This is a genomic window from Armatimonadota bacterium (genome assembly GCA_031460175.1).
Classification (GTDB): Bacteria; Sysuimicrobiota; Sysuimicrobiia; order Sysuimicrobiales; family Sysuimicrobiaceae; genus Sysuimicrobium; species Sysuimicrobium tengchongense.
In genome coordinates this window covers 395,115-449,661 of record JAVKGW010000001.1, presented here as the reverse complement: position 1 = coordinate 449,661, position 54,547 = coordinate 395,115, and the positions used below count along the sequence as shown (strand labels likewise).

The 54,547-nt window shown below is 70.3% G+C and carries 61 protein-coding genes and 2 tRNA genes (1 of these 63 running past the window's edge); 32 read left to right on the top strand and 31 right to left on the bottom strand.

Going from position 1 to position 54,547, the window contains the following annotated elements; translation table 11 throughout:
• The 5 genes from QN206_02315 to QN206_02295 all read left to right on the top strand — a co-directional run.
• On the top strand, positions 1–480 hold the 3' portion of the coding sequence (locus tag QN206_02315; protein MDR7613641.1) for a SpoVR family protein. Its footprint begins 675 nt before the window's first position; only the last 480 of its 1,155 coding nucleotides appear in the window; its start codon lies off the left edge, out of view; its stop codon occupies positions 478–480.
• Between the two features lie 48 nt (positions 481–528).
• Complete coding sequence (locus QN206_02310; protein MDR7613640.1) at positions 529–1,002, top strand: bifunctional nuclease family protein; 474 nt, start codon at positions 529–531, stop codon at positions 1,000–1,002.
• Positions 1,003–1,248: 246 nt separating this feature from the next.
• A complete protein-coding gene (locus QN206_02305; GenBank protein MDR7613639.1) occupies positions 1,249–2,055 on the top strand; it encodes a LysM peptidoglycan-binding domain-containing protein in 807 nt (268 codons plus the stop codon).
• A gap of 38 nt (positions 2,056–2,093) precedes the next feature.
• The gene (locus tag QN206_02300; GenBank protein ID MDR7613638.1) at positions 2,094–3,476 is read left to right on the top strand and encodes a MurT ligase domain-containing protein; all 1,383 of its coding nucleotides are present in this window, start codon (positions 2,094–2,096) and stop codon (positions 3,474–3,476) included.
• Positions 3,477–4,220, top strand: a complete 744-nt coding sequence (locus tag QN206_02295; protein ID MDR7613637.1) for a glutamine amidotransferase — start codon at positions 3,477–3,479, stop codon at positions 4,218–4,220.
• Here the strand turns inward: QN206_02295 and QN206_02290 are convergent.
• Positions 4,207–5,232, bottom strand: a complete 1,026-nt coding sequence (locus QN206_02290) for an EamA family transporter (GenBank protein ID MDR7613636.1) — start codon at positions 5,230–5,232, stop codon at positions 4,207–4,209. The two genes, QN206_02295 and QN206_02290, sit on opposite strands and share 14 nt — an antisense overlap.
• Here QN206_02290 and QN206_02285 point away from each other — a divergent pair.
• The 3 genes from QN206_02285 to QN206_02275 are packed head-to-tail and all read left to right on the top strand — an operon-like array spanning position 5,207 to position 7,052.
• On the top strand, positions 5,207–5,554 hold the full coding sequence (locus QN206_02285) for a hypothetical protein (GenBank protein ID MDR7613635.1): 348 nt from the start codon (positions 5,207–5,209) through the stop codon (positions 5,552–5,554). The genes QN206_02290 and QN206_02285 overlap by 26 nt on opposite strands.
• Positions 5,551–6,192, top strand: a complete 642-nt coding sequence (locus QN206_02280) for an MBL fold metallo-hydrolase (GenBank protein MDR7613634.1) — start codon at positions 5,551–5,553, stop codon at positions 6,190–6,192. Before QN206_02285 ends, QN206_02280 begins: the two co-directional genes overlap by 4 nt.
• A 17-nt stretch (positions 6,193–6,209) precedes the next feature.
• Entirely contained in the window at positions 6,210–7,052 is an 843-nt protein-coding gene (locus tag QN206_02275; protein MDR7613633.1) for a VOC family protein, read from the top strand.
• Here QN206_02275 and QN206_02270 read toward each other — a convergent pair.
• The gene (locus QN206_02270) at positions 7,018–8,973 is read right to left on the bottom strand and encodes an ATP-binding protein (GenBank protein ID MDR7613632.1); all 1,956 of its coding nucleotides are present in this window, start codon (positions 8,971–8,973) and stop codon (positions 7,018–7,020) included. The two genes, QN206_02275 and QN206_02270, sit on opposite strands and share 35 nt — an antisense overlap.
• Positions 8,974–9,080: 107 nt before the next feature.
• Here QN206_02270 and QN206_02265 point away from each other — a divergent pair, with 107 nt between their 5' ends.
• Both QN206_02265 and QN206_02260 read left to right on the top strand, forming a co-directional pair.
• A complete protein-coding gene (locus QN206_02265) occupies positions 9,081–9,851 on the top strand; it encodes a 5-oxoprolinase subunit PxpA (GenBank protein ID MDR7613631.1) in 771 nt (256 codons plus the stop codon).
• Between the two features lie 41 nt (positions 9,852–9,892).
• Positions 9,893–10,582: a GGDEF domain-containing protein gene (locus QN206_02260; GenBank protein ID MDR7613630.1), complete on the top strand. Its 690-nt coding sequence runs from the start codon at positions 9,893–9,895 to the stop codon at positions 10,580–10,582.
• Between the two features lie 4 nt (positions 10,583–10,586).
• Here QN206_02260 and QN206_02255 read toward each other — a convergent pair whose 3' ends face one another.
• The 4 genes from QN206_02255 to QN206_02240 all read right to left on the bottom strand — a co-directional run bounded on the left by QN206_02255 (position 10,587) and on the right by QN206_02240 (position 13,562).
• Positions 10,587–10,967: a VOC family protein gene (locus tag QN206_02255; protein ID MDR7613629.1), complete on the bottom strand. Its 381-nt coding sequence runs from the start codon at positions 10,965–10,967 to the stop codon at positions 10,587–10,589.
• A gap of 31 nt (positions 10,968–10,998) precedes the next feature.
• Positions 10,999–11,073, bottom strand: a tRNA-Ala gene (locus tag QN206_02250).
• A gap of 16 nt (positions 11,074–11,089) precedes the next feature.
• Complete coding sequence (gene pruA / locus QN206_02245) at positions 11,090–12,640, bottom strand: L-glutamate gamma-semialdehyde dehydrogenase (protein MDR7613628.1); 1,551 nt, start codon at positions 12,638–12,640, stop codon at positions 11,090–11,092.
• A gap of 40 nt (positions 12,641–12,680) precedes the next feature.
• Positions 12,681–13,562, bottom strand: a complete 882-nt coding sequence (locus QN206_02240) for a LysR family transcriptional regulator (protein ID MDR7613627.1) — start codon at positions 13,560–13,562, stop codon at positions 12,681–12,683.
• Between the two features lie 105 nt (positions 13,563–13,667).
• On the opposite strand from QN206_02240, the gene QN206_02235 reads away from it, so the two are divergent.
• The 4 genes from QN206_02235 to QN206_02220 all read left to right on the top strand — a co-directional run bounded on the left by QN206_02235 (position 13,668) and on the right by QN206_02220 (position 19,853).
• On the top strand, positions 13,668–15,020 hold the full coding sequence (locus tag QN206_02235) for a permease (protein MDR7613626.1): 1,353 nt from the start codon (positions 13,668–13,670) through the stop codon (positions 15,018–15,020).
• 98 nt (positions 15,021–15,118) lie between these two features.
• Complete coding sequence (gene fdhF / locus QN206_02230; protein MDR7613625.1) at positions 15,119–17,074, top strand: formate dehydrogenase subunit alpha; 1,956 nt, start codon at positions 15,119–15,121, stop codon at positions 17,072–17,074.
• Entirely contained in the window at positions 17,071–18,969 is a 1,899-nt protein-coding gene (locus tag QN206_02225; GenBank protein MDR7613624.1) for an NAD(P)H-dependent oxidoreductase subunit E, read from the top strand. The genes fdhF and QN206_02225 overlap by 4 nt, the downstream gene beginning before the upstream one ends.
• The gene (locus QN206_02220) at positions 18,966–19,853 is read left to right on the top strand and encodes a 2Fe-2S iron-sulfur cluster-binding protein (protein MDR7613623.1); all 888 of its coding nucleotides are present in this window, start codon (positions 18,966–18,968) and stop codon (positions 19,851–19,853) included. The genes QN206_02225 and QN206_02220 overlap by 4 nt, the downstream gene beginning before the upstream one ends.
• Before the next feature lie 2 nt (positions 19,854–19,855).
• Here the strand turns inward: QN206_02220 and QN206_02215 are convergent, their stop codons facing one another.
• The 3 genes from QN206_02215 to QN206_02205 are packed head-to-tail and all read right to left on the bottom strand — an operon-like array spanning position 19,856 to position 22,542.
• Positions 19,856–20,662, bottom strand: coding sequence for an aminotransferase class IV (locus tag QN206_02215; GenBank protein MDR7613622.1), 807 nt, complete (start codon positions 20,660–20,662; stop codon positions 19,856–19,858).
• 13 nt (positions 20,663–20,675) lie between these two features.
• Positions 20,676–22,133, bottom strand: a complete 1,458-nt coding sequence (gene pabB, locus QN206_02210) for an aminodeoxychorismate synthase component I (protein MDR7613621.1) — start codon at positions 22,131–22,133, stop codon at positions 20,676–20,678.
• A gap of 4 nt (positions 22,134–22,137) precedes the next feature.
• Positions 22,138–22,542, bottom strand: coding sequence for a DUF2231 domain-containing protein (locus QN206_02205; protein MDR7613620.1), 405 nt, complete (start codon positions 22,540–22,542; stop codon positions 22,138–22,140).
• A gap of 155 nt (positions 22,543–22,697) precedes the next feature.
• On the opposite strand from QN206_02205, the gene fdhD reads away from it, so the two are divergent.
• Positions 22,698–23,555, top strand: a complete 858-nt coding sequence (fdhD, locus tag QN206_02200) for a formate dehydrogenase accessory sulfurtransferase FdhD (GenBank protein ID MDR7613619.1) — start codon at positions 22,698–22,700, stop codon at positions 23,553–23,555.
• Here the strand turns inward: fdhD and QN206_02195 are convergent.
• The gene (locus QN206_02195) at positions 23,552–25,285 is read right to left on the bottom strand and encodes an adenine deaminase C-terminal domain-containing protein (GenBank protein ID MDR7613618.1); all 1,734 of its coding nucleotides are present in this window, start codon (positions 25,283–25,285) and stop codon (positions 23,552–23,554) included. The two genes, fdhD and QN206_02195, sit on opposite strands and share 4 nt — an antisense overlap.
• A 58-nt stretch (positions 25,286–25,343) precedes the next feature.
• On the opposite strand from QN206_02195, the gene QN206_02190 reads away from it, so the two are divergent.
• A complete protein-coding gene (locus tag QN206_02190) occupies positions 25,344–25,838 on the top strand; it encodes an NUDIX domain-containing protein (GenBank protein ID MDR7613617.1) in 495 nt (164 codons plus the stop codon).
• On the opposite strand, the gene QN206_02185 is transcribed toward QN206_02190, so the two are convergent.
• Together QN206_02185 and QN206_02180 are read right to left on the bottom strand one after the other, a co-directional pair.
• Positions 25,802–26,314, bottom strand: a complete 513-nt coding sequence (locus QN206_02185; GenBank protein MDR7613616.1) for a DinB family protein — start codon at positions 26,312–26,314, stop codon at positions 25,802–25,804. The genes QN206_02190 and QN206_02185 overlap by 37 nt on opposite strands.
• Positions 26,315–26,382: 68 nt before the next feature.
• The gene (locus QN206_02180) at positions 26,383–26,784 is read right to left on the bottom strand and encodes a hypothetical protein (protein ID MDR7613615.1); all 402 of its coding nucleotides are present in this window, start codon (positions 26,782–26,784) and stop codon (positions 26,383–26,385) included.
• A gap of 65 nt (positions 26,785–26,849) precedes the next feature.
• On the opposite strand from QN206_02180, the gene QN206_02175 reads away from it, so the two are divergent.
• Positions 26,850–27,311: a hypothetical protein gene (locus tag QN206_02175; protein ID MDR7613614.1), complete on the top strand. Its 462-nt coding sequence runs from the start codon at positions 26,850–26,852 to the stop codon at positions 27,309–27,311.
• 24 nt (positions 27,312–27,335) lie between these two features.
• On the opposite strand, the gene QN206_02170 is transcribed toward QN206_02175, so the two are convergent.
• From QN206_02170 to QN206_02130, 9 genes are all read right to left on the bottom strand, one after another.
• Positions 27,336–28,055, bottom strand: a complete 720-nt coding sequence (locus QN206_02170; protein MDR7613613.1) for a DUF2182 domain-containing protein — start codon at positions 28,053–28,055, stop codon at positions 27,336–27,338.
• A complete protein-coding gene (locus tag QN206_02165; protein MDR7613612.1) occupies positions 28,052–28,675 on the bottom strand; it encodes a DUF1326 domain-containing protein in 624 nt (207 codons plus the stop codon). The genes QN206_02170 and QN206_02165 overlap by 4 nt, the downstream gene beginning before the upstream one ends.
• Positions 28,676–28,743: 68 nt before the next feature.
• Positions 28,744–28,983, bottom strand: coding sequence for a hypothetical protein (locus QN206_02160; GenBank protein MDR7613611.1), 240 nt, complete (start codon positions 28,981–28,983; stop codon positions 28,744–28,746).
• Positions 28,984–29,020: 37 nt separating this feature from the next.
• On the bottom strand, positions 29,021–29,437 hold the full coding sequence (locus QN206_02155) for an ester cyclase (protein MDR7613610.1): 417 nt from the start codon (positions 29,435–29,437) through the stop codon (positions 29,021–29,023).
• A 22-nt stretch (positions 29,438–29,459) separates the two neighbouring features.
• Positions 29,460–29,888, bottom strand: coding sequence for an SgcJ/EcaC family oxidoreductase (locus QN206_02150; GenBank protein MDR7613609.1), 429 nt, complete (start codon positions 29,886–29,888; stop codon positions 29,460–29,462).
• Positions 29,889–30,152: 264 nt separating this feature from the next.
• Complete coding sequence (locus QN206_02145; GenBank protein MDR7613608.1) at positions 30,153–30,668, bottom strand: hypothetical protein; 516 nt, start codon at positions 30,666–30,668, stop codon at positions 30,153–30,155.
• Between the two features lie 98 nt (positions 30,669–30,766).
• Positions 30,767–31,318 (bottom strand): cupin domain-containing protein, encoded by a 552-nt coding sequence (locus tag QN206_02140; protein ID MDR7613607.1) that lies wholly within the window; start codon positions 31,316–31,318, stop codon positions 30,767–30,769.
• Between the two features lie 78 nt (positions 31,319–31,396).
• Positions 31,397–32,116 (bottom strand): DUF4386 family protein, encoded by a 720-nt coding sequence (locus QN206_02135; protein MDR7613606.1) that lies wholly within the window; start codon positions 32,114–32,116, stop codon positions 31,397–31,399.
• A 170-nt stretch (positions 32,117–32,286) separates the two neighbouring features.
• Positions 32,287–32,553, bottom strand: coding sequence for a hypothetical protein (locus QN206_02130; protein MDR7613605.1), 267 nt, complete (start codon positions 32,551–32,553; stop codon positions 32,287–32,289).
• A 191-nt stretch (positions 32,554–32,744) separates the two neighbouring features.
• On the opposite strand from QN206_02130, the gene QN206_02125 reads away from it, so the two are divergent.
• On the top strand, positions 32,745–33,773 hold the full coding sequence (locus QN206_02125) for a cyclic nucleotide-binding domain-containing protein (protein MDR7613604.1): 1,029 nt from the start codon (positions 32,745–32,747) through the stop codon (positions 33,771–33,773).
• Between the two features lie 36 nt (positions 33,774–33,809).
• Positions 33,810–34,784 (top strand): NAD-dependent epimerase/dehydratase family protein, encoded by a 975-nt coding sequence (locus QN206_02120; protein ID MDR7613603.1) that lies wholly within the window; start codon positions 33,810–33,812, stop codon positions 34,782–34,784.
• On the opposite strand, the gene QN206_02115 is transcribed toward QN206_02120, so the two are convergent.
• Genes QN206_02115 through QN206_02105 form a run of 3 tightly spaced genes read right to left on the bottom strand, consistent with a single transcriptional unit; the run spans position 34,736 to position 37,005 of the window.
• Positions 34,736–34,999 carry a winged helix-turn-helix domain-containing protein gene (locus QN206_02115; protein MDR7613602.1) on the bottom strand — a complete coding sequence of 88 codons (264 nt, stop codon included), beginning with the start codon at positions 34,997–34,999 and terminating at the stop codon, positions 34,736–34,738. The two genes, QN206_02120 and QN206_02115, sit on opposite strands and share 49 nt — an antisense overlap.
• A 53-nt stretch (positions 35,000–35,052) precedes the next feature.
• On the bottom strand, positions 35,053–35,982 hold the full coding sequence (locus QN206_02110; GenBank protein MDR7613601.1) for an MBL fold metallo-hydrolase: 930 nt from the start codon (positions 35,980–35,982) through the stop codon (positions 35,053–35,055).
• 18 nt (positions 35,983–36,000) lie between these two features.
• A complete protein-coding gene (locus QN206_02105; GenBank protein MDR7613600.1) occupies positions 36,001–37,005 on the bottom strand; it encodes an MBL fold metallo-hydrolase in 1,005 nt (334 codons plus the stop codon).
• Positions 37,006–37,111: 106 nt separating this feature from the next.
• Between QN206_02105 and QN206_02100 the strand changes: the two genes are divergently transcribed.
• On the top strand, positions 37,112–37,783 hold the full coding sequence (locus QN206_02100; GenBank protein MDR7613599.1) for a phenylalanine--tRNA ligase beta subunit-related protein: 672 nt from the start codon (positions 37,112–37,114) through the stop codon (positions 37,781–37,783).
• Here QN206_02100 and QN206_02095 read toward each other — a convergent pair.
• The gene (locus QN206_02095; protein ID MDR7613598.1) at positions 37,770–38,297 is read right to left on the bottom strand and encodes a hypothetical protein; all 528 of its coding nucleotides are present in this window, start codon (positions 38,295–38,297) and stop codon (positions 37,770–37,772) included. The two genes, QN206_02100 and QN206_02095, sit on opposite strands and share 14 nt — an antisense overlap.
• Positions 38,298–38,333: 36 nt before the next feature.
• Positions 38,334–40,190, bottom strand: coding sequence for an APC family permease (locus QN206_02090; GenBank protein MDR7613597.1), 1,857 nt, complete (start codon positions 40,188–40,190; stop codon positions 38,334–38,336).
• Positions 40,191–40,229: 39 nt separating this feature from the next.
• Here QN206_02090 and ccmA point away from each other — a divergent pair, with 39 nt between their 5' ends.
• The 3 genes from ccmA (at position 40,230) to QN206_02075 (ending at position 42,106) form a co-directional block, all read left to right on the top strand.
• Positions 40,230–41,135, top strand: a complete 906-nt coding sequence (gene ccmA, locus QN206_02085) for a heme ABC exporter ATP-binding protein CcmA (GenBank protein ID MDR7613596.1) — start codon at positions 40,230–40,232, stop codon at positions 41,133–41,135.
• Positions 41,128–41,928, top strand: coding sequence for a hypothetical protein (locus tag QN206_02080; protein ID MDR7613595.1), 801 nt, complete (start codon positions 41,128–41,130; stop codon positions 41,926–41,928). Before ccmA ends, QN206_02080 begins: the two co-directional genes overlap by 8 nt.
• A 90-nt stretch (positions 41,929–42,018) precedes the next feature.
• Positions 42,019–42,106: transfer RNA gene (locus QN206_02075), tRNA-Ser, on the top strand.
• A gap of 55 nt (positions 42,107–42,161) precedes the next feature.
• On the opposite strand, the gene QN206_02070 is transcribed toward QN206_02075, so the two are convergent.
• The gene (locus tag QN206_02070) at positions 42,162–43,409 is read right to left on the bottom strand and encodes a GGDEF domain-containing protein (GenBank protein ID MDR7613594.1); all 1,248 of its coding nucleotides are present in this window, start codon (positions 43,407–43,409) and stop codon (positions 42,162–42,164) included.
• Positions 43,410–43,459: 50 nt separating this feature from the next.
• Here QN206_02070 and QN206_02065 point away from each other — a divergent pair, with 50 nt between their 5' ends.
• From QN206_02065 to QN206_02025, 9 genes are read left to right on the top strand one after another with little or no spacing between them, the layout of a single operon-like run.
• On the top strand, positions 43,460–44,911 hold the full coding sequence (locus QN206_02065) for a pyridoxal-dependent decarboxylase (protein MDR7613593.1): 1,452 nt from the start codon (positions 43,460–43,462) through the stop codon (positions 44,909–44,911).
• A gap of 39 nt (positions 44,912–44,950) precedes the next feature.
• A complete protein-coding gene (locus QN206_02060) occupies positions 44,951–45,430 on the top strand; it encodes a DUF4446 family protein (protein MDR7613592.1) in 480 nt (159 codons plus the stop codon).
• 12 nt (positions 45,431–45,442) lie between these two features.
• Positions 45,443–46,117 carry a phosphoribosyltransferase family protein gene (locus QN206_02055; protein MDR7613591.1) on the top strand — a complete coding sequence of 225 codons (675 nt, stop codon included), beginning with the start codon at positions 45,443–45,445 and terminating at the stop codon, positions 46,115–46,117.
• Entirely contained in the window at positions 46,110–47,207 is a 1,098-nt protein-coding gene (gene gcvT, locus QN206_02050; protein MDR7613590.1) for a glycine cleavage system aminomethyltransferase GcvT, read from the top strand. The genes QN206_02055 and gcvT overlap by 8 nt, the downstream gene beginning before the upstream one ends.
• Positions 47,204–47,602: a glycine cleavage system protein GcvH gene (gene gcvH / locus QN206_02045; GenBank protein ID MDR7613589.1), complete on the top strand. Its 399-nt coding sequence runs from the start codon at positions 47,204–47,206 to the stop codon at positions 47,600–47,602. Before gcvT ends, gcvH begins: the two co-directional genes overlap by 4 nt.
• A complete protein-coding gene (gene gcvPA / locus QN206_02040; protein ID MDR7613588.1) occupies positions 47,602–48,945 on the top strand; it encodes an aminomethyl-transferring glycine dehydrogenase subunit GcvPA in 1,344 nt (447 codons plus the stop codon). Before gcvH ends, gcvPA begins: the two co-directional genes overlap by 1 nt.
• Positions 48,942–50,420 (top strand): aminomethyl-transferring glycine dehydrogenase subunit GcvPB, encoded by a 1,479-nt coding sequence (gene gcvPB / locus QN206_02035; GenBank protein ID MDR7613587.1) that lies wholly within the window; start codon positions 48,942–48,944, stop codon positions 50,418–50,420. Before gcvPA ends, gcvPB begins: the two co-directional genes overlap by 4 nt.
• A complete protein-coding gene (locus QN206_02030) occupies positions 50,417–50,971 on the top strand; it encodes a biotin transporter BioY (protein ID MDR7613586.1) in 555 nt (184 codons plus the stop codon). The genes gcvPB and QN206_02030 overlap by 4 nt, the downstream gene beginning before the upstream one ends.
• A complete protein-coding gene (locus tag QN206_02025; protein ID MDR7613585.1) occupies positions 50,968–51,456 on the top strand; it encodes an MOSC domain-containing protein in 489 nt (162 codons plus the stop codon). The genes QN206_02030 and QN206_02025 overlap by 4 nt, the downstream gene beginning before the upstream one ends.
• Positions 51,457–51,460: 4 nt before the next feature.
• Here QN206_02025 and QN206_02020 read toward each other — a convergent pair whose 3' ends face one another.
• The 4 genes from QN206_02020 to dnaX are packed head-to-tail and all read right to left on the bottom strand — an operon-like array spanning position 51,461 to position 54,545.
• Entirely contained in the window at positions 51,461–51,988 is a 528-nt protein-coding gene (locus QN206_02020; protein ID MDR7613584.1) for a ribonuclease H-like YkuK family protein, read from the bottom strand.
• Entirely contained in the window at positions 51,985–52,581 is a 597-nt protein-coding gene (gene recR, locus QN206_02015; protein ID MDR7613583.1) for a recombination mediator RecR, read from the bottom strand. Before recR ends, QN206_02020 begins: the two co-directional genes overlap by 4 nt.
• A 13-nt stretch (positions 52,582–52,594) precedes the next feature.
• A complete protein-coding gene (locus QN206_02010) occupies positions 52,595–52,900 on the bottom strand; it encodes a YbaB/EbfC family nucleoid-associated protein (GenBank protein ID MDR7613582.1) in 306 nt (101 codons plus the stop codon).
• A complete protein-coding gene (gene dnaX / locus QN206_02005; protein MDR7613581.1) occupies positions 52,809–54,545 on the bottom strand; it encodes a DNA polymerase III subunit gamma/tau in 1,737 nt (578 codons plus the stop codon). Before dnaX ends, QN206_02010 begins: the two co-directional genes overlap by 92 nt.
• Positions 54,546–54,547: the final 2 nt, after the last annotated feature.

Sequence of the window (54,547 nt, the reverse complement as noted above, 5' to 3'; positions counted from 1 at the left end):
AGCGCCCGGCAGTGGGCGGAGGTCAGCATCTCCATCTGCAGCCGGCCCGCCACCTACATGATTGGCTATACCCTCTTCCAGCACATCCGTCGGACCTGGGGATGGCAGAAGGCCCTGGAGGTCCGCCGATTCTACGAGGACGTGCGTCTGATCGACGAGATGCTCACCCAGGAGCTCGTGCACCGGCTGGACCTGTTCGTGTACGACCCCCGGGACCGCACGAAGAACACGGAGGTGGGGGCCGTCAAGGAGATGCTCATCCAGCAGAAACTCTACAAAGGGGACCCCCCCATCGAGGTGGAGGACCCCACGGGTCCCCGGGATCTCACCCTGGTGCACGCGGAGGAGGGGAAGAAACTGGACCCCAAGCGCATCGCCCTGTACCTCCGGTCCGTGTACACCCTCTGGCGGAACCCCGTCCGGCTGCGGGCCAACGGCAAGGTGTACACCTATGACCGGAGGGGGCTCTCGACATCGTAGGGTGGTATAATCGGCTTAAGAGCGGAGGAGGGGGGAACCGTGATCTGGATGAAGGTGAAGGGCGTCGCCATGGATCACCAGATGAACCCCGTGGTCCTGCTCACGGACGCGGAGGAGCGGCTGGCCCTCCCCATCTGGGTGGGTCCCGCGGAAGCCCAGGCCATCGCCCTGCAGCTGCAGGGGATCACCCCACCTCGCCCCATGACCCACGACCTCTTGCGCAACATCCTCCAGAGCATGGACGTCTCCGTGAAGCGGGTGGTGGTCACGGACGTCCGGGATCAGACCTACTACGCGGAGATCCACCTCGTGCGGGACGGGAGGGAGAACGCCATCGACTCCCGGCCCAGCGATGCCATCGCCCTCGCCCTGCGGATGAACGCCCCCATCTTCGTGGACGAGAAGGTCGCCGCCCACGCCATCCCCCTCAAGAAGGAGGAGGATCAGGACCAGGAGATGGAGGAGTGGCGGCGGTTCATCGAGAACGTTAAGCCCAGCGACTTCAAGCGCTCCCTCCACTAGCTGGGCCCACTTGATTCGCGAACACAGGCCGGGAGAGGGCCTCCCGGCCTGTGTTCATCTCCGAAACCACCGGCTCCCTGAATCTTCCATAAAATTGGTTTTCCCCGCCCCTCGTGTTATCCTCTGGTCTTCCGAAAATTTTATGGATTGCCTTGCCCATTGACGGAGGATCCCTCCTCCTCAGGGCGAACCCTGATAAACGTCTATGGGCCCGCGTGGGCGGGGTCTTCGATCCCCGGGGGAGGGATGAGGATGGGCTGGCCGAAGGCCGTGGCCGCGATGGCCTTCCTGTGCTTGGTTCTCCTGGGTCCATCCCGGGTCTTCGCGCAAGGTTCCTCGTACACCGTGCAGCCGGGAGACACCCTCACCCGGATCGCGGCCCGCTACGGAGTCAGCGTGCGGGACCTGGTGGAGGCAAACGGGCTGGAAGATCCAGACGTCCTCCGGCCCGGGCAGGTGCTGCGGATCCCCGGGCGGGCCGATGAGGAAGCGGTCCAGCGGGAGGAGGTGTACGAGGTCCAGCCTGGGGACACCCTCTGGCGTCTTGCCCGCCGGTACAGAACAAGCCCCCAGCAGCTCGCGGCCCTGAACGGGATCCCGGTGGAGGGAGTCCTGCGGGTGGGGCAGCGGTTAAGGGTGCCCGCCTCTTCCACTGCCGGTCCCCGGGTCCGGCAGGTCACCTCTTCGCGGGGAACGGTGCTGGCGGTCTTCGCCCGACGGTTCCTGGGGGTGCCTTACCGATGGGGCGGCACGGGTGCCGGGGGGTTCGATTGCTCCGGATTCGTCTACGCCATGTTCCAGCGGTTCGGAATCCCACTTCCCCGCACCTCCTTCGAGATGTTCGGGGTAGGGCGCCCCGTCTCGCTCTCCGAGCTGGAGCCGGGGGATCTCGTTTTCTTCACCACGTACCGCCCCGGACCCTCCCACGTGGGGATCTACCTGGGCGGGGGCTCCTTCATCCACGCCTCCTCCGCGGGAGGGCGGGTTCGGGTTGACTCCCTGCAGGATGGCTACTACCGGGCGCGTTTCGTAGGCGCCCGCCGTCCCTACTGAGGTCGCGGGGCTCCGTCCTCTGGTAGGATGGGGCTTGGGTGACCGTACGCCTGCGCCTTGCCCTCCTCCTGGCCAAATCCACGGCCCGCCTGAGTCGTGGCCTGCGGGCGGGCGGGGGGACCACGCTCCCTGGACGGCTCGCCCGGCGGGTTTATCCGGGGATCCTCGAGACCCTCGCCTCCCAGCTCCCGCGGGGTGCGGTGGTGGTGAGCGGCACCAACGGGAAGACCACCACGGCCCGCCTGGTGGCGGAGATGCTCCGGGAGGCGGGTCTGCGTTCGGTGCACAACCGGGCGGGGGCGAACCTCCCCTCGGGCATCGCCTCCGCCCTGGTGGAGGCCGCGAACTTACGGGGCCAGGTGCGGGGGGAGGTGGGGGTGTTCGAGGTGGATGAGGCGGCCTTTCCGCTCCTCATCCCGATCCTGCGGCCCCGGGTGGTGGTCCTCCTGAACCTGTTCCGCGACCAGCTGGATCGCTACGGTGAGGTGGAGGCGGTGGCGCACCGGTGGCGGGCCGCCCTCCGAGGACTCCCGGAGGCCACGGTGTGCTTCAACGCGGACGATCCACAGGTGGCGGCGGTGGTCCGGGACCTGCAGCTGGCCACGGTGCCCTTCGGGGTGGAGGACGAAGGCTGCGGGCTGAGAGCCATGGAGGACGCCGCGGACGTCCGCTACTGTTACCGGTGCGGGACCCCGTACACCTACGAGGTGGTGTACCTCTCCCACGTGGGTCGGTACGCGTGCGAGCGGTGTGGGGTGCGGCGGCCGGATCCCACGGTTTACGCGGAGGCGATCCGAACGGACGGCACGCGGGGGACGGAAGCGAGCCTGGTCTGGCCCGGAGGACGCCTGCGGGTTCGGATTCCCCTTCCGGGCCTGTACAACGTGTACAACGCCCTCGCGGCCACCGCAGCCGCGCTCTGTCTGGGGGTCCCCGGCGGGGCCGTGGAGCGGAGCCTGCAGGGGTTCCGGCCCGCCTTCGGCCGGGCGGAGCGGCTGCGGTGGCGCGGCGTGGCGCTGGAGATCCTCCTGGCGAAGAACCCCGCGGGGTTCAACGCCCTCCTGCGGATGGTGGTCCAGCGTCCTCCTGAGGCCCTCCTGGTGGCGATCCACGACCGGACCGCGGACGGGCGGGACGTCTCGTGGCTGTGGGACGTGGACTTCGAGGAACTGCGGGAACTCCCACTCCCCGTCGTCGCGAGCGGCCTCCGGGCCGCGGATCTGGCCCTGCGCCTCCGGTATGCGGGGATCCCTGAAGACCGGCTACGGGTGGAACCGGATCTTGCCCGGGCCCTGCGGGAGGCGGCCCAGGGCGTTCCCGAAGGGGGGACCCTTCTCGTACTCCCCACCTACACCGCCCTGTTGGAACTGCGGCGGATCCTGCAGCGGGAGGGCGTTGTCCCGGGCTTCTGGGAGGACTGAGTGGAGCTGCGGATCGCGCACCTCTATCCGGATCTGCTGAACCTCTACGGCGACCGGGGCAACCTCCTCTGCCTGCGGTGGCGGGCGGAGCAGCGCGGGATCGCGGTGCGCATCACCCCCGTGCGGCTGGAAGAGACCCTGGACCCGGAGGCGTACGACCTCATCTTTCTGGGAGGCGGGGAGGACCGCCAGCAGGTCCTCGTGGCCCGAGACCTCCAGGGGAAGGCCGAAGCCCTCCGGGCGGCGGCCGCCCGGGGCGTGGTAATCCTGGGGGTGTGCGGAGGTTACCAGCTCCTGGGGCACAGGTATCGGCCCGCGGAGGGGGAGCCGCTCCCGGGGATCGGGGTGCTGGACGTGGTGACGGAGCACCCCGGCCCCCGGGAGCGGCGGCTTGTGGGCGACGTGGTGGCGGAGTGCGCGATCCCGGGGGTCGGCACCTTAGTGGGATACGAGAACCACGGAGGCCGGACGCGGCTGGGTCCCGGGTCTGAGCCCCTCGCCCGGGTGGTGGTGGGGTTCGGGAACAACGGGCGGGACCGCACGGAGGGGGCCCTTTGCGGGACGGTTTTCGGCACGTACCTGCACGGTCCCGTGCTCCCAAAGAACCCCCGGTTTGCGGACCACCTGATCCGGTTGAGCCTGCGCCGCCGCTACGGCGAGGTGGCCCTGGCGCCCCTCGACGACCGCTTCGAGGAGGCGGCTCATCGGACGGCCTTGATCCGGGCGCGGATCAGGAACCGCTAGGGCCCGGGGCCTGCTCCCCTTGGACCAGCAGGACCGCGGCGAGGACCAGGGCTCCGCCCACGATCTGGGGAAGGTGCATGCCCTCCCCCAGCACCACGTACCCGCTCAGGGCGGCCACCACGGGCTCCACGGTCGCCATGAGGCTGGCACGGCCCGCGGGCACGTACCGGAGCCCCGTGACGTACAGCCACTGCGGGAGGAGGGTGATGACCACCCCCAGGTAGAGGACAGGGCCGGCCGCCCGCATCACGTGGGAGGGGGAGAAACGTCCCAGGGGAACCCCCGCGGCGATCCCCAGGAGCACCAGGAAGGCGGCGCCGAAGCCCAAGGCATAGGTAAGCACCACCTGAGGGTCGTGCCGCCGCAGGCCCAGTTTCCCGAAGATGCTGTACAGGCCGTAGGTGAGCCCGGAGGCGAGCCCCGCCAGGACCCCGGGGAGGTTCAGCCGGAGGGCGGCGGGATCGTACGCCCGCACCACCAGCAGACATCCGCAGAAGGCCAACCCCAACGCGATCCCCTTCCGCACGCCGAGGCTTTCCCCGAGCACCAGCCTCGCGATGACCGCCACCCACGCGGGCGCGGTGTAGAGGAGGATGGCCGCGGTCGCCACGGAGCTCATGCGGATCGCGGTGAAGTACGCGAGGAAGAAGAGGGCGATGCTCACGAACCCGTAAGCCGCAAAGAAGACGAGATCCCGCCCGGGCACCCGGAGGCGGTGGGGACCGGTGAGGAGCGTGATCCCCAGCATCCCCACAAACGCGATGCCCGCCCGCCACGCGGAGGCCTCGAAAACGCCAATCCCCGCGGCGTCCGCCCGGCGCACGGCGATCCCCATCGTGCCCCACAGCGCCGCGGCCGCGAGCACGAGAAGGTCCCCGGTCCGGTTTGAGGGGCACACGGAGGGCGGGTTCGCGCCCCGGCCCGGAAACTCCTCGTGTCCAGGGGGCGTTATACTCTTAGGGAGTGGCTCCAGGCGGAGGGATGGGATGGAGGGCGTACGAGCGGGGGGCATGAGGGTTCGTCCCGTGCCCATGCGGGAAGCCGTCCGGCGGCTCGTGGAGGCCGCCCGGGCCGCGGGGCTGCAGCTGGACCCGCGCACCGTCCAGTTCCAGGAGAAGCCTTACCCGTGTTACGAGTACGTCCTGCGGCTGGGGCAGGCCCACAGCGTCCTGTGCATGCCCGCGGAGGTGGTGGAGCCGGAAGGGTGGCAGGAAAAGACGTACGAGTACATGCGCCGGGCCCGGCGGTACCTGGAACGATTCGTGGAGATCCAGGAGCGGGTGGACCAGGCCGCCCGGGGCATCCCCAGATTCCAACAGGTGCTCAAGCCATGATCCTGGAGCAGATCCCCACGGGCCCCATCGGGACCAACTGCTATCTCCTGGGAGACGAGAAGACCAGGCGGGCGGTGGTGGTGGACCCCGGGAGCGACGCCCCCGTGATCTTGGAACTCGTGCACCACCACGGCCTCGAGGTGGAGACCATCGTGGCCACCCACGGCCACTGGGACCACGTGGGCGCGGTGCGGCCCCTCAAACAGGCCACGGGGGCCCGGTTCCTGGCGCCCGCGGGGGACGTAGAGCTCATCCGGAACGCGAGCGCCTCCGCCCTCCTGATGGGCGTGGTGGTGGATCCGCCGCCGGATCCGGACGGGTTCCTGGAGGAGGGAGACGTCCTCCGGGTGGGCGAGCTCGAGCTCCGGGTGCTCTCCGCTCCTGGGCACACGCCGGGTCACGTGATCCTGGTGGGCCCGGGCTTTGCGTTTGTGGGGGACGTGGTCTTCGCAGGGAGCGTGGGGCGCACGGACTTTCCGGGGGGGGACTGGGATACCCTGATGGAGAGCATCCGCACCAAGGTCCTCACCCTTCCCGACGACACCGTGCTCTACCCCGGGCACGGTCCGCCCACCACCGTCCGCCGGGAGCGGCTGAGCAACCCTTTCCTCGTGGGTCTCGTACGGACGCGGGACTGAGCATGATGCGCTTCCGGATGCCGCCGGAAGCCTCCCTCGTGGCCCTCACCCTCCGGGTCCAGAACCTGGACCGGATGCGGGCCTTCTACGGGGGACTCCTGGGCCTGCAGGAGGTGGGACGCGCGGGGGAAGAAGTGTGGTTTGCGCCGGAAGGTCGGCGGTTTTCCCTGACCCTGCTCCACAGTCCCGCCTCCCCGCTCCATCCGCTGGGGGCGGTGGGGCTGTACCACTTTGCCCTCCTGCTCCCGGACCGTGCTTCCCTCGCCCGCGTGGTGCGCCGGCTGCTGCTCGCGAACTGGCCCCTGGAGGGCGCAAGCGACCACGGGGTTTCCGAGGCGTTTTATCTGGCAGACCCTGAGGGAAACGGTCTGGAGCTCTACCGGGACCGCCCGCCCACTTCCTGGCCCCGCCGGGACGGGGAGATCGCCATGGCTACCCGCCCCCTCGATGTCCCAAGTCTCCTGCAGGAAGCCAGGGAAGCCGGGCCCCTCGACCCCGGAACCCGGCTCGGGCACGTCCACCTCCGCGTGGACGACCTCTCCCGGGGGGAGGCGTTCTACGCGGAGATCCTGGGACTTCGGGTCACCCAGCGGGGCTATCCCGGGGCCCTTTTCCTCGCGGCCGGGGAATACCACCACCACGTGGGACTCAACGTCTGGGGAGCCCCGCGTTGGCCGCCGGAGGGCGCCACGGGGCTCGTGTCCTACACGTGGGGGATTCCCCCGGAGGCCCTCACGGTCCTGGAGGCCTGGTTGCGGGCCCGGGAGGTGCCGTACGGAGTGCGGGAGGGAGCCCTGGTGCTCCAAGATCCCATCCGCGTGGAGGTCAGGCTGACGGCGCAGCCGCCGGGAGCTCGATGACGAACCGGGCGCCGCCCTCCGGGCGGTTCTCCGCGTAGATCTCGCCCCCGTGGTCCCGCACGATCCCGTAGGAGATCGAGAGCCCCAGCCCTGTCCCCTGCCCGACGTCCTTGGTGGTGAAAAAGGGATCGAAGATGCGATGCAGGTGCTCGGGGGGGATTCCGGGACCCGTGTCCGCCACCTCCACGACCACCCGGCCTTCCCGGTGGGTGGTGCGGATCTCGATGCGGCCGCGGGCCCCGGCCAAAGCCTGGGCCGCGTTGTTGATGAGGTTTAAGAAGACCTGCTGCAGCTGGAACAGGTCGCCCTCGATGAAAGGGAGGTCGCGGGCCAGATCCAGCGCGAACTCCACCCCGGCCCGCTCCAGCTCGTACCGCCGCAAGGCCAAGGTCTGCTCCAGGGCCGCATTGACGTCCACGGGGCCGCGCTCGTGGGCCCGCTGCCGGGCGAAGGTCAGGAGGTTCTGCACGATGCGGCGGGCCCGCTCCGCCTCCTGCAGGATGACCCCCATGGCCCGGCGGGCGTCCTCCCCGTTCAGCTCCCCGGCCTCCAGCAGTTGCGCGTAGCCCAGCACGGAGGTGAGCGGGTTGTTGAGCTCGTGAGCCACCCCCGCCACGAGCTCCCCGAGAGCCGCCAGTTTCTCGGACTGCACCAGCCGGGCCTGCGCCCGCTCCAGCTGCTGCGTGCGCTCGGCCACCATGCGCTCCAGATCCTCCTGGTACGCCCGCAACCGCTCCCGGGACTCCCGGAGCTCCTGGACCATGGCGTTAAACACCTCCACCATGCGTCCCACCTCGTCACCGCGGCGTCCTGCGTCCAGGCGGACTTCCAGGTCGTTGTGACGCACGCGGTCCATGGCCACGGCGAGCGCATCGAGGGGACGGGTGATGCTCCGGGTGAGGACCGCGGCCACCAGAAGGCCCACGAGCAGGGCGAGGACGGCGGCATGGGTGAGGCTCCGGGTGAACGCGAGGACCGAGGCGTTCACCCGCTCCAGCTCGGACTGGAACCGGGTGCGCTCCACCTCCAGCGCGGCCCGCAGGGAGGTGGCGGGGGTCAGGACGTCCTCGAGGGCCCGGGGGAACCCCTTCCGGACGAAGGTCGCATAGGCCTCCGGATCCGCGGGCCGGTAGCGCGTGAGGGCCTCCTGTACGAATTCCTCAAACCGGTCCATGGCGGCCGCCTGCTCCGCCAGGAGGGGCTCCGCCTCCGGGATGCGCGGCCACGGGGCAGGCGGCAGGGCCGCCGTGAGGGTGGAGAGGTGCTGGGGTGCGGGGTCCAGAACCAGGGCGAGGAGGGCGCTGCACCGGGCCCAGAAGGCCTGCTCCCACCGGTAGGAGTCCCGCAGGGCCCGGATATGGTCCGCCATGCGACGGGTGTGCTCCACCTGCTGTCGGAAGAAATCCGGTAGCCACCCGCGGGCGGGCCACCCCGCCGCGGCTCCCTCCAGCGGGTCCGGGGTGCGGGCCGCCAGATCCCGCAGGAGTCTTCGGAGCTCCGCGGACCGGTTCAGGACCTCCTGAACCGCTTCCCGCTCCCGGGACGGTGCGCTTTCCCGCAAGGCGCGGACCGCGGAGGCGAAGGAGGCCTGGGCGGACCGGATGCGGACAAGGAGCGGCCGGACCTCCGTCTGGAACGAGAGAGCATCCAGGGCGCGCTCGAGAAGGCGGCGGGTGAGCTCCAGCTGGACCCCGGCTTCCGGCGGCCGGAGGACGCGCTCCTGGAGCGCGAGGAACAGCGCACGCTCCGCGAGCACTTGCGCGGCGAGGGTTGCGGTCATGAGCTGGGCACCCTGATTGAGGCGCCGGGCGGTGCCCGCGATCCACTCCGTGCCGAGCGCGGAGAGGCCGAAGGCGAGCCCGACCAGGAAGGAAACCGCCAGGTACCCCGCGAGGATCTTCCAGCCGATGCCGGCCCGCATACCCCCACGCCCTCGCTCCCTCCATCTTCCGGGAAACCGCGCATGCTGGCAAGGAAGGCGCAGGGAAGGCCCGGCGGACGTGGAACAAGGCTCTCCGGGAGGGGAATATGGGACGTCCCATGGACCTCAACTGCGACCTCGGGGAGTCGTTGGGGATATGGCGACTGGGGGAGGACGAGGAGATCCTCCCCGCGATCACCTCCGCGAACCTCGCCTGCGGGATGCACGCGGGGGACCCCGTGGAGATGACGCGGGCGGTGCGGCGGTGTCGGGCGCACGGGGTGGCCGTGGGGGCCCATCCGGGATATCCGGATCTCGTGGGATTCGGCCGCCGGAGGATCCCCATGCGGCCCGAGGAGGTCACCGCCTACTGCCTATACCAGATCGGGGCCCTGGAGGCCATCGCGCGGGCAGAGGGGGTCGCGCTCCAGCACATCAAGCCCCACGGCGCCCTCTACAACGTGGCCGCCCAGGACGAGGCCGTGGCCCGGGCCGTGGTGGAGGCCGTGCAGCGGGCGTATCCGGACAGGATCCTGGTGGTGCTCGCGGGGTCCGTCCTTGAGCACGTGGCCCGCTCCGCGGGGCTTCGGGTCGCCCGGGAGGCCTTCTGCGATCGGGCCTACCGCCGGGACGGGACCCTCGTGCCCCGGGAAGAACCAGGCGCGTTGCTCCTAGAGCCGTTTGAGGCAGCCAGCCGGGCGGTGCGCATCGCGTACGGGGAGCCCATCGAGACCGTGGAGGGGGATCAGCTCGTGGTGGAGGCGGACACCCTGTGCATCCACGGGGATACGCCCGGAGCCGGCCAACGGGCCCGGGCGGTGCGGGCGGCCCTGGAGGAGGCCCACATCACGTTGCTGCCCATGGGGGAGTGGCTGTGAGGGGCGCGTGGTCCTCCAGCTGCCCCTAGGGCCCGCCAGCCATGGAGGCGCTGGAGCACATCAAGCGCAGGGCGTACCTGGTGGTCTACCTCGTCTCCCTCCCCTTCCTGGTGCGGCCGACCATCTACTGGCCCCTCGTGGTGGCCTTCCTCCGAATGGAGGCGTTTGCCGTCGCCCTCATCGCATGGCTTCAGATCCTCTCCCTCGTGAAAGGGCAGCTGGTGGCCGAGAGGGTCCGGGCGAACACGGATCCTCTCACGGGTCTATTGAACCGGCGGGGGATCTTTATCGCCTTCGATGTGGAGGCGGAGCGGCACCGGCGCTACGGGCACCCCCTGAGCGTGGTGCTCTTCGACGTGGACCACTTCAAGCGGATCAACGACCGCTACGGGCACGGTGCGGGAGACCGGGTGCTGGTGAGCGTGGCCCGGACCGTGCAGGGCGCGATCCGCCCCTCGGATTCCCTGGCCCGGTGGGGCGGGGAGGAGTTCCTGCTCCTGCTCCCGGAGACCCCGCTGCGGGGTGCTCTCGAGCTGGCGGAGCGGCTCCGGCGGGAGATCGCCTCTCTGGTGACGGAGTTCGGCCCGGTGAGCGCCAGCTTCGGGGTCGCGGCGTTCCGTCCCACCGACAACCTGGGGACCCTCGTGCGCCGGGCGGATGCGGCCCTGTACCGGGCCAAGGAAGCTGGGCGCAATAAGGTGGTGGCACACCCTGTGGAATCCGGGCCGTGAGCCGCTACGGGGACCGGCGCTGCAGCAGCCAGATGCAGTTCCCGTCCGGATCCCGCAGGCAGGCGGCCCGGGCACCCCACTCGTAGTCCCGGGGCGGCCGCTCGATGGTGACCCCGAGATCCCGGAGAGCGGCGCAGGCGGCGTCCACGTCGTCCACCCGGAAGCTCAGGTGGTCCAGCCCCAGGGGATTTCCCGTGAGGTCAAAGGAGCGGGAGGGCGGAGGAGGAGCCTCCGTGCGGAACAGGTACAGCGCCACGCCCTCTGCCCGGAGGAAGGCGGAGTCCTCCGTGACGTAGTCGGGCTGGAACCCCAGCAGCTGGTAGAAGGAGACCGCCCGGCGCACCTCGGAGACAGCCACCCCGATGTTGTCCAGGCCTCGGATCACGGGAACCCTCCGGTCGCGTGCGGGTTTCGGCTGGTGGAGACGACCGGATTCGAACCGGCGACCCCCTGGTTGCAAACCAGGTGCTCTCCCGCTGAGCTACGTCCCCACCGTCCTCTACGATACTACCGGAACTTGATGCTGGTCACCTTGGGCTGCAGGAAGTGCAGGAGGTAGTCGGGGCCGCCGACCTTCGCGTCCGTGCCGCTCATGTTGAACCCGCCGAAGGGATGCACGCCCACGAGGGCGCCCGTACACTTCCGGTTGATGTAGAGGTTCCCGCAGTGGAACTCCGCCCGGGCCCGGGCGATGCGGTCGGGATCGCGGGTGAACACCGCGCCCGTGAGCCCGTATTGGGTGCTGTTCGCGATCTCCAAGGCGTGGTCGAAGTCCCGGGCCCGGATCACGGCCACCACGGGGCCGAAGATCTCCTCCTGGGCGATGCGGGCGTGGGGATCCACGTCCGCGAACACCGTGGGCTGGATGTAGTACCCTTCACCGCCTGCGGGTTCTCCGCCGCACATCAAGCGGCCTTCGCGCTTGCCGATCCCGATGTAGTCCAGGATGGTCTGGTAGGCCCGCTCGTTGATCACGGGCCCCACGGGATAATTGTCCTTCGCGGGACCCACCTCCAAAGCCCGCACCCGCTCCACGAAGGCCTCCAGGACCCGGTCGTAGACCGAATGCGTGACCACCAGGCGCGAGCCCGCGGAGCACTTCTGCCCCTGATACCCGTAGCCCGAGACCACCGCGGCGGCCACGGCCTCCTCCAAATCCGCCGCCTCGTCCACCACCACCGCGTTCTTCCCGCCCATCTCTGCGATCACCCGCTTGAGCCACGCTTGCCCCGGCCGTACCTTCGCCGCCTGCTCGTAGATCGCGCAGCCCACCTCGCGCGAGCCGGTGAACGCCACCATCCGCACCCGGGGATGCGTGACGAGGGCGTCTCCCACCGTGGATCCTGAGCCCGTGACGATGTTCAGCACCCCGGGCGGTAACCCCGCCTCCTCCATGACCTCCAGGAAGGTGTAGACGGTGGCGGGTGCGTCGCTGCTGGGCTTGAGGACCACGGTGTTCCCCGCAGCGAGGGCTCCGAGTGCCATGCCCATGGGGATCGCGAGGGGGAAGTTCCACGGCGGGATCACCGCCACCACGCCCAGCGGCTCGTACGTGTAGTACGAGACCTCCTGCGGATGCGGGGTGGTGGGCTTCCCTTCCGCGTAGCGGAGGATCTCCCGGGCGTCGTACTCCAGGTGGTCAATCGCTTCCGCCACGTCCGCGTCCGCCTCAACCCAGTTCTTCCCGACCTCGTAGACCATCCAGGCCGCGGCCTCGAACCTGCGGCGGCGCAGCAGCTCCGCGGCCCGCAAAAACAGGGCCGCCTTCTCTTCGGGCGGGACCCGCCTCCAGGCCGGGAAGGCCCGCCAGGCGGCCTCCACGGCCCGGTCCACGTGCTCCGGGGTGGCCCTCTGGGCCAGGGCCACCACCTCGGTCTTCTCGGAAGGATTCCGGGACTCGAACTTCTCCGACACCCGGATGCGCTCCCCGCCGACCACGATCGGAAGCTCCAGACCGAGCCTTGCCTCCACCCCGGCCAGGGCCTCGCGCATGCGCTGCCGGTTCGGCTCCTGGGTGAAGTCAATCAAGGGCTCGTTCCGGAATTCCGGGAGGGCCACACCATCACCCCCTGAGTCCGTCTGCCCCATTATAGCCGGCTCAGCCCTCCGGAACCGCGGACGCCCGTAGGAAATCGATGAGCGCTTGGGCAAAGCGATCCGGGGGACGGGCCCTGTGCCAGCACGCGCACACCCACCGCCGCAGGGAAAGCCCCTGTACCCGCACCGCGGGCCCCTCCCCCGGACGGAGACAGAACCGGGAGAGGAACGCGGCACCCACCCCGGCCCGCACCGCGGCCTTCACCGCCTCCGGGCTCCCCAGCTGCCCCACCACCCGGAGCCGGTCGGGCCTTACGCCCGCCCGCTCGAGCGCGGCCAGCAGGGTTGCCCGGGTCGCGGAGCCCGGCTCCCGGAGCACGAGGGGGATCCGGGTAAGGGCCTCCACGTCGAGCGGATCCGGCGCGGTGTAGCCCGGAGGGAGCAGCAGCACGATCTCGTCCTCCACCACCGGCTCTACCACGAGCTCAGGTCCTGCCGGGGGCTGGCCCACGAACCCCAGCTCCACCTGCCCGGTCCGGACCCACCCCACCACCGCCTCCGTGTCCCCGATCCACACCCGCACCTCGGTCTCGGGGAACCGGTCCCGGAACGCCAGAAGGGCCCCCGGAAGCAGGTACTCGCCGGGAAGGGTGCTCGCGCCTACGAGGAGCGGGGCCGTGCGCCGGGGGCTCAGATCCCTCATGGCGCTCTCCAGCCGAGCCACCTCCTCCAGAACCCTCTCCGCATGCTCCAGCAGCACCCGGCCGGCCTCCGTGAGCTCTACCCGGCGGGTGGTGCGCACCAGCAGCCGGGTGCCGAACAGGCGCTCCAGCCGCCGGATGTGCTGGCTCACCGCGGGGCGGGTGAGGGCTGCCTGGCGGGCCGCCTCCGTGAAGCTCCGGGAGGTGGCCACCAGCCGAAAGATCCGCAGGGAGTCCAGCATCTCGAATATAGGTAAAAATTCGAAACTAAAGTTGTCAAGGAATTTTACTTATGCCCGCAGAAGAGGCTTAGGAGGATTCCCGAGATTTCCTGAGGAGGTGGCTCGATGGCGTCCGTGGAGGCCGGTTCCTACGCGAAGGGGCGGCCCGTCGCATCCCGGTACTCCCTGATTCTCGGGGTGTTCCTGGGGTTCGTGGGACTTTTGCTGTTCACCGTGGTGGATCTGCGGCGGGGGTTTCTCCTTCCCCCAAGCCTTTACACCAAGGTGGGTTCCCCCTCCGCGATCCTCTACTTCCACCCCATCCACCTCCTGCTGCTTTCTGCGGCACTCCTCGGGAGCGTGGGGTTGCATCGGGCCCTCGCCCGTGGAGAGCGCAGGGCCCTGGCCGCGGGCGTGGATCTCCCGCGGGCCCGGAACGTCACCGCGGGGGTGCTGCTCGTGGCGCTGGTGGTGGATCTCTTCGTGTACCGGGGCGTGCAGGCGGCGCGCATCGCCCACGCGGGGCATCTGGGGGTGAGTTTCGCGTTCCCGGTCCCGTCCTTCCCGGGCTGGGCGCGGCCGGTGGCGGAGGCGGTGAACTACCTGCTGGTGACATGGCACGCCACCACCCTGGGGATCCTGATCGGGGGGCTGCTGCTCGTGCTGCTGCGCGCCGGAGCATTCGAGTGGCTGGAGGGGATGCTGCGCGCCGGGGGATTGCGGGCCCACGTGGCCGGCTCCCTCCTCGCCCTCCCGTATCCTTTTTGCTCCTGCTGCGCGGGCCCGGTGGGCGCGAGCCTTTCCCGGGCGGGCACAAGTCTGGACGCCCTGCTCTCCTTCCTCGTGGCTTCCCCCATGCTGAACCTCACCACCCTCGTGCTCGCCACCGCCCTACTGCCCGCGCCGTACGCGCTGCTGCGCATCCTCGGCGGGGTGGTGCTCGCGGTGTTCGGGACGCACCTCGTCTTGCGGGTCCTTCGGACTTCCGGGCGCGTGGTCGCTTACCGTCCAAGTCCCTGGATGGACCGTCTCGCGCGCCTTTTCGCGCTGGAGCAGGGGCTCGCGGAGGGCGATGCCCGCACCCCCGCCACCCTGGTGACGGCCTGGCTCCGGACCTCGTGGCGGCTGGCCCGGGTCGCGATCCCCGTGCTCTTCCTGGCCGCGGTCCTCACGGGGGCGCTCGCCCCCGTGATCGTCTCCTTCGCGGGCCGCAACGACCTCCCGAGCACCCTCAAAGCCGCGGCGGCGGGAACCCTGCTCATGATCCCCACCTGGACCGAGCTCGCGGTGGCGAGGCCGCTCATCCAGCAAGGAATCACGGGGCCTGCGGCCGCGCTGCTGCTCACCCTGCCCGCGGTGAGCCTGCCGAGCCTCGCGGTGGTGGGGATGGCCCTCGGGGACTACCGGCCCTGTGCGTTCCTTGCGGGGACGGTGTTCCTGGCAGGGATCCTCGCGGGCCTGGCTTTCGGCGGTCTATAAGGGGCCCTTTTCCGAACCGCGCCGGCGGTGGTACGCTTGCTCCAGCCCCACGAATCGGCGGAGAGGGGGTGAGCGCGGTGGCAACTCCGAGGGTCCCCCTGGGGAACGATCGGGGAGATCTCCCGGGCCCGGACGTGCGCCTCACCTACCCCCTGGTGCGCAAGGACGGACGGCTGGTCCGGGCCAGTTGGGAGGAGGCCCTGGACCGGGCCGCCGAAGGGCTGCGGCGCATCCGGGAGCGGTACGGAGGCCAGGGCTTCGGGCTGTTCAGCTGCTCCAAGTCCACCAACGAGCTCAACTACCTGGCCGGGAAGTTCGCGCGCCAGGTGATGGGCTCGAACAACGTCGATAGCTGCAACCGCACCTGACACGCCCCCAGCGTCGCCGGTCTGGCGGCGGTGTTCGGCGCGGGCGGAGGGACCAACTCCTACCGGGAGATGGAGGAGACGGACCTCATCCTCCTGTGGGGGTCCAATGCCCGGGAGACCCACCCGGTGATGTTCTTGCACATGCTCAAGGGCGTGCGGAACGGCGCGCGCCTTGTGGTCATCGATCCCCGGCGAACCTCGAGCGTGGCCTTCGCCCACCGGTGGCTCCCCGTGCGGGTGGGCACGGACATCGCCCTCGCGAACGCCATGGGCCGGCTGATCATCGAGGAGGGGCTCGTCAACGAGGAGTTCGTCCGGGAGGCCACGGAGGGATTCGAGCGGTACCGGGAGGCGGTGGAACCCTACACCCTGGAATACGCGGAGGCCGTCACGGGAGTCCCCCGGGAGCTCATCGCGGCCACGGCCCGGGAGTACGCCACTGCCCCCCGCGCCATGATCTGCTGGACCCTGGGGATCACGGAGCACCACAACGCGGTGGACACCGTCTTCAGTTTGATCAACCTCGCGCTGCTCACGGGCCACGTGGGCCGCTACGGGTCCGGCCTCAACCCCCTGCGGGGCCAGAACAACGTCCAGGGGGGAGGCGACATGGGGGCCCTCCCCAACCGGCTCGTGGGGTTCCAGAACGTGGAGGACCCGGAGGTGCGGGCCCGGTTCGAGCGGGCCTGGGACTGCTCCATCCCGCCCAAGGCGGGCTGGCACCTGACGGCCATGTACGACGCGATGGAGAAGGGCCTCCTCCGGGGCCTGTACGTCATCGGCGAGAACCCCGTGCGCTCGGACGCCAACGCCACCCGCATCCTCCGGCTGTTCCAAGAGCTCGAGTTCCTGGTGGTGCAGGACATCTTTCTCACCGCCACGGGCGAGCTCGCGGACGTGGTCTTTCCCGCGGCCGCGGCCTGGTGCGAGTCCGAGGGGACCGTTACCAACAGCGAGCGGCGGGTGCAGCGCGTCCGCAAGGCCCTCGAGCCTCCCGGGGAAGCGAAGGACGACCTCTGGATCCTCCAGCAGCTCGCCCGGCGGCTCGGACGGGACTGGAACTACCCCGATGCGGAGGCGGTGTGGAACGAGGTGCGGGCGCTCTCGCCGCTGCACCGGGGCATGAGTTACCGCCGCCTGGAGGAGCTCGGCGGGATCCAGTGGCCCTGCCCGAGCGAGGACCACCCCGGGGAGCAGTTCCTGCACAGCCGGCTGTGGAAGCGTCCGGTGGAAGGCCCCCGGGCGCCCTTCATGCCCACCCACTACGAACCGCCCGTGGACGAGGTGAACGAGGACTACCCGCTCTTGCTCACCACCGGGCGCAGGCTCTACTTCTTCAACACGGGCGTGCAGACGGCCCTGTACAGAACGCCCGTCCCCCAGGAAGAGTACCTGGTGCTCAACCCCGCGGACGCCAGGCGTTACGGCATCTCCTCCGGGGACCGCGTGCGGGTCTTTTCCCGGAGAGGGTCCGTGGAGGCGACCGCCTGGGTGGAGTCCACGGTCCCGCCCGGGATGTGCTTCATGACCCTGCACTTCCCCGAGAAGACCCCGACCAACTTCCTGACCGTGGACGCCGCGGATCCCAAGTCCGGGACCGCGGAGTTCAAGGCCACCGCGGTCCGGGTGGAGCCCCTCCGAACGCAGCGGGTCGCGGTGGGGGTCGGGAGGGAGATCGCCCGATGAGCGCGGCCCCGCTCCGCGGATGGGGCGTGGAGCTCCAGCGGCTGGAGCACGTACCTCCGCCTACCCCTGAAGAGCAGCAGGCCCTGGAGCGGGTCTGGGGGCACCTGCGGCCGGAGGAGCGCGTGGGCCGCCGGGACCTGCTGCTTCCGGCCCTGTGGGCCGTGCAGGAGGCACGGGGCTGGATCTCCTACCCGGCGGCTGCAGCCATCTGCCGGGAGCTGGGGCTGCCGGTGGCGGAGGTGTACGGGGTGGCGAGCTTCTACGCGCTCCTCGCCACCGAGCCCCGGCCACCCCGGGTGATCCACCTCTGCGACGACATCGCCTGCATGCTCCGCGGCGCGGAAGCGCTCGCACAGACCCTCTACCGGCACCTTGGGAGCCCCGTCCACGAGCCCGCCCACGGAGAGACGTACGCCCAAAGCCCCCTTCCCCACGGGCCGGCATCGCCCGTGGGTTCCGTCCCGCCCCTGGGCTGGAGCCGCTCGCCCTGCCTCGGCCAGTGCGACCGGGGCGCGGCGGCCCTGGTGGGAGAGGGCGTGCTCCTGGGGCTCACCCCGGAGGCGCTGGAGGAGCGGGTGCGGGCGTGGTTGCGGGGAGAGGAAGGTCCGGCCGGACCCGCGTCCCCTCCCACTTACCTGGGATGGAGAGGAGAAGGGACGCCCCTGCTCCTGGCCCGGTGCGACCGGGTGGTGCCCACGTCCCTGGAGGACTACCGGGCGGCCGGCGGATATCGGGGGCTGGAACGGGCCCTCGAGATCGGGCCGGAGGCCACCATCCAGGAGGTGGAGCGCTCGGGGCTCATCGGGCGGGGCGGGGCCGCCTTCCCCACGGGCCGGAAGTGGGCCCTGGCGGCCCGGGAAGCACCTCCCCGGTACGTGGTCTGCAACGCGGACGAGAGCGAGCCCGGGACCTTCAAGGACCGGGTCCTCCTCGAGAAGGACCCCTTCGCGGTGATCGAGGGGCTCACCATCGCGGGATACGCGGTCGGGGCCGAGCGGGGGTACATCTACGTCCGGGGGGAGTATCCGGAAGCGTTCCGGACCCTCATGCAGGCCCTGGAGGAGGCCCGGGCCGCGGGATATCTGGGGGAGCGGATCCTGGGGACGGAGTTCTCCTTCGACATCGAGGTCCGCCGTGGGGCCGGGGCCTACGTCTGCGGGGAGGAGACGGCCCTCTTCAATTCCATCGAGGGGTTCCGGGGCGAGCCCAGGAACCGGCCGCCGTTTCCCACCCAGGTGGGGTTGTTCCGACGTCCCACGGTCATCAACAACGTGGAGACCCTGGCCTCGGTCCCTTCCATCCTCGTGCGGGGCGGTGCGTGGTACGCGGGGTTGGGGACCGAGCGCTCCAAGGGCACCAAGCTGGTCTGCGTGAGCGGGCACGTGGCCCGTCCCGGGGTCTATGAGGTCACCTTCGGCACCCCCATCCGCACGGTCCTGGAGGAGCTCGCGGGAGGTGTGCCCGGGGGCCGGCGGATCCGGGCGGTGCTCTGCGGCGGCGCGGCGGGGACCTTCCTCCGGCCCGAGGAACTCGACACCCCGCTGGCGGTGGAGACCCTCCAGGCCATCGGAGCCACCTTGGGCTCGGGGGCCCTCGTGGTCTTCGACGAGCGGGCGGACCTGTGGGCGGTGGTGGAGCGCATCGCACGGTTCTTCCGGGAGGAGTCCTGTGGCCAGTGCGTCCCCTGCCGGGTGGGGACCCAGCGGCAGCTGGAGCTGGTGGCCGAGATGCGGCGCAGGGGCGGCCGGGCGGACCCGGAGCTGCGGGCCCTGTTGGAGGACCTCGCCCAGGTGATGCGGGACGCCTCCATCTGCGGGCTGGGGCAGCTCGCGCCGAACGCGGTCCTGAGCAGTCTGCGGTTCCAAGACCGGGCCGGAGGAGTCGGGACACCATGACCACCGAGGTGCAGGCTGCGCTCGTGCAGCTCGAGGTGGACGGGCAGACCGTCGCGGTCCCCGAAGGGTCCACGCTTCTAGAGGCCATCCGGGCCTTGGGCAAGGACGTCCCCACCCTCTGCTACCACCCCGTCCTGGAGCCCATCGGGGTCTGCCGGATCTGCGTGGTGGAGGTCGAGGGCTCCCGCACCCTGGTGCCGGCCTGCATCCGGAAGGTCGAGCCCGGGATGCGGGTGCGCACGGACACCCCGCGCGTGCGGCTCAGCCGCCGCATGGTGGCAGAACTCCTGCAGAGCTCCGTGGACACGAGCCTTGCCCCGGACGTGCAGCGCTACGCGGAGGAGTACGGAGCCCGGCCTGAGCGGTGGGCGCGCTTCCGACCGGAGGGCCCTCCGCGCCCGCGGGCTCCCAAGGTGGACAACGAGCTGTACGTGCGGGACCTGGATCGGTGCATCCTCTGCTACCGGTGCGTGCGGGTGTGCGGGGAGGAAGTGCAGAACAGCTTCGCCATCGCGGTGGCCGGAAGGGGGCTCGAGGCCCGCATCGACCCCGGGTTTGACCTGCCGCTTCCCGAGAGCGCCTGCGTGTTCTGCGGGAACTGTGTGGCGGTCTGCCCCACGGAAGCCCTGGTCCCGAAGACCCAGTTCGAGATGCGGCGGGCGGGCACCTGGGACGAGACGCGGCAGCGGGTGGTGACCACCGTGTGCCCCTACTGCGGGGTGGGCTGCAACCTGGAGCTCCACGTGCAGGACGACCGCATCGTGAAGGTGACGGCACCGCCCGACGATCCCATCACCCGCGGGTTCCTGTGCATCAAGGGCCGCTTCGGCTGGACCTACGTGCACGCGGGGGTGGATCCGAAGCCGGAGATGAAGACCCCGTAGCCTCAGCCCTCAACAAACCGGTTCCACAGCGCGGCCCGGAAGGTCTCGGTGAGGGGGCCAGCGGGGAGCGAGATGCGGGCACCGCCGGGAAGGCGCACGGACCGGAGGGGGAGGAGGAGGCGCACCGCGTTGGTGAGGAAGGCCTCGGAGGCCCCCTCGAGGGCCTCCACGGGAGCGGTGACCTCCCGCACGGGGATTCCGTGAACCCGGGACAGTTCCAGGACCAGGGCCCGGGCAATGCCGGGGAGGCACCCGGTGGCGAGGGCGGGCGTGTAGAGGATTCCTTCCCGCACCCAGAAGAGGTTGGTGGCGGTCCCCTCCGCGAGGTTCCCCTCCGTATCCAACAGCAGTGCCTCCCCGCACCCCGCGGCCCGGGCTTCCTGGCGGGCCAGAACGAGCGGGAGGGCGCTCGTGGTCTTGAGCCCGGCGGTGGGAGCGCGGGGATCGCGGCGGAGGGAGGAGAGCCACGCGTCCACGGGCTCTGCCGCGGCTTCCAGGGGATCCACCTGGAGGAGGGCCGTGGGGTGCGCCGTGGCGGGCGGATCGTAGCCCCGGGGCCCCGGGCCCCGGGTGAGGGTGATCCGCAGCACCCCGTGCTCCGCGGGAACGTGCCGCAGAAGTTCCGCGGCCGCGGACCCGAGGTCCCACGGGATGGGGATCCCGAGTCGCTCCGCGCCTGCATGCAGCCTCCGGAGGTGGTACGCGAGCAGGGGCGCACGTCCCCGGTACACCCGGGTGGTCTCGAAGAGGCCATCTCCCAGCAGGAACCCCCGGTCGGTGGCCGGGATCCAGGCCCGCCTGGCCTCCACCAACCCGCCCGCGCTACTGAGCCACACGAACCGCAGGGACTTCGACCCCCTCCCGCAGAGCCCGCACAAGCCCCAGGGCCTTGGCGAGGGTCTCCTCGTACTCCGCGGCGGGATCGGAGTCCGCCACGATCCCCCCGCCCGCGTGGAAGTACGCCTCCCCGCCGGTCACCACGAAGGTGCGGATGGCGATGCTCAGGTCCAGGGCACCGTCCCATCCGAACCACCCGATGGCGCCCGTGTACACCCCGCGGCGTACGGGCTCCAGCTCCTCGATGATCTCCATGGCCCGGACCTTGGGAGCTCCCGTGATGGACCCGCCCGGGAACGTGGCCCGCAGGAGCTCCGCCGGCCCTACGCCGGGCCGGAGCCTCCCCTCCACCACCGCCACCGTGTGCCAAACCGTGGGATAGGCCTCCAGGCGCCGCAGCTCCGGCACCCGAACGGTCCCGTACGTGCAGACCCGACCCAGATCGTTGCGCTCCAGGTCCACGATCATCACCAGTTCCGCGAGATCCTTCTCGCTCTGGAGGAGCCTCTCGGCATACCGGGCGTCCTCCTCCGGAGTCCGGCCGCGGGGCCGCGTGCCCTTGATGGGCCGGGTCTCCACCCGCCGGGTACGGGGGTCCACCTGCAGGAAGCGCTCCGGCGAAGCGCTCACCACGGCCCACGTGCCGCCGTCGAGAAAGGCGGCGAAGGGCGCGGGGTTGGTGCGACGGAGCCGGCGGTACAGAAGCCACGGATCCCCGGGCCAGGGGGCGCAGAACCGCTGGCTGAGGTTCACCTGGAAGATGTCGCCCGCCCGGATGTACGCGATGGCCCGCCGCACCGCGGCCTCGTATCCCTCCCGGGTGAAGGTGGACCGCAGGGCGAAGCGCTCCGGGAGGAGCCCGGAATTCTGATCCGGGCGTTCCGCCGCGACCTCCAGGGCCCGCAGGAGAAACCGCACGTGGTCCGCCACCGCCTGTTCCCGACCCGGCAGCACCCGCCCCACCACCGCGGCCTCCCGCCGACGGTGATCGAGGACCACCGCGGCGTCGTACCACGCGATCCACAGCTCCGGAAGGCCGAGGTCATCGAGGGCGAGGGCGGGGAGGCGCTCCACCTGGCGGCCGAGGTCGTAGCTGAGGTAGCCGATCCCGCCACCCGCGAAGGTGGGCCAGTCCGCGAGCGGCTCCATAAGCCCCAGGGGTCCGCGCGGGAGATCCGCGCCGAAGGACCAGAGCGTCCGCTGGAGCGCGGTGAACGGGCAACCCGTGAGGGTGGACCTCGCCCGGTCGGTGCGGAGGAGGTAGCGGCCCCCGCGGCCCGTGAGGAGCGCAAAAGGCCGGGCGGTGACGAAGGAGCGGACGCTCAGGTCCTCCGGGCCTCCTGCGCTCTCGAGCAGGACCCGGCCTGGCTCCCTCGGGAAGGCTTCCAGCACCGCCGCGGGGCTGGGCGGATACGGGGCGGGGATCCGGATCAGGCGGTGCATTTCCTCACATCACCTTCCGGAGCTCGCCGCCGAGGTACCCGGCAAGGCCGACGAGGAGCGCGCCTACGACCGCGAGCCCGCCGATGGCGGCCCGGGCCTGCGGGGCTCTCCAGCGGAGCAGGAAACTCACGAGGTAGGTGGCGGTGGCCGCGTAGGCGAGGAGGCTGTGCGTGGCGTGGCGCTGCAGAAAGGCCGTGCCCACCCCTTCCCGCACCAGGCGCGCGTAGTCGTAAAACGCGGTGCCGATGGCCACCGCCGCGGACAGGAGTCCCAACCCCACGAGCCACAGGGCCATGGTCCGGTACACCTCCCGGGGCCGCCACCACCCCAGCGCGTCGAACAGCAGGCTCGTGAGCCACAGGGCCACGGGGAAGTCCGTGACCGGCGCGTGGAAGAGAAAGGTCACCATGCCGCTCCTCCGTCTCGGTCTCGGCGCGTCCCGCCCTCATGCGGATGCTAGGGCACCCGGGCCGCGGCGTCGAGGGGGAAGTCTTGCGCGGCCGCCCGCGGAAGGGCATGCTGCAGGGGGATGCGTGGATCCGGGGAGGCCGAGGAGGTGGCGTCATGGGTGGGGGGCGGCCTGCTTCAAAGGTCCGCACGCAGGTGCGGGTGGTACGGGGGGACCGGGTGGAGGTGCGCGGGGATCTCCTGGCCACCGAGGAGCCCATGGAGATCCGCCTGGTCGCGGGGTCGCACCGGAAAACCGTGGCGGTGACCATGCGCACCCCCGGCCACGACTTCGAGCTGGCCGCGGGGTTCCTCTTCACGGAAGGGATCGTGACGCACCGGGAGGAGATCGCCCGCATCTCCTACTGCGTGGACCCGGACCTGGATCCCGAACAGCGGTACAACGTGGTGAACGTGGAGCTCCGCACGGATGCCCTCCCGGAGTTGCCGTCCCTGGAGCGTCACTTCTACACCACGAGCGCCTGCGGGGTGTGCGGGAAGGCGAGCCTGGAGGCCCTGCGGCTCCGGGGGTGCCAGGTCGGTCCGGGTCCCGCGGTGGAGGCCGCGGTGCTGCGTGGGCTGCCCGAGCAGCTGCGGGCGGCCCAGAGCCTCTTTGCCCTCACCGGGGGGTTACACGCCGCGGCCCTCTTCGAAGGAGGAGGGAGGCTTCTGGCCCTCCGGGAGGATGTGGGACGGCACAACGCCATGGACAAGCTCCTGGGGTGGGCGTTCCTGGAGGGGAAGCTGCCGCTTGGGGAGCACATCGTGCTGGTGAGCGGACGGGCCAGCTTCGAACTGGTGCAGAAGGCAGTGGTGGCCGGAATCCCCATCTTCTGCGCGGTCTCCGCCCCCAGCAGCCTCGCGGCGGAGGTGGCCAGGGCCTTCGGGGTGACCCTGGTGGGGTTCCTGCGGGAGGATCGCTTCAACGTCTACAGCGGAGCCGAGCGCGTCCGGATCCCCGCGCCCCTGGGTTAACCTCCGAAACCGAGGAACTCGGGCGGGCGCAACAGGCGATTGGCCCGCACGTCCCACAGGCCCTCCGCCATGAGCCGGACCCGGGGGAGTCCGTCGGAGGGCAGGAACAAAAGGGTGTAGAAGAGGTCGTCGTGCGGGTATCCGCGGGCCCGGAGGAGCTCCGTGAGCCGCTCGATCCGCGCGGCCACCTCCTCGTAGGGGAGCGAGCTCATCAAGCCACCGAAGGGGAGGGGCAGTTCGAGCCGCACCGCTCCTCCTTCCACGAGGGCGACCCCACCGCCCATGGCCTGGACGCGCCGAACCGCCAGGGCCATGTCCTCCGGCTGCTGGCCGCACACCAGGACCTCATGCGCGACATTGAAGGTGCAGGCGAGTCCCCCGAGCCGGCGGGCGAAGTTTCCGAGGGGTGCCCGGACCATCCACCGTCCCCCGTGGTCCAGCAGAACGGCCAGGACCACGCCCTCCGGGAACACCGCGCGCCCTCCCCGCACGGGCAGGTTCCATTCCCGGCGGCGGGTGATCACCGCGTTGTCCAGCTCCATGCCCACCAGGGAAACCTCCGGGCCCGGTGCGGGGAACGTGAACCACTCCGGCTGCGGGATCCACTCCGCCCGAAACCGAGGCGGGAAGTACCGGGCCCAGTCGAGCGGGGGGAACACCACGCGGACCTCTCCCTCCTCCACCGCCACCTGGCCCCGGACGATGACCCGCTCCGGCGTGGGGTTCTCCAGAGAAGGGAGCACCAACAGGTCCGCGAGCCGTCCTGGAGCCACCATGCCGAACTCCTCGTCGAGCCCGTAGTAGGTGGCGGGGTTGAGGGTGGCTAGGGCATAGGCCGCGGGGGGCGGAACGCCGCTTTCCATGGCCACCCGGAGGAGGTGATCCAAGTATCCGTGGCGCACGACGTAGGCCACGTCCGAGCCGTCCGCGGTCAGCATCAACCGTCCGAAGGCCGGACCTGCCCGCCTCGCGACCTCCGCGAGGGCGGGGAGGTCGCGGCGGAGGGAGGAGTGGCGCAGCATGACATACAGGCCGCTGCGCAGCCGGTCCCACGCCTCCTCCGGGGTGATGGGTTCGTGGTCGCTGCTGAGCCCCGCGGCCACGAGGACCTGCACCCGGTCGTAGGGGACTCCGGGCAGGTGTCCCTCCGCCCGTTTGCCCATCCGCCGGACCCGCACGAGCTTGCGCAGGAGACCCTCCTCTCCCCGATAGAGCTCGGTCCACCGGGTGAACTCCCCCACCGCCACCACGGAGGGCAGGTGGAGCACGGTCTCCAGCAGGTCCAGCTCGAACCGTTCGGATCCCGCGGATCGGGTGGGCCGCTGGAACCGCAGGAACCACAGGTACTGGACGGGCAGCCGATGCAGGGTCTCCAGCAGCTCCCCCCACAGGCCCGGATCCGCGAGGGCGAGGACCGCCAGGGTGTCCGCCACCAGGGTGGTGGTGCCCGTGCGCAACACCATGCGGGCGAACTCCCCCGGGGTGATCATGTGGGTGGGGTGCGTGTGGGGCTCCACATACCCCGGCACGATCACCTTCCCCGCGCAGTCCACCACCTTCGTCTTCGGTCCGATGAAGTCCGTGGAGGGACCCACGTAGGCGATGCGCCGTCCGGCCACCGCCACGTGCGCGGGCAACACCTCCCCCGACTGCACGAGCAGCACCCGCCCGCCCACCAGGGCAAGGTCCGCGGGCCGCTCTCCCCGCGCCACCTGCATCAGGGCCTGCACTTCCTCCAGCGTACGCCGGGTCCACACGGATTCAGTGTACCGTGGGAGGAGGAGCCGCGTGTGGAGCACGCGAATCCGTCCGAGGGGGTGCGCCGTGGTGAAGCGATCCGTGGCCCTGCTCGTGTATCCGCCTGGGGAACGCGGGCGCTTCGTGGTGGTCCGAAGGCCGGAGCATGAGGAGGAGCTCCCGGGCGTGTGGGGTCTGCCCGCGGCCACTCTCCGACTGGGAGAGGAAGAGATCGAGGCGGTGCACCGGGTGGCCCGGGAAAAGCTGGGGATCGAGGTGCGTCTGTTGGGCGTGCGGGCCCACGGTGTCCAGGAGCGGTCCGGATACCGGCTGGAGATGCGCCTGTGGGAGGCGGAGCTCGTGGGTCCCGAGCCCCGGCTCCCTCAGCCCTCCTCTGACCCCGGGGTCACCCACTACACCGACTGGCGGTGGGCGAGGGCCGCTGCCCTCGAGGAAGCCGCCCGGCAGGGCTCCCTGTGTGCCCGCCTGGCCCTCGAAACCCTTGGGCCTTATTCCTCCACGGGCTCGAACATGAGCACGGAGTAGTCCAGGTTCTCCGCGGGGATCCCCAGCTGCCGCAGCATGGCCATAACTTGCGCCCGGTGGTGCACCTCGTGGAACAGGAGTTGGGTGGCGATCCCAGCCGCGGTGGTGCGGTAGCGACGCGGGCGCCCGCCCAGCGGGATGACGTACTCCGCGGGCCGGTTCCAGTCCTCGATGGAGCGCAAGACCCGGCGGGTCTCCTCCGCCTGACGGGCCCACGCCTCCGCGAAGGGCGCAAACGTCCCCTGCGCGTGCGGGGCGAAGGGCCGCTCCTGTGGCGGCGGAACGGGTTCTCCCAGCAGGCGCCGCACGTATCCCCACTCCGCGCTGGCCATGTGCACCAAGGTGGCCCGGATGCTGCGCAGGCCGATGGGGAACTCCTGCGTGTACTGCTCCTGGGACAGTCCTCCCACCCAGCCCAGCAGCCGCTCCCGGGCCTTCACCAGGTACTCGTACGCGTCCGCGGGGTAGATCCCCATCTCGGCAGCCCTCCCTTTAGCGAGGAGTTGATGGTGAGGTTCTTCGCAAAGCCGCCAGACTCCTCGTGCTACGGCCGAACGTCGGGAGGCCCCTCTAACCGGCACCGGGGCAGGAGATCCCGGAGCCGCCCGAGCCACACCCGGGCGAGGGCGGCCGCGGTGGTCCCGTTCGCCTGGCCGTCCGCCGGGGTCACGGTGACGAGGAGCTGATCGCCCACGGAGATGGCCCACCCACCGGGCACCCTGCGCAGGGTGATGTGGGCCGCGGTGATGCGTCCTCGGGCGTAGGCCTGGACGAGGCGCAGCCGCACTGCCTCCCGCCGTTGCTCGATGCTCTGGCCCGCCGCAGCCGTCCGGATCCGGAAGGCCACCTCGTTGCAGATGTAGACGGTCCCGTCCTCCGTCGATCCTTGCGCGAGGGATGCGGAACCGAGGAGCAGGACCGCGAGGGCTGCGGCAAACCGTACCATGGTCTCCCCCCGTGTCTTGATTGCGCTACCATTGTAGGGCAAACCTGGGGGACAAGGAGCAAACCGTGCGTCCGCCGTACCGCGAGTGGGAGGAGATGTTCGAAGCCTTCGGGGTCACCTACCGGTTCGAGTTCCGGGGACCGGTGGAAGATCCACCCCGGTGGGAGGTGCGGCTGCGGGATCCGGAAGGAGCCTACCTCTTTCCGCAGCCCGTGAGGGGCCGCACCGAGGACGAGGCCCGGTGGCGGGCGGAGGAGGTGCTGCAGAACTGGGCGGCCATCCGGCGCCTGTACGCAGCCGCCCAGCGCGCCGCGGACCGGGTGGCCCCCGGCGCCCAGGTGGTGTTGAACGAGCGGGCCGTGGAGCTGGAGGTGGAGCTCGTGGGCCCGTGGGCGCTGCGGACGCCGTTTCTGGCCACCCGGGAGGAAGCCATGGACGTGGACCGCACCGAGGAAGAGTGGGAGACCTCCTTCGAGCTGCACTTCCGGTCCCACGCGGTCCGGCTGGGGGAGTCGGCGGGCCCGTAACCACGGCTAGACGGACTTCCGGTTTCACACGAAGCCCGCCCGTGCCAGGGTGAAAAGCCCCCAGGCAACGAGCCCGGACCCCGTGGCGCGGGCGAGCTTCGGACCGGCAGGCAGGACCTTCTCGGCGAAGACGAGGGCGGTCAGGGCCGCCATGGCCGCCAGGTTCATGAGCCCCAGGGGGAACAGAACCAAGAAAAGGGCCCAGCAGCAGCCGAGGCACGAGATCCCGTGTTCCAGGCCCATGCGGACGGCCCCCGGCCGTCCGTCCCGCCAGGAGCCGAGCACGAAGCCGAGCGGACTCCGGCACTTCCCCAGACACGCGTGCTTGAGGGGCGAGAACTGGTAGACTCCAGCCAGGACCAGAAGCACGCCGGCGGCACCCTGCCCGTGGAGCGAGACCCCCACAGCTCCGAGCAACTCCCGGACTCCCAGGGCCACACCACCGAACGCGGTCCACACCACCAGGTACCCCACGAGGAAGACCCAGGTGGGCACGCCGGACCCCCCCTGCTTCCGCCTGCCCGCCTGGATCCGGTCGAAGGTGAGCAGCACCGGGAGCGCGGACGGGAGCATCATGGCCAACATCATGGTCGTCCAGCTGCCGAGGAACACCGCGGGGCTCATGGCCATTTGGTCGTCCCCGGTGGCCTGCCGGACCACCACCGCCCAGGCGGCGATGGCCATCAGGAGGACCGCCGCGACCATCGCTCTGCGGGCCTGCGGAAGCGCGGGGCTCTCGGTCACGGCCCGGTCCACCGGAAGGCCGCGTAGTCCGCGTTCTTGCCCATGTGGTCCCACTGCAGGCCGTGGTCCGTGTACCGGCTCACCAACCCGGTGGCCTGTACGAGCTCCGGGAACATGGGGTGCACGTTGCGCTTCACCACTTCTTCCTCCGGGTTCGCGCCGGGCACCGCCTGCACCACGGCCTCCAGGATCCCGCCGATGCGGGCGCTGCGCTTGCGGCCCTCGTTCCGGTACTCGATGGGCACCACCTTGGCCCCCAGGTTCTTCGTGATGAGGGGCACGACGGCGCTCAGGGGCCCTCCCGCGCTCCCGGAGAAGATGGCGCCCAGGGCCTCCTGCTGGGCGGCGGAGGCGCGGGCGTCCAGGTAGGCGGCCACGGTCCAGTCCCCCTGCGCCATGGGACCGGGGGCGTGGATCGCGACCACGGCGTTCAGCCCGTCCAGCCGGGTCCCGCCGTAGGCCCCTTCCCTCACGTGGAAGACCAGGTACACGTTGCAGTGGCCCTGGTCCGGCCGCGCCTGCATGAAGCCCAGGGGCGAGACCTCGCAGGGGCAGACCACGTCGCACGAGCAGTTCTCGAAGTACTCGCCGGAGATTTGCCAGCGAGCTGCTTGACCCATCGCTCACCCCCGTGTGTTGTGTCTTGCGTTCTGTCGGTTCCTTCCCCTCGCCAATTGATCCACCGGCTTCAGTTCGGTTTCGTCCCCCTGAAGAGCGCGGACGAGCGTGCCCAGGACATGCCCAACCGCGCCGCCCACGCCAGCACCGCACCCCACGCGGCCACGGCCACCCTCCGGCCCGGACCGTTCCCGCCTTTCCCCTGCCTGGCCCTTTCTGCCAGCCGGGCCCTGCGGGCGGCCTCCGCGTCCGCGAGCTGCTGACTCATGCGCTGTCTCGCCAGCTCTGGGAGCAAGGACCAGTGCGTCACCCCACACCCCCGTGTGCGGCCCTCCCGGTGGCTCTTCCTACGCGGTCCGGCCGGCCAGGCCGAGCTGCTGGTGCAGGAGTCCCGTGTCGAAGTACTCGCGCTCCGCGAGGATCTTGCCGTCCTGCACGTCCACCACGTTGCACACCGGGACCTCGATCCTCCGCCCCGTGGGCGCGACGCCCATGAGCTCCCCTCGGTGGGTGCCGCGGGCGGTGAACTCCGTGACCACCACGCTGTCGCCCACGGCGTGCATGCGGGTGACGTCCAAGGTGAGGTCGGGGAACGCGGCCGTGTACATCCGGGCCACGGCGACGCCCGCCTCGGGCCCGTCCAGGCGCTGGCCGTCGGAGCCCGCGTACGAGTACTTCGGGTGGAGCAGCCGGCGGATTCCCTCGAAGTCCCGGCGGGAGACGGCTTCCAGGTACTCCCGCATGGTGCCCGTCGCATCGCTCATCGCGCTTCTCTCCTCTCTGTCGTCAGGCCCGCTCGTGCGGAGTGAAAGACGGCCCCGGCACCTCCGGGGCTGTCGGGAAGAGCTTGGGGTGGGCTTCCACGATGAGCCAGCGGTCGCCCACCCGTCTCATGACCTGGACCGCGTGTCCCTGAAGCAGCGTCCCCCCGGGGAGGCGGATCTGGATCCCGCCTTGCCAGACGGCGATCTCTGGGGAGAGCATGCGTACCGTCCCCTGTTCCTGCTGGACGGTGGCCCCCGCCATGCGCTCCTGCAGGAGGTGTCGGAAGGCCGCGGCGATTTGCCCGCGGCCGTGCTGGACGTCCCCGAACGCACCCACCCGAACCGCGTCCTCGGTGAAGAAGGCGGCGAGGGTGTCGGCGTCCGCGGCGTTCCACGCACGGGAGAACGCCTCGACCTCCCGGTAGATGGCCTGTTCGTCCCGAGACGGCACCGTGACCTCCTCTACGGCGGCGTTCCTTCAGGGTACTGTGCGGGCCGGCCGGTGGATATAAAACCGGTCACGGCCACGGTGTGAACGGCCGCACTTCCCCGCCTAGGCCGGACGGTAGCCTGCTCGCTGCGCCGGTCGCCGCTGTGCAGGTAGGGGGCGTGGATGCCCTGGTAGAAGACGGTGCTCCACTCCGCCTGGCCCGGTTTTGTGATGCTCGTACTCACTGCGCTTCACCCGCCAGTTCGCCTTGCCGGTCAATGTGGCTCAAGAGGAGCGCAGGCCGAGCCAACCGAAGATGATCCCCGGGAGCAGGACGAGAGTTGGTATCCAAAAGATCGGCGGAAGGTCGGCGAACCGAATGGAGATGCCCGCGTTCAGGTAGGGCTTGAAAACGAGAAACCAGTAGGGGAGAACGACCAGTCCCGCCAGAACGAGGGTTACGAACGCCCACACCTGGTGCTGGCGAAGGCCGAACCATGCGAGGGACACGATGAAGAGGCCAATGATGACCAGGGACCCGCCCGCGTTGGTCAAGAAGAGCGTGCGGAACGTCGCCAGCTCCTTGTTCCTGTCGAGCAGGTCGGATGGCGCTGCCCGGAAGAGCTGGCTGTCGGTTCGCTGCGAGATGAAGATGGCGCTACGTCCGAATTGTGAGTTGACGAAGATCGGCGTGAGGATCCCGATCAAGAGATGGACAACTCCCGACACCAGAAAGCAAATCACACTCACCCCGAGTGGCGTTGCCCAGTGGAACGTGGCTGCCGTCTGCGATTGGTCCATGACAGGCTCCTTTGGCCGAGGTTCCCCTTGTCCGGCGCCACCTAATGCTTTTCAGGCCGCGGTTCGCCCCGTTCGAACGGGTGCCTCAGTTCCGCACTTCACCCGTTATCCCGAGCCGAGGGCAAGCGCTGGCCGAGCAACCGGCCGAGCGGCCCCAGCACGGCAAACGTGAACCGCTGGACCCAACTCGGGGGCCGCGTGAGGCGCACGGTCGGCCAGAACCTCTGTCCGAACACGCCGAGGAGCAGGACCGGCGGCATCCCGCTGCGGCTCAACCGCCCGGCCTGGGCGAGGCCGAAGAGGGCCTCGAAGAAGCTTTCCGTGTTCAGGGCCGGCTCGAATTCCTGCCGGTATTCGGCGGGCTCGCTGCCCTCGACCCAGAAATGGTGCGGCGTGTCCGGCGGGATGCTCACTTCCTCGCCGGCGGCCACGACGCGCTCCAGACCGGCAATGCGAAAACGGAGCGCGCCGCGACGCACCGCGAACCGATTGGTCTGGTAGGGGTGGACATGCTCGGGCTCCCGTTCCGCGCTGGGCGGGCTCACGCACTCGAGGACGAGCCGCGCACCGCCGGACGCATCCGCCGTTTCGACGAACCGGACGCGTTGCCCGGTCCGGGGGTTGACGATCTCCTGTCCGATCTGTGCCATGTCGCAGCTCCCTCACACCAGATGACCCTACGATCCGCCCGTGGCCTAACGGTGCGGTCGAGAAGCCGGGGGTCATTGTCATCCTGGCCCAACAAGCGCCGCCGGTTCAACTGCGGTGGATGATCGCCCCGCGAGGCGCCACATCGCGACTCCGAGCATCAGCATCCACAGCGTGACCAGCATCGAGCCGCCCACGAAGAGTACGCTGGCCAGCGGTGAGCGACCGGTGTACGCCTGCAGCAGTCCGGCGGCCAAGGACACGCTGCCGCCTAGGACACCGACCCAGCCCAGCAGCCTCGGATAGCTGCCACTGCGTACGACCGCGAGCCCGTACAGGACGAAAGGCAGCCCCGGCAGCAGCATGGTCTCAAACGTGTAGAGGCCGAAGTTCGCGCGGTCAAGCGCGTCGGCGATCCGCAAGGCTGTTACCTGCTCGGCTGGCGCAGCCCCGGTCCACGCGCGGGCAATGCCCTGCATAGCGATCCCGTCGATGGCGAAGTTGACCAGAAACAGAGAGGCGCCCAACAGCACAGTCAGAAGGCCGAAGCGCGCTAGGCGCGCGCCAGGCGTCTCCCGCAGGGCGTCCGTGAGGCCCGCCAGCGCGCCCACGATGAGTAGAATCCCCAGGCTGAGCCCCAGGTGGAGCGTGACCCAGTAGGGGTGCGCCGCCACCAGGCGCAAGAACGCCTCAGGCGTGGGGTCGCTCGGGTGCGGATGTAGCGCATTGAGGACCAGCGTGAGGATGGCACCAGCGATGGCGAGTGCCACGGTATCCCGTCGAGTTTGCCACTCAAGCATAGAGGTCTCTCCTTTACAATAGGTCTCGACTTTCCTCCCCAGAATGCCCCCAGGGGAGCACGTCAGCCGGTGAGGCGACTACCCCATGTCGCTTATCATGATGATCGTTGTCCAGACCACGGGGCGGGTGGCGTTGCCGGCCCTCGACCGAGACTTGTCCGTCCGGCGCATCATCGGATGAGGGTGTGGAGCTCCTGCACCCGACGCTGGGGCTGGAGGTCCGCAGGGAGATTGGGGCGGACGTGGCGGGCGAACCACTCTGCGGCGTCCTTCGACGACTCCCAGACCTCCACCACGCGCCAGCCGCCCTCGATGGGGTAGCCGAAGTGCATGATGAAGCCCGGAGCCTCCCGGAGGGCGCGGCCGAGGAGCCGGATGGTCTCCTCGTACCCTTCCTGGGTTTGACCCGGAACGTCGGCGGTCACCATGACGGCCATGTGTGTCTTCCTCCTGGAACGAAGCGTCGCAGATCACGGTAGCGGGTGCTCGCGCGGGCTGCAGTGAGCCAGGCCACCGCGGCGAGGTGAACTGCGTCACAGGGAGCCGGCGGGGCCGCGCTGACACCGGCCCGCCTTCGTGGTACGCTTGCATCAGATGGATGGTGCGGGCGGACCATCCGGGGGTGGGGATGAGGAGGAAGGCGAGGGTCTGCCTGACCTGTCAGCGGCTGCTGGTTCCCGCCGGCGCGAAGTTCTGTCCCTACTGCGGGACCGCCCGGACGCTGGCCGGGACGTCCGCCTCCAGTCACAGCGTGGTCACCGTGGTGCTCGCCGACCGCAACACCGGCAAGGCCGCCGGTGAGCCGGAAGACGGGCGCGGGCTCCTGGGGCAGTTCTACGACCTCGCGCGTCGGGTCGTGGAACGGTGCGGCGTCCCGGTGTCAAACCTCCTGGGGGAGGGGATGCTGGCGGTCTTCGGGCTGCAGAACGCGCACCAGCAGGAGCCGCACGAGGCGGGACCGGTCAAGGCCGCCCCGCCCGGTACGGCCGGGGAGCCCGAGCTGGCGCGCCTGCCGCTGTTCGCCGGGTATACCGCAGCGGAACTGGCCCCCTTGGCGGGCGCGGTGCGGCGGCGGCTGTACCACCGGGGCGAGGTGATCTTCCGGGAGGGCGACCCCGCCACCGGCGTCTACCTCGTGGAGCGGGGACGGGTGAGGGTGGGCTTCACCTCCACGGACGGAAGGGAGCGGACCCTGGCCTTGCTGGGCCCGGGCGAGGTCGTGGGAGAAGTCCCCGTGCTCGATGGCGGAGTGCGCTCGGCGGACGGCGTGGCGCAGGACGACTGCGTGGTGCTGTTCGTAGCCCGCGAGGATCTGGTCGGCTGGCTCCGGCAGCGACCCGAGGTCGCCCTGCGCTTGATCCACCTGCTGGGCCAGCGGCTTCAGGCTGCCGACCTGCAGGTGCGCGACGCCGCGTTCCTCGACGTGCGGGGGCGCCTGGTGCGGATCCTGCTCCGGCTAGGGGTCGAGCAGGGAGAGCGGCAAGATGACGGTACCGTGCTCTGCCCCCGGCTCTCCCAGACGGAACTCGCCCACCTCATCGGGGCCACCCGGGAGAGCGTGAACAGGTGGCTGGGGAGGTTCGAGCGCATGGGAATGGTCCGGCGGGCCGGGGATCGATGGATCCTCGCGGACCGCCTCCGGCGGGAACTGTACTGACGGGAGGCCGGTCCGTCCGGTAAGATCGTTCTCTGGATGCTGGCCTTCGTGACAGGATCCACGGGGTTCATCGGGAGCCACCTCGTGTCACTTCTTCGGGCCCACGGGTGGCGGGTGCGGGGGCTTGTACGGCCCGGTCGGGATCCCGCGCGCCTGCGCGCGGTGGGAGCGGAAGTGATCTTCGGGACCCTGGAAGACCTCCCCGCCCTCACGCGGGCGTGTGAGGGGTGCGATGCGGTGTTCCACGTGGCCGCGGCCCTAGGCCCGAACGCGGATGCGCAGACCCTGTTCCGCGTGAACGTGGACGGGACGGAGAACGTCCTGCGGGCCGCGGCGGCCGCGGGGATCGGGCGGGTGGTGTTCACGAGCTCCGTGGCGGTGTACGGGGAGGCCGCGCCGGAAGGGGCGGACGAGGACACGCCGCCACACCCCAGCGGCCCCTATGGGGAATCCAAGGTGCGGGCGGAAGCGCTCTGCCTGCGGTACATGGCGGAGCACGGACTCCCGGTGGTGATCCTGCGACCCTGCTTTGTGTACGGACCTGGAGATCCCTACTTCTTGCCCACCGCGATCTCCGTCCTGCGGGGCGGGTGGTTCCCCGTGGTGGAGGGAGGGACCGTGCCCGTGGATCTCGTGCACGTGGAGGATGTGGCGAGAGCCCACCTGCTGGCGGCCACGGCCCCACACGCGGCAGGCCGTGCCTACAACATCACAGACGGGAGGCGCAGGACCCTCCGGGGGCTCCTGGAGCTCGGGGCCCGGGCCCTGGGCGTCCGGGTACGCGTGGTGTCCGTGCCCCGCTTCCTGGTCCGACCCGGGGCGGTCGTCCTGCGGGCGCTCGGAGAACTGCTCCGGGTCCCGGGACGGGAGCTGCTGACCCCGGAGAACTTCCAGGCCATGTGCGCTCCGCACCACTTCTGCATCGCGCGGGCCCGGCAGGAGCTTGGGTACGAACCCGCACGTCAGCTGGAGGATGTGCTGGAGGAACTGATCCCGGAATTCGCAGCCTGACCCGCCACGAACACGCCCACCCGCGGCCGGATCACCACGAGCCCCTCCCGGGCGAGGGCCTGCAGTGCGGCCACCACGGTCTTGGGGCTTGCGCCGAACCGGGCCGCCAGCACGTCCACGGACGCCAGACGCGCTCCAGGGGGTTGCCGAAGGATCTCGGTCCGCAGCGCCTCCGCGATGGCCTCCTGAATTCCCCGACGGTGTCTCCCACGCATCCCCGCACCCTCCGCCGAGGGCTGTCCATCCCGCAGCAAGGAACCGTCGCCCATTACCCGGAAGCCGATCGGGTCTTCTCGAAATAGCGGACAAAGCCCAGGACGTTGAGCCGGTAGCTCGCGGCCGTCTCCTGTCGGGCCGCGGTCTGGGCTCCACACCGGGCCTCGATCTCCGGGTCCAGGTAGCGTCGGAGCCGCTCCGTGAGCCGCTCTACATCCTCCCCCGCCTCCCATCCGGGCCGCAGCACCTCCGCCATCTCCCGCAGCCGCCGGCGCATCTCCTCGAGCACCGTCTCCGGATCGTCCCGCACGCCGAAGTGGGTGAGGGCCAGGCACCGGGGCGCGATCTCCCGCATGCGGTCCAGGGTGCGATCCCAGACCTCCAGGTCCAGCTCCGGTGGGGGCGTGGGTGGCCGCACCACGGAGCATCCCGGCAGGCAGACACCCGCCGCGTCCCCCGTGAACATCAGCCCGGTCCGCTCGTCCAGGAACACGTGGTGGTGGTTGGCGTGGCCGGGGGTGTTCAGGACCCGGAGCATGCGACCTCCCACCCGGATACGTTCCCCGTCCTGCACCGCCACGATGCGGTCCGGAGGCACCGGGGCCACCTCCCCCCAAAGCGCCTCCAGGAGGTCCCCGTACAGGCGGTGCGCGCTGCGCACCAGGCGCTCGGGATGGGCGAGATGCGGAGCGCCCACGGGGTGCACGTAGACGCGGAGATGGGGGTTGCGGCGGGCGAGGACGCCCGCGGCCCCCGCGTGGTCGAGATGGATGTGGGTGACCACCACGGCCCGGAGGTCGGAGACCGCCAGCCCGTGCTCCGCGAGCCCCGCCTCAAGGGCTCCTAGACACGAGGATGGCCCGACCTCCACCAGGGCGGGCTCCCCGTCCAGGAGGAGATAGGCGCCGAGCACCTGGGGCGTGCCGCCCAGCTCCAGGTCCAGGAGCACGACGCCCCTCTCCACCACCTGCGTCCTCGGCATGCATCCCCTCCTTATTCTTCATTCTTCCGGACGGAAACGGATTCCCACGGATTCCCGCAAGGGTCGGTATCGAATCCGGTGGTTTGCGGTGCGGGCCACGTACCCTTCCGCCCGGAGCCACTCCAGGTGTGCCAGGGTTTCCGCAAGGGCGAAGGCCGCTTCCTCCTGCCGGAGATCAGGTCCGAAAATCTCCTGCGCCACTTCGTAGGCAGCCGCACCCGCCCGGGGAAGCGCGCGCAGGATAGCCTCAAGGCGGTGGGCGTGGTGATCCAGCAGCCAGTCCACGCGGCCGGTCCAGTCCGCGAAGGGGTCCCCGTGGCCCGGCAGGGCGAGGCGAACCGGCAGGTCTCGAACCCTACGCAGGGAGGCCAGGTAGTCCCGGAGGGGGTTTTCGCTCGCGCCCGGGTACAGGGCGATGTTGGGGGAGATGGTGGGGAGCACATGGTCCCCGCAGAACATCCGTCCCCGGGGATCCAGGAGGACGATGTGTCCGTCGCTGTGTCCCGGGACGCTGTACACGCGCGCCGAGAACCCGTCCAGGGCGAAGTCCTCGCCTTCGCCGAGCGCGCGCACCTCCTGGAAGGGGGCCACCAGTGCGGCAACCCTTCGGGATCGCTGCACCACTTCCTGGATGAGGGCTTCGGGCATGCCGTGGGCCGCGTACAGCTCCGCCACGGTCCTGAGCCGTTCCTCCAGGGGACCCATCCACACCCTCCGCGCGGTCTCGGCTTCCTTCCGCGAGAGGAAGATGGGGGCTCCCGTCCGCTGCTGGATGTGCCCCGCGAGGCCGATGTGGTCGGGGTGCGCGTGCGTGAGCACGATGGCCCGGAGGGCCTCCGGCGGGACCCCCGCGGTGTCCAGAGCCTCCTCCACCGCCTCCAGGGCCTGAGGGGTGCAGATCCCCGCGTCGATCAGGAGGGCTCCGGAGGCCGTGCGCACGAGGTAGCTGTTTACGGTACCCACGGGGAACGGCACCGGGATCCGGATCCACACCAGGTCTTCGTCCACGAAGGTGGCGGTCATGTCAAGCGCATACCCTCCCGCGCGTGGGCTCCATTCCACCATTCCAGACACGTGGGGCAAAATCAAGCTGCGGATCGAGGACCATCCCGGTTCCGGAGGTGCGAGGGTGGAGGTCCAGCTCGCCCCAGAGCTCGCGGAGCGGGTCCGTCTGGGCGTGGTGCACGCGGAAGACCTCCGGACGACCCGGGAGGCCCCGGAGGTCTGGGCAGAGGCGATGGGGCTCCAGCAGGCCCTCCGCGGGAAGTACGCGGGCAGGCCGCCCGGCGAGATCGAGGCCCTGAGGCATGCCCGGGAGCTGTACCGGCTGCTGGGGGAGGATCCCACGAAGAACCGGCCCTCCTCAGAGGCCCTCCTGCGTCGCGTCCTACGGGGAGACGGCCTTCCCCGCATCAACCTGCTGGTGGACGTGGTGAACCTCTGCTCCCTGGAGTTCCTCCTTCCCATCGGGCTCTACGACCTGGATCGGGTGCGGGGAGAGGTCTGCGTGCGGCTCGGCGGGCCGGGCGAGGCCTACGAGTCCTTAGGAAAGGGCACCTTCCGGGCGGAGGGGCGGCTGGTGGTGGCGGACGAGGAGGGCCCCATGGGAGGACCCACCAACGACTCCTTGCGCACCGCCATCACGGAAGGCACGCGCCGGTGCCTCGCGGTGATCTTTGCGCCCCTCTCATATCCCGCTCACCGGATGGCGGATCACGTGCGGACCCTCGGCGAGCGGATCGCCCGGCACGGGGGCGGCCGCGTCGTCCAGACCCACGTCCTCCCGCCTACCGCCCGGTGAGCAGTTGCACGCTCCCGATGACCGCGTCGCACTCCCGCTGCCCCTGACGCCACCGCTCGACGGGCTTTGCGCACACCACGTGCACGACGCGCCCGGGGTCCACCACCAGGAGTCCGATCCCCGCCCACTGGGCCTCCGCCGCGGTTCCGGTCCCCTCGAAGCGGTAGCGCTCGGGTCCCGGAACCTCCTCCCGCTGGAACTTCGCCACCCCGTGGAAGGGAAGGAGGGAGAAGGCGAGCTGCCGGAGGACCTCCTCGGAGGAAGAAACCTGGCCAACCAACACCCGCACGCTGATGAACTCCGCGTACCGGTACGGATCCGGGTGGGGTCCCGCCCCGGACGGGACGATCTGGACCCAGTTCCCCTCCGGCGCGACGAGAACGTCCCAGCCCTGGGGGTGGCGGAGGGCGATGCCCAGTTCCGCGTTCCGGTACTCCACGAGCGATGTGCGGGGACTCTGGCAGGCCAGGAGTCCCAGGCAGGCCACCAGCAGGACGGAGGACCAACGCCCCATGCCCTCCCGAGTGTAGCGCGCCGGGGGCGCGCGGGGCTACTTGGTGAGGTAGTACGGCACGTCCGCCAGGACCTTGTACCGCCGGAGCCTGCGCTGGCGAAAGAGCAGGGCGAACTTCAGCATGAGGGCGGTCTGGTTGTGGAGGAAGTGGTGCCACCACTTCCGGGGCACGAATTCGGGCAGCACCACGGTGAGGGCGGTCTCGGGCCCCGCCTCCCGCTGCACCTGATCCAGGTAGAGGAGGATGGGGCCCACCACGGAGCGGTACGGGGAGGGGAGGACCACGAGGGGGATGTCCGGAACCCAGCGTTCCCACTTCCGCTCGATCTCCTCCCGGGCACCCGGCTCGATCTCCACGTACACCGCGGTGACGTCGTCGCTCACCGCCTTCGCGTACCGCAGGGCCTCCAGGATGCCCCGGTGCACCGCGTTCACGGGCACGATGACCTTGTGGGCCTTGAAGGGTCGGGGAGGCTTCGCGTGCTCCAGGGAGAGCTGGTGGGCCACGTCCTCGTAGTGTCGGTGGACCGCCCGCATGAGGAGGACGAAGGCGCCGATCACGAATACGGTGATCCATGCACCGTCCAGGAACTTCACCACCGCCACCTCGACGCCGACCACCGCGGTGCACAGGGCCCCGAACGCGTTGATGCCGAGCTTCAGCCGCCAGCGGCCCGTGCGCTCCAGGAGCCAGTGACGCACCATGCCCGCCTGCGAGAGGGTGAACGCCACGAACACGCCCACCATGTAGAGGGGGATGAGGTTGTGGACGGTGGCCCGAAAGGCCACGATGAGGAGGGATGCGGTGATGCCGAGCAGGAGGATCCCGTTGGCGAACACGAGGCGATCCCCCAGGTTGGCGAGCTGTCGGGGGAGGTAGCGGTCCCGGGCCAGGATGGAACTCAGGCGGGGGAAGTCCGCAAACGCCGTGTTGGCCGCCAGCACGAGGATGAGCATGGTGGCTGCCTGGACGGCATAGTACGGCCAACCTCCCTGGAAGACGGCCCGGGCGATCTGGGAGACCACGGTTTCCTCCTCCCGGGGAAGGATGCCCATCTCCCGAGCCAGGAAGCTCGTGCCGAAGAAGAAGCTTCCCAGGAGGCTGACCATCAGGATGAGCACCCGGCTGGCGTTGTGGGCCTCGGGCGGATAGAAGGCCTGCACGCCGTTGCTCACCGCCTCGATGCCCGTGAGGGCTGCGGTGCCGGAGGCAAAGGCCCGGAGCACGAGGAAGAGGGTGAGGGGGGAGGTAGCGGGAGGGGGAGATCCGGACTCCGCGTGGGGAAGCGTTCCGCTGCTCCAAGCCCACAGGCCAGCCAGGATGGTCCCGCCGAAGGCCAGGATGAAGGAGTAGGTGGGGATGGCGAAGATGGTCCCCGATTCGCGCACGCCGCGCAAGTTCGCCAGGGTGATGAGGGCGATGAATCCGAGCGCGAGCTCCACCCGGTAGGGGAAGAGCTCCGGGAGGGCCGAGGTGATGGCGGCCACGCCCGCGGAGATGCTGACGGCCACCGTGAGGATGTAGTCCACCAGGAGCGCGGCGGCCGCCACGAGGCCTGGCAGGATGCCCAGGTTCTCGTGGGCCACGATGTATGCTCCCCCTCCGCTCGGGTAGGCGTGGATCGTCTGGTAGTAGGAGAACGCCACGATGGCCATCAGGCCCACGATGGCCAGGGAGACGGGGACCGTGAGGGCGACCGCCGCGGTCCCCGCCAGGATCAGGACGCGGAGGATCTCCTCCGTGGCGTAGGCGCTGCTGGAGAGGGCATCCGCCCCGAAAACCGCGAGCCCCTTCACTTTCGTGAGCCGCTCGTGCCGGAGACGCTGGGTCTCCAGGGGGCTTCCGATAAGAGCCCGCCACAGGGCCGCGGGGATGGCTCGTGTGCGCAGCACAATTGCCTATATACTCCGGGCCATGGGGAGGTGCAAGCGGTGCTGGCCTTCGATGGGGTCTGCGCAGGCTACGGGAGATCCGAGGTCCTCCGGGAGGTGACCGCGGAGTTCGGCCCGGGCCTGCACGTGGTCCTGGGGCCGAACGGCGCGGGCAAGACCACCCTCTTCCGGGTGGGCGCCGGGGTCCTCCCGCCCCGATCGGGCCGCGTCCGGATCCTCGACCAGGACGTCCACCGGGATCCGGACGCGAAGCGCCACGTCGCCTACCTCCCCCACCGTCCCGCCCTGCATCCCGGCCTCACGGTCCGGGAGAACCTGGAGTTCTGGGCCCGGATCCTGGGGATGCCCTCGGGAATCCGCCAGGCCGGGATCGAGGCGGCCCTGGAGCGACTCGGCGTGCTCGACCTCGCCTCCCGCCGTGCGGGAACCCTGAGCCGGGGCCAAGCCCAGCGGGTGGCCGCGGCCCGGGCGCTCTTGCAGGGAGCCCGGGTCCTGCTCCTGGACGAACCCACGGCCGGGATGGATCCCGAGGCCGCTCGCGCCATGCGGGCCCTCATGCGGGACCTGGCACGCTCGGGATGTGCCATCCTCGTCAGCACCCACAACCTTTACGAGGCGGGCGAGCTGGGGGAGGACGTGGTGCTGCTGGGCGCGGGCCGGATCCTGGCTCGGGGGACCGCGGAAGAGCTGCGGGGCCGCCTTGCCCCGAGGCGGCGGGTGGCGCTGCGGGTGGGAGGAGATCCGCGGTCGGTTCTCGCGCGGCTGGGAGTCGAAGGTACCCGAGAAGGGAGCCGGTGGGTGGTGGAGGTGGGTGGGGACGAGGAGGTCGGGCGACTCGTGCGGGCCCTGGTGGAGGCAGGCCTGGAGGTGTGGGAGGCGGCGGGCCTCGGAAGTCCCCTGGAGGAGGTGTACTTCGGGCTCCTGGAGGATTCGGCGGATGCGTGAACTCAGGGATGCCGGACGTCTGTGCGGGGCCCTCCTGTGGCGGGTGATCCGGGACCAAAAGGGGAAGCTCGCCCTCGCGCCCCTCGGCTACGGCATCCTCGCCCTCGCCATCATGCTGGCACCGGTCTACCTCCCCGGAGGAGGGGTCACGGTGCGCCTGCGGGAAGGACTCGGGATCCTGGTGGGCCCTCTTCCGGACGATCCCCTCGTGGTGGCCCTGGCGCTCGTGGTGGTGCAGGGACCGTACCTGGTGGGGGTCCTGGCTTCGGTGGCAGGCGCGGTGTTGGCCCAGGCCACGGTCACGAGCGAGGCGGCCCGGGGAGGGCTCGAACTCCTCCTCAGCGCGCCCTACCGGCCCCGGGAGATCTTCGCCGCGTTCCTCTTCAGCTCGTTTCTCCTGGTGGCCCTCTCGTGGGCGGTGCTCACCGCGGTGGCCATCGGACTCCCCGTCCTGGGGCTCAACCGGCTCGGCGCCCCGCGGATCCCGTCTTTCTACCTGGGCATCGCGCTCTTCGTGCCGCTCCCCATGGCCCTGTGGGCAGACCTCATCGCGTCCACGGTTGCGCTCGCCTTCCCCTCCCTCGGCCCCCTCCGGGTGGGAACGGCCAGTACCCTGGGGCAGTTCCTGGCCATAGCGCCCGCCATGGGATCCCTCCTGTTCGTCACCCTCCGGCCCGAGGTGCACCCCGCGAAGGTGGGGGGCGCGGCCCTGCTCCTCGGGGTGGGCGCGGTGGCCCTTGGCCTCACGCTGTTCGCCCGGGCCTTCCGGGTGGAGGCCTTGCTGGAAGGGTAGGGCACCCGTGCCTCCCTCGAAAGCCTCCCCCCCAAGGCCGGGCGGTGGCGGAGACGGTGCAGGAGGTCGGAATCCAGGTAGAATAGGGCCGGAGGGGTGCACCGAACTGGCTAAGGGGCCGGTCTCGAAAACCGGTGGGCGCAAGCCCTTGTGGGTTCGAGTCCCACCCCCTCCGCCACAGATCCCTTCCCGTGAGGCGGCGAGCTGGAGGGGCGGCCGAAGCCCTCGTCCGCTTAAGGCGATTGCACGATCCCCACGGGGTCCCCGACGGCCCGGGCCCGGTAGAGGGCTGCGTCCGCGGCCGCGATGAGGGAGGTGGGGTCCCGGGCGTGCGCGGGGAACCCGGCCACGCCGATGGTGACGTCCGCGAGGGGATCCTGAGCGCGGAGCCGGTCGTAGAGGCCAAGGGCGAGGCGGTACGCCCCCTGGGGGTCCGTGTGAGGGAGGAGGACTGCGAACTCGTCCCCGCCGATGCGGAAGGCGAGGTCGCTCCTACGCAGCCGGCCGCGGAGCGCGTCCGCCACCGAGCAGAGCACGGCATCGCCCGCGGGATGTCCCCGGGTGTCGTTGATGTGCTTGAGGTTGCGGACGTCGAGGAGCAGTAAGGAAAAGGGCTGCCCGTATCGGCCGTGCCGGCTCATCTCCCGCTCCAGGATCTCCATGAAGTGGCGGCGGTTGAAGAGGCCCGTGAGGGGATCCGTGACGGAGAGCTGCTGGAGCTCCGTGAGAGCCTCCCGCAACCGGGTATTGGCCTCCCGGGTCTCCAGGAACCCCTTCAGCGCCATCGCGGTGAGGAGCCAGATGGCGAGGGTGAGCAGGTGGGGCTGAGAAGGGTTCTGCGTGGCCAGCACCATCAGGTACGAGGGGGGACCGGCGACCAGAAACACCACCCCACCCGTCCCCAAAAGGCCCCGCGGAGAGAGGGGGTCCAGGCGGCCCGTGGCGAGGTAGTGGCCTGCGGCGACGGTGAGTACGGTGCCTACCGCGTACACCGTGCCTCCCAGGGCCATGCCGCCGAGTTCCCCCCAAGGGGGCCGGAACCGAGGGACCACATGCTGGAACGCGAGTCCGGCGAGGAGGGACCAGACGGTTCCACCCCCGAAGTACACCAACCCTCGCCAGAAGGTCGTACGATGGAGGAGGACCAGGGCGGGGAGGGAAAGCAAGAAGAGGGGCGGAGCCGCGGGCCATCCGTATAGCCAGACGGGTGCGAGGGGGACCTGGAGGGAGAGGAGGAGACCGGAACGCAGGCGGACGACGACGAAGCCTCCAAGGAGCGCGAGGACGAGGAAGAGAACATAGCCGCGCGGAAGATGCGGAAGGGCGCGTACGGCGAGCCCGGTGGCCACGAGCCCGGTCAGGCCCAGGCCGGCGGCGAAAGCCCGGTAGCCCCGGCGATGGGTTGCCTGCGTTCCCTCCCCGACCTCCTTCCACCGCGGGGAAGGGGCCGGGCGCCGTCGGGTTCCCCGGAGAAGGACCATGACCGCCTTCCAGCGCCGCGGGTGCGACCGCTTTCCCGGGAGGGTTGTAAATGAGCAATATACGGCCACAGGGAGAACTCTTCCTGCAGGGACTTGAGCGACTCGGACGGTGGATCGCGGACTACCTGGACCACAGCGAGCGCTACCCGGTCCTCGCGCGGGTGCGGCCCGGCGAGATCCGGGAGAAGCTTCCCCCCTCCCCCCCGGAGGATCCGGAGCCCTTTGAGCGCATCTTCACAGACTTCCAGGAAATCCTCCTGCCGGGGATCACGCACTGGAACCACCCGGGCTTTTTCGCCTACTTCGCCATCACGGGCTCCGCGCCCGGCGTGCTGGGGGAGGTGCTGTGTGCGGCCCTGAACGTGAACGGGATGCTGTGGCGCACCTGCCCCGCGGCCACGGAGCTGGAGGAGGTTACCCTGGACTGGCTGCGGCAGCTCTTGGGACTTCCGCCCCGGTTCGGGATCATCATGGACACGGCGTCCGTCGCTTCCCTGTGCGCCATGGCCGCGGCCCGGGAGTCCCTTGGCCTCGGAATCCGGGAACAGGGCATGGCGGGGAGGCCGGATCTCCCTCGGCTGCGCATTTACACCTCCGAGCACGCCCATTCCTCCATCGAGAAGGGCGCCATCGTGCTGGGGTTCGGGCAGGAAGGCGTACGGAAGATCCCCGTGGACGGGGAGTTCCGCATGAGGCCCGACGCCTTAGCGGAGGCCATCGAGGAGGACCTGCGGGCAGGGTGGCGGCCCGCGGGCGTGGTGGCCACGGTGGGGACCACCTCCACCACCAGCGTGGACCCGGTTCCGGAGATCGCGGAGATCTGCGAGCGGTACGGGATCTGGTTGCACGTGGACGCGGCCTACGCGGGGGTCGCTGCCATCCTCCCCGAGAAGCGGCACGTGCTCGCGGGGTGCGAACGGGCGGATTCCCTCGTGGTGAACCCCCACAAGTGGCTCACGGTCCCCATTGACTGCTCCGCCTTCTACACCCGTCGACCGGAAGTCCTGCGGCGGGCCTTCAGCCTCGTGCCCGAGTACCTCCGCACCCCGGAGGAGGATGCGGTGAACTTCATGGACTATGGGATCCAGCTCGGTCGGCGGTTCCGGGCTCTGAAGCTGTGGATGGTGTTGCGGATGTTCGGCGCTTCAGGGCTGCGGGAGATGGTCCGTCGTCACATCGCCCTCGCCCGGGAGTTCGCGGGGTGGGTGGACGAGGATCCAGACTTCGAACGGATGGCCCCCGTGCCCTTCAGTACCGTGTGTTTCCGCGCGCGCCCACGGGGGGTTCCGGAGGAGGCCCTGGACGCCCTCAACGAGCAGCTCCTGGAGGCGGTGAACCGCACGGGGGAAGCGTACCTCTCGCATACCCGGCTGGATGGACGTCTCGTGCTCCGGCTGGCCATCGGACACCTGCGGACGGAGCACCGGCACGTGCGCCGGTGCTGGGAACTTCTCCGGGAGCGGCTCGCGGACCTCCTCCGGGAGGCGGACACGAACCGGTAGGACGCCCGGGCTGAACCGCGAACTCTACGGAGGAGCGCCATGAGGGAGCACGTGTTGGTCTGGGTACTGGGGGCGATCACGGGGGTCCTCCTGGTGTTCGTGGGGATTCTGGGCGCGTGGGTGCGACGGCTGGTGCAGGTGGCCCGGGCCAGCACGGAGGATGCTCTAGCGGAACAGCTCCGGGAGCACCGCCAGGGCCTTGAGGAGCTCCGGGCCGATCTCCAGAGCACGCGCGCCTCCCTGGCGGAGCTGGGGGAGCAGCTCAGCCGGTGCGTCCAGCGGGTGGGACTCGTGCGGTTCGATGCCTTCGAGGACGTGGGCGGCCGCGTTTCCTTTGCCCTGGCCCTCCTGGACGGGAAGGGCGATGGCGTGGTGCTGAGCGTCCTCAATGGCCGGGAGGCGGTGCGGGCGTACGCGAAGACCCTCGTCAACGGGACCCCCTCCCATCCCTTGTCGGTGGAAGAAAAGGAGGCCATCGCCATGGCCCAAGACGTCCGGCGAACCCAAGCGGTCCGGTAGGAGGGGGCCTTGGTGTTCCGGGACCGCCACCACGCGGGCCGGGTCCTGGCCGCGGCCCTCCGACCCCGGGTCGCACCGGAGGAGGACGTGCTGGTCCTGGGGATCCCGCGGGGGGGTGTGGTGGTGGCGGACGAGGTGGCGGCGTCCTTGGGGGCGGAGCTCGACATCATCGTCCCCCGGAAGCTGCGCGCCCCGCAGAACCCGGAGCTGGCCGTCGGCGCGGTGGCGGAGGACGGGAGCCTCTACCTGGACGAGCGCAGCCTCTGGGCACTGCGGGTGGACCAGGCCTACATCGATCAGGAGGCGGCGTTTCAGATGGCGGAGATCCAGCGTCGGTTGCGGGCCTACCGGGGCGATCGGCCCCCTCCCCGCGTGGAGGGACGTACCGTGATCCTGGTGGACGACGGGATCGCCACGGGCTCCACCATGATCGCCGCGGTGCGGTCCGCGCGTGCGAAGAAGGCGGGCCGGGTGGTGGTGGGGGTCCCCGTGGCCCCTCCGGAGAGCGTGCGCCGCCTCCAGCAGGAGGCGGACGAGGTGGTGTGCGTCCACGAGGACCCGTACTTCATGGCCGTGGGGCAGTTCTACGAGGACTTCCGACAGGTCTCCGACGAAGAGGTGTGCGCGATCCTGAACGCCGCCTGGCACCGTTCCGGGGCCGGACCAGGGCCGCAGATCCATGCGTGACGGACGGCTCGCCCGCACGCCCTTGTACGCGCATCACCTCCGACTGGAGGCCCGCATGATGGCCTTTGCGGGGTGGGAGATGCCCCTGCAGTACCAGGGGATCTTGGCGGAGCACCGGGCGGTGCGCACGTCCTGCGGGGTCTTCGACATCTCCCACCTGAGCGAGTTCTGGGTCCGGGGACCGAGGGCCCTGGAGGACCTGGACCGGTTGCTCGCCAACGACCCCCGTCGGTTGGTGGACGGACAGGCCCTCTACACCCCCATGTGCAACGAGGCCGGGGGGATGGTGGACGATCTCCTGGTGCTGCGGTTTTCGGAGGACCGGTTCCTGGTGGTGGGGAACGCGGCCCGACGCGAGGCGGATCTCGCGTGGCTGCGCACCCACGCGGCCTCGGAGGTGGTGGACGCGACGGAGGAACTCGCCCTCCTGGCGGTGCAGGGGCCGGCGTCGGAAGCGGTCCTGCGGCCCCTGGTGAAGGTGGACCTCTCCGGGCTGCCTCGTCACCGGTTCGTCCCCGAGACGGCCGTGGCAGGGGTACCGGCCACCGTCTCCCGCACGGGGTACACCGGGGAGGACGGGTTCGAGGTGTTCTGCCCGTGGGATCGCGCAGCGCCCGTGTGGGAGGCCCTGCGGAGGGCAGGAGCGGTGCCCTGCGGGCTCGGAGCCCGGGACACCTTGCGGCTGGAGGCGGGATACCTGCTGTATGGCCAGGACGTGGACGAGCACACCACGCCCTTGGAGGCGGGACTGGGCTGGACGGTGAAGCTCCAGGACCGGAGGTTCATCGGGTCGGAGGCCCTGCGGGAACAGGTCAGGACGGGGGTACGCCGGAGGCTGCGCGGGCTCGTGCTGGAGGGCCATACCATCGCCCGGAGAGGCTGCCCCATCCTGCGGGACGGGGCACCGGCCGGAGCGGTGACCAGCGGCACCTGGGGACCCTGGGTCGAACGCAGCCTCGCCCTCGGATACCTCCTCCCGGAGCACGCGGAACCCGGAACCCCGGTGACGGTGAAGGTGCGGGACCGCCCGGTTCCGGCAGAGGTGGTGGCCCTTCCCTTTTACCGGCGCGCGGCGCAGAGAGCACAATGAACGCGGAGGCGGATGTGGTTCCGGAGGACCTGCGGTACACCACAGAGCACGAATGGGTGCGGCTGGAGGACGGCCGGGCCCGGGTGGGGATCACGAAGTTCGCCGCGGACCGGCTCAGCGACATCGTGTACGTGGAGCTCCCGGAGGTGGGGCGGGAGGTGCGCTTCCTGGAGCCCTTCGGGGTGATCGAGTCCGTGAAGGCGGCCAGCGACCTCTACTCGCCCCTTACGGGCCGGGTGGTGGCGGTGAACGAGCGGCTGCGGAACGAGCCGGAGCTGGTGACTCAGGATCCGTACGGCGAGGGCTGGATGATCCTGATCGAGCCCACGGATCCCTCCGAGCTAGACCGGCTCCTGGATGCCGCCGCGTACCGCCGGCACATCGGGGAAGTCTAGTGCGGTACATCCCCACGACCCCGGAGGAGCGGGCGCACATGCTGCGCACCATCGGGGTGCGCTCCCTCGAAGACCTCTTCGCGGACATCCCCGAACGGGTTCGGCTGCAAAGGCCGCTGCGCCTTCGCCCCCCACTCTCGGACCCGGATCTCCTGCGCTCCTTCCGGGCCCTGGCGGACGAGAACGCCCACGCGGGCAGGCTGGTGTGTTTCGCGGGAGCAGGGGCGTACGACCACTTCATCCCCCCTGCGGTGTGGCAACTGGCCAGCCGGGGCGAGTTCCTCACCGCCTACACCCCGTATCAGCCGGAGGTCAGCCAGGGGGCGCTGCAGGCGGGCTATGAGTACCAGACCATGGTCTGCGAGCTGCTGAGCATGGAGGTGGCGAACGCCTCCCTGTACGACGGCGCCAGCGCCCTCGCGGAGGCGGTGGGGATGGCCCGGGACCTAACACAGCGGAACCGGGTGGTCGTGAGCACCGCCGTCCATCCGGAGTACCGGCAGGTGGTGCGCACCTACACCGCGAGCCTGGGCGTGGAGGTGGTGGAGGTCCCGCACCGGGAGGGGCGGACCCCCGTGGAGACCGTGGCGCGGGCCGTGGACGAGCGCACCGCGGCGGTGGTGGTCCAGCAGCCCAACTTCTTCGGCGGGATCGAGGACCCCCAGACCCTGGGGGAGGTGGCCCACAGGGCAGGGGCCCTGTTCGTCCTCGCGAGTGCAGATCCGCTGGCGTTTGGGCTCCTCGCCCCTCCCGGGGAGGTGGGGGCGGATGTCGTGGCGGCGGAAGGGCAGCCCCTCGGCAATCCCCTGAACTTCGGGGGCCCGTCCCTCGGGATCCTCGCCACCCGCATGTCCTTCGTGCGGCGGATGCCGGGCCGATTGGTGGGGGCCACGGTGGACGCGGAGGGTCGGCGGGGGTTCGTGCTCACCCTGCAGACCCGGGAGCAGCACATCCGGCGGGAGAAGGCCACGAGCAACATCTGCACCAACGAGTTCCTCAACGCGCTGGCGGCCACCCTCTACCTGAGCCTGCTGGGACCGGACGGGGTGCGCAGGGTGGCGGAACTGTGCGTGCGGAAGGCCCACTACCTCAAGGAGCGGGTCGCATCGCTCCCGGGATACGCCATCGCCTTCCCGGGTCCCACCTTCCACGAGTTCGTGGTGCGCACCCCTCGACCCGCGGAGGAAATCGTCCGGGCACTGGCGGAGGAGGGGTTCCTGGCAGGGGTTCCCCTGGGGCGGTTCCATCCGGAACTGGGCGATGACCTCCTGGTGTGCGTCACGGAATCCCGCACCCGGGAGGAGATGGACCGGTTCGTGGAGGCCTTGCGGCAGGTGGCATGAAGGAACGGGACTTCCCCCTGATCTTCGAGCGGAGCACCCCGGGGCGACGGGCGCACGGGCTCCCGGAGGCCGACGTGCCGGAAGTGCCGCTCGGGTCGCTGGTGCCGACGGAGGTGCAACGCAAGGCCCCACCCGCCCTCCCGGAAGTGAGCGAGCTGGAGGTGGTGCGCCACTTCACCCTCCTCTCCCACCGGAACTTCTCCGTTGACCAGGGATTTGTCCCCCTGGGCTCGTGCACCATGAAGTACAACCCGAAGGTGCACGAAGAGGTGGCCCGGTACGAGGGCTTTTCGCGCCTGCACCCCTACACCCCCGAGGAACTGGTGCAGGGGGCCCTGCGGCTGATGGGGGAGCTGGGGGAGGAACTCCAAGAATTGACGGGCATGGACGCGGTGACCTTTCAGCCCGCAGCCGGCGCGCAGGGGGAGTTCGTGGGGCTCCTGATGATCCGGGCGTACTTCGCGCGGCGGGGGGAGGAGCGGACGAAGGTGATCGTGCCCGACAGCGCCCACGGCACCAACCCCGCCTCCGCCCGCATGGCGGGCTACCAGGTGGTGACGGTTCCCAGCGACGGGCGGGGCAACATGGACCTCCGTCGGCTCGAGGCAGCCCTGGGGCCGGAGGTGGCCGCGGTGATGCTCACCAACCCCAACACGTTGGGGCTCTTCGAGGAGCACGTGGATCGCATCGCGGAGCTGGCCCACGCGCATGGCGCCCAGATGTACCTGGACGGCGCAAACCTCAACGCCATGCTGGGGATCACCCGGCCCGGGGACCAGGGGTTTGACGTGATGCACGCCAACCTCCACAAGACCTTCAGCACCCCGCATGGGGGTGGAGGGCCGGGAGCCTGCGCGCTGCTGGTGAAGCGGCACCTGGAGCCGTTCCTCCCGCTCCCGGTGGTGCGGCGGGTGGGGGACCGGTACGCCCTGGACTGGGACCGACCACACAGCATCGGGCGGGTGCGGGCCTTCTACGGGAACTTCGGAAACCTCGTGCGGGCCTACGCATACCTGCGGGCCCTGGGCGCGGAGGGACTGCGGGCGGTGGCGGAGCACGCGGTGTTGCACGCCAACTACCTGCGGGTTCGCCTTGCGCCTTGCTACGAGATCCCCTACAGCCGCGTCTGCAAGCACGAGTTCGTGGCCAGCGGGATCCGCCAGAAGCGGAGGAGCGGGGTGACCGCCAAGGACATCGCCAAACGACTGCTGGATTACGGGTTCCATGCGCCCACGGTGTACTTTCCCCTCATCGTGGAGGAGGCGTTGATGATCGAGCCCACGGAGACGGAAAGCCTGCAGGTGCTGGACGCGTTCGCGGAAGCCATGATCGCCATAGACCGCGAATCTCAGGAGAACCCGGAGGTGCTCAAGACGGCGCCGCACACCACGCCCGTGCGACGGCTGGACGAAGTCCGGGCGGCCCGATACCCTAACCTCCGGTGGGAACCCGAACCCAGGAGGTGCATGGGATGAGCCCCCGATCCCTGGCCCTGGCCGCCTTGGGCGCGGCCCTGACCGCCATCTGCGCGCAGCTGAGCCTCACCCTGCCGCTCCTTACGAGCGTGCCCTTTACCCTCCAGGTGTTCGCGGTTCTGCTCATGGGAGCCGTGTTGGGCGCGCGGACCGGAGCCCTCGCGGAGCTCCTGTACCTGCTGCTGGGCGCCGCGGGGGTACCCGTGTTCGCGCACTTCCGGGCCGGACTCCAGGTGCTCGTGGGACCCACGGGCGGATACCTGTGGTCGTACCCGCTCGCGGCCTTCCTGGTGGGATGGGCAGCAGATCAGGCCAGGGATCGCAGGAGCTTCGTGCGCAACGCGGCCGTCGGCATGGTCGCCGGCATCGCGTGCATCTACGCCCTGGGCGTAATGGGGCTGGTGCTCTCGGGAGCCGCGCCCACCGTGGGACACGCGGTGCGGATCGGCGTGGTTCCCTTCGTCTGGTTCGACCTCCTCAAAGCTGCCCTGGCGCTCCTGGTGGCGGATCGGATCCGGGCAGTGGTTCCGGGTCGGGAGCTGGCGCGGTGACCGATCCCTTGGAAGCTCTGGAGGCCTACCCGTTCGGCCGGACCGGGGAGGTGACGCACCTCGTACTCTCCCCGCGCCCCGGGGACCACCGGCTGGTGGAGGCGTTGGAGCTCGCACCGGGCCTCGGCCCCGTCGGGGAGTACGCGGCCAAGCAGTTCTGGAAGGGCCGACGGGTGCCGGGGCGGGAGGTGAGCGCCGTGAACGCGGAGTTCCTCGCGCTCATGGGCATCGCTCCTGAAGTCCCCGGGGACAACCTGATCGTGCGGGGCATCCGCCTGGACCGGCTTTCGCCGGGCACGCTGCTTCGGGTCGGGGGGGTGCGCCTCCGGCGGAGTGCGACGCCTCACCGGCCCTGCGTCCGCTTCCGGAGTCGGGCGGGGGAGCTCGCCTTCGCGCTGGCGGCCCTGGGCTGGCGGGGGGCCCTGTTCGAGGTGCTCGACGGGGGCGTGGTGCGCGTGGGAGATCCGGTGGAGGTGCTGGGGTGAGGCCTCACTTCGAGTGCCGGTCCGCCACCTTGGTGGCCACGTAGGCCTCCGGCTTGGTCCTCGCCGCGTACCCGGAGCCCGTGATCATCCCCACCACCTCCCGGATCACGGACTTGGTCTCCCCGCGGTCTCCGACGTCCAAGTGGATCTCGATGGGAAGCTGCGCGTAGCCGTTGTGGGCGAGGGCGCTGGAGAGCCGCAAGGCGACCTCCAGGCTCAGGGCCGCCTCGTACAGGATCCGCTGGCGGAGGCTGGTGATCTTGCGGTTGTACTGCTTCCGGTAGAAGTACCGCGCCCCGTGGCCGACCCGATGGATGACGATGGCGGTCACAAAGCAGGTCTGGTCCGCCACCACGGAATCGGTGCCGACGATGAGGTGGTAGGGACGCTCGGGCTCCTCCTGGACGAACGCCACCAGGGCCCGGAACATCTCCTCGAAGGACAGGCGCCCGAAGGTCGGGCTCACATACTCCACGACGACACCCACGCCCAGTATAAACCATCGGGCCCCGGCCTCCCAGGCTTCCCTCAAAGCTCCCTTCGGCCCTCCAGGGCCTTCGCGAGGGTCACCTCGTCCGCGTACTCGATGTCCCCGCCCACCGGAAGTCCGTGGGCGATGCGGGTGACCTTGATGCCGAGGGGTCGGATGAGGCGCGTGAGGTAGAGGGCCGTGGCGTCGCCCTCCACCCGGGGGTTGGTGGCGATGATCACCTCCCGCACCTCGCCGCCCTGGAGCCGCTGCAGCAGCTCCCGGATCCGGAGGTCCTCCGGCCCAATCCCCTCCAGGGGCGAGATGGCGCCCTGGAGCACATGGTAGCGGCCCTTGAACTCCCGGGTGCGCTCCATGGCCAGCACGTCCCGGGCGTCCTCCACCACGCACAGGACGGAGGGGTCCCGGGTGGGACTCGTGCAGATGGCACAGGGATCCGCGTCCGTCCAGGTGAAGCACACAGAGCAGGGACGGGTCTGCGCCCGGGCGTCGAGGAGGGCCTGGGCGAGGGCACGCACCTGCTCTTCCGGCATGCGGAGGATGTGGAAGGCGAGCCGCTGGGCGGTCTTCGGCCCCACCGTGGGCAGCCGCTCCAGCTCCTCCACCAATCGCGCGAGGGGTTCGGGGAGGTGCATCCTGGAAACGATCCTACCCGAAAAGCCCGGGGAGCTGCAGCCCGCCCGTGGCGGCCTGCAGCCGGGACGCCGCCAACTCCCTGGCCCGGCGCAGGGCCTCGTTCACCGCGGCCACCACCAAGTCCTCCAACAGAGAGAGGTCCGCGGGATCCACGGCCTCCGGGGCGATGCGGAGCTCCACGAGCTCTCCCTGCCCCGTGACCACGGCCCGCACCGCCCCTCCACCGCTACTCCCCTCCACCCGCTCGCGGGCGAGCTCCTCCTGAATCCGGGCGATCTCCTGCTGGACCCTTTGTACCTGCTTGACCACCTTGCTCATGTTCCACACGGGATCCCTCCTCCGCGGGACTCGGGGGGCCGAAGGGCCGGAATTCCACGAGCGGGCCGAGCAGGTGCGTGGCCTGCCGGACCAGAGGGTCCTGTTCTGGCGGAGGCGGCGAATCCTCCCTCGGAGAGGCGATAAACCGCACCCGCAGGGCCACGCCCAGGACCTGTTGGACGACCTCCTCCACGAGGGAACGGTGCCGCGGATCCCCCAACGTGGTGGCTGCGAAGGATCCACCCGTGGCAACCTCCACCACGAGGCCGTTCCCTTCCAGGGCCACGGGCCGCGCATCGCTCAGGAGGGCGTACGTGTAGGCTCGGCGTCGCCGGATCCTCTCCAGGATCTCCTCCCACCGGCTGACCACCCGATCGAGCGAGACTCCCCCCTCCTCCCGGAGAGGAGGCTCCGGGGGGCTGCCGGGTTTGGGGTCCGGTGCCGGTGCGGGCAGGGGCTTTCCCGGCGCCGTCTTCCCGGAGTCTGCCTGCAGAATCCGCTCCAGTCGTGCCACCCGGGCCCGCAGGCCCTCGAGTCCGGGATCCACCTCCGGCCGGACGAGGCGCAGCAGGGCGAGTTCCAGACTCAGGCGGGGCTGGGTGGTCCAGCGGGCTTCGGCCTCCGCCGCGGAGAGCACGGTGATGGCCCGAAGGAGCTCTTCTTCGGGAAAGCCCGCGGCCTGTTCCCGCATCGTCCGGTACCGCTCTTCCCCTGCCTCCACCAAGGTCCTCGCGTCCGGGGCCACCCGCACCACCAGGAGATCCCGGAAGTGCTCCAGAAGCCGCCGCAGTACCTGCCGCACGTCCCGACCGCTTTCCGCCACCTCCGCGGCGATGCGCAGCGCGGCGGAGACGTCCTGGGCCTGCAGCGCCGCCACCACCCGGTCCACCAGGTCCTCCTCGAGGGTTCCGAGGAGCCGCACCACGTCCTCTTCCGTGATGCGTCCGCCGGCGAAGGCCATGAGCTGATCCAGGATCGCCTCCGCGTCCCGCACGGCACCGTCCGCGCTGCGGGCGATCAGGTGCAGCGCGGCCTCCTCGATCCGGATCCCCTCCCGTTCCGCCAGCATGCGGAGACGCTGCACGATGAGGGGGGGAGGCACCCGCCGGAACTCGAACCGCTGGCACCGGGAGAGGATGGTGGCGGGGAGCCGATGTGGCTCCGTGGTCACCAGCACGAACACCGCGTGCGGTGGAGGCTCTTCCAGGGTCTTCAGCAGCGCGTTCTCCGCCTGGTCCGTGAGCATGTGGGCCTCGTCGAGGATGTACACCTTGTAGCGACCCTGAGCGGGCAGCAACCGCACCTTTTCCCGGATCTCCCGGATCTCGTCGATCCCGCGGTTGCTCGCGGCGTCCAGCTCGATGACGTCCAGGGAAGTTCCCTCCGTGATGGTGCGGCACTGGACACACTCCCCGCACGGGTGCGGCGTGGGCCCCTGCACACAGTTCAGCGCCTTGGCCAGGATCCGGGCCGTGGTGGTCTTGCCCGTTCCCCGGTGGCCGCTGAAGAGGTACGCGTGGACGATGCGGCCCTGCGCGATGGCGTTCTGGAGGGTGCGGGTCACCCGCTCCTGCCCCACCACCTCCTCGAACGTCCCGGGACGCCACTTCCGGTACAGGGTGAGGTGTCCGTTGACCTGTCCCATGG

Excerpts from the sequence above, each read along its gene's own strand:
- QN206_02105 (MDR7613600.1), bottom strand. The coding sequence starts at position 37,005 with ATGACCGCCACCTTCGTGGACGAAGACCTGGTGTGGATCCGGATCCCG.
- QN206_02225 (MDR7613624.1), top strand. The coding sequence starts at position 17,071 with ATGAGCGCGGCCCCGCTCCGCGGATGGGGCGTGGAGCTCCAGCGGCTG.
- QN206_02240 (MDR7613627.1), bottom strand. The coding sequence starts at position 13,562 with ATGCTGGACTCCCTGCGGATCTTTCGGCTGGTGGCCACCTCCCGGAGC.
- QN206_02280 (MDR7613634.1), top strand. The coding sequence starts at position 5,551 with ATGATCCTGGAGCAGATCCCCACGGGCCCCATCGGGACCAACTGCTAT.
- dnaX (MDR7613581.1), bottom strand. The coding sequence starts at position 54,545 with ATGGGACAGGTCAACGGACACCTCACCCTGTACCGGAAGTGGCGTCCC.
- gcvT (MDR7613590.1), top strand. The coding sequence starts at position 46,110 with ATGCGTGACGGACGGCTCGCCCGCACGCCCTTGTACGCGCATCACCTC.
- QN206_02115 (MDR7613602.1), bottom strand. The coding sequence starts at position 34,999 with ATGCGTGGGAGACACCGTCGGGGAATTCAGGAGGCCATCGCGGAGGCG.
- recR (MDR7613583.1), bottom strand. The coding sequence starts at position 52,581 with ATGCACCTCCCCGAACCCCTCGCGCGATTGGTGGAGGAGCTGGAGCGG.
- QN206_02125 (MDR7613604.1), top strand. The coding sequence starts at position 32,745 with ATGAGGAGGAAGGCGAGGGTCTGCCTGACCTGTCAGCGGCTGCTGGTT.
- QN206_02030 (MDR7613586.1), top strand. The coding sequence starts at position 50,417 with ATGAGCCCCCGATCCCTGGCCCTGGCCGCCTTGGGCGCGGCCCTGACC.
- QN206_02060 (MDR7613592.1), top strand. The coding sequence starts at position 44,951 with ATGAGGGAGCACGTGTTGGTCTGGGTACTGGGGGCGATCACGGGGGTC.
- QN206_02270 (MDR7613632.1), bottom strand. The coding sequence starts at position 8,973 with ATGCGGGCCGGCATCGGCTGGAAGATCCTCGCGGGGTACCTGGCGGTT.
- QN206_02310 (MDR7613640.1), top strand. The coding sequence starts at position 529 with ATGAAGGTGAAGGGCGTCGCCATGGATCACCAGATGAACCCCGTGGTC.
- QN206_02145 (MDR7613608.1), bottom strand. The coding sequence starts at position 30,668 with ATGGACCAATCGCAGACGGCAGCCACGTTCCACTGGGCAACGCCACTC.
- QN206_02265 (MDR7613631.1), top strand. The coding sequence starts at position 9,081 with ATGGGACGTCCCATGGACCTCAACTGCGACCTCGGGGAGTCGTTGGGG.
- QN206_02065 (MDR7613593.1), top strand. The coding sequence starts at position 43,460 with ATGAGCAATATACGGCCACAGGGAGAACTCTTCCTGCAGGGACTTGAG.
- QN206_02080 (MDR7613595.1), top strand. The coding sequence starts at position 41,128 with ATGCGTGAACTCAGGGATGCCGGACGTCTGTGCGGGGCCCTCCTGTGG.
- gcvPB (MDR7613587.1), top strand. The coding sequence starts at position 48,942 with ATGAAGGAACGGGACTTCCCCCTGATCTTCGAGCGGAGCACCCCGGGG.
- QN206_02140 (MDR7613607.1), bottom strand. The coding sequence starts at position 31,318 with ATGGCACAGATCGGACAGGAGATCGTCAACCCCCGGACCGGGCAACGC.
- QN206_02010 (MDR7613582.1), bottom strand. The coding sequence starts at position 52,900 with ATGAGCAAGGTGGTCAAGCAGGTACAAAGGGTCCAGCAGGAGATCGCC.
- QN206_02110 (MDR7613601.1), bottom strand. The coding sequence starts at position 35,982 with ATGCCGAGGACGCAGGTGGTGGAGAGGGGCGTCGTGCTCCTGGACCTG.
- QN206_02165 (MDR7613612.1), bottom strand. The coding sequence starts at position 28,675 with ATGGGTCAAGCAGCTCGCTGGCAAATCTCCGGCGAGTACTTCGAGAAC.
- QN206_02095 (MDR7613598.1), bottom strand. The coding sequence starts at position 38,297 with ATGGGGCGTTGGTCCTCCGTCCTGCTGGTGGCCTGCCTGGGACTCCTG.
- QN206_02120 (MDR7613603.1), top strand. The coding sequence starts at position 33,810 with ATGCTGGCCTTCGTGACAGGATCCACGGGGTTCATCGGGAGCCACCTC.
- pabB (MDR7613621.1), bottom strand. The coding sequence starts at position 22,133 with ATGCACCGCCTGATCCGGATCCCCGCCCCGTATCCGCCCAGCCCCGCG.
- QN206_02130 (MDR7613605.1), bottom strand. The coding sequence starts at position 32,553 with ATGGCCGTCATGGTGACCGCCGACGTTCCGGGTCAAACCCAGGAAGGG.
- QN206_02290 (MDR7613636.1), bottom strand. The coding sequence starts at position 5,232 with ATGCCCCCCGCTCGTACGCCCTCCATCCCATCCCTCCGCCTGGAGCCA.
- QN206_02135 (MDR7613606.1), bottom strand. The coding sequence starts at position 32,116 with ATGCTTGAGTGGCAAACTCGACGGGATACCGTGGCACTCGCCATCGCT.
- QN206_02155 (MDR7613610.1), bottom strand. The coding sequence starts at position 29,437 with ATGAGCGATGCGACGGGCACCATGCGGGAGTACCTGGAAGCCGTCTCC.
- QN206_02260 (MDR7613630.1), top strand. The coding sequence starts at position 9,893 with ATGGAGGCGCTGGAGCACATCAAGCGCAGGGCGTACCTGGTGGTCTAC.
- QN206_02275 (MDR7613633.1), top strand. The coding sequence starts at position 6,210 with ATGCCGCCGGAAGCCTCCCTCGTGGCCCTCACCCTCCGGGTCCAGAAC.
- QN206_02205 (MDR7613620.1), bottom strand. The coding sequence starts at position 22,542 with ATGGTGACCTTTCTCTTCCACGCGCCGGTCACGGACTTCCCCGTGGCC.
- QN206_02235 (MDR7613626.1), top strand. The coding sequence starts at position 13,668 with ATGGCGTCCGTGGAGGCCGGTTCCTACGCGAAGGGGCGGCCCGTCGCA.
- QN206_02305 (MDR7613639.1), top strand. The coding sequence starts at position 1,249 with ATGAGGATGGGCTGGCCGAAGGCCGTGGCCGCGATGGCCTTCCTGTGC.
- QN206_02180 (MDR7613615.1), bottom strand. The coding sequence starts at position 26,784 with ATGGTACGGTTTGCCGCAGCCCTCGCGGTCCTGCTCCTCGGTTCCGCA.
- fdhD (MDR7613619.1), top strand. The coding sequence starts at position 22,698 with ATGGGTGGGGGGCGGCCTGCTTCAAAGGTCCGCACGCAGGTGCGGGTG.
- QN206_02220 (MDR7613623.1), top strand. The coding sequence starts at position 18,966 with ATGACCACCGAGGTGCAGGCTGCGCTCGTGCAGCTCGAGGTGGACGGG.
- QN206_02285 (MDR7613635.1), top strand. The coding sequence starts at position 5,207 with ATGGAGGGCGTACGAGCGGGGGGCATGAGGGTTCGTCCCGTGCCCATG.
- gcvH (MDR7613589.1), top strand. The coding sequence starts at position 47,204 with ATGAACGCGGAGGCGGATGTGGTTCCGGAGGACCTGCGGTACACCACA.
- QN206_02070 (MDR7613594.1), bottom strand. The coding sequence starts at position 43,409 with ATGGTCCTTCTCCGGGGAACCCGACGGCGCCCGGCCCCTTCCCCGCGG.
- QN206_02185 (MDR7613616.1), bottom strand. The coding sequence starts at position 26,314 with ATGGGGATCTACCCCGCGGACGCGTACGAGTACCTGGTGAAGGCCCGG.